The sequence below is a fragment of the Streptomyces sp. NPDC005784 genome (genome assembly GCF_042871525.1).
Taxonomy (GTDB): Bacteria; Actinomycetota; Actinomycetes; order Streptomycetales; family Streptomycetaceae; genus Streptomyces.
Map to the genome: position 1 here is coordinate 1 of NZ_JBIAIQ010000058.1, position 41,469 is coordinate 41,469.

4 protein-coding genes are annotated in these 41,469 nt (G+C 73.2%); all 4 read right to left on the reverse strand.

The genetic code is table 11. The features are described from left to right. Window positions 1-1,670, reverse strand: a 1,670-nt coding sequence (locus ACFYR3_RS42335) for a type I polyketide synthase (RefSeq protein ID WP_389287581.1), incomplete at its 3' end; no start/stop codon positions are given. A gap of 229 nt (window positions 1,671-1,899) precedes the next feature. After that, window positions 1,900-21,993 (reverse strand): type I polyketide synthase, encoded by a 20,094-nt coding sequence (locus tag ACFYR3_RS42340; RefSeq protein ID WP_389287583.1) that lies wholly within the window; start codon window positions 21,991-21,993, stop codon window positions 1,900-1,902. 24 nt (window positions 21,994-22,017) lie between these two features. Beyond that, on the reverse strand, window positions 22,018-32,166 hold the full coding sequence (locus ACFYR3_RS42345) for a type I polyketide synthase (protein ID WP_389287587.1): 10,149 nt from the start codon (window positions 32,164-32,166) through the stop codon (window positions 22,018-22,020). 132 nt (window positions 32,167-32,298) lie between these two features. Beyond that, on the reverse strand, window positions 32,299-41,469 hold a 9,171-nt coding region (locus ACFYR3_RS42350), incomplete at its 5' end, for a type I polyketide synthase (protein ID WP_389287585.1).

The window sequence follows — 41,469 nt, forward strand, 5'->3', positions numbered from 1 at the left end:
CGACCACCCACCACCGAACCGGTCACCACACCGGCGGCCATCGCACCCGAAGCGACCGCCTCCACCCCGGCCACATGATCCGGACCCAGCACCACAGCCCGATGCTCCAACCCGGCCCGCGTCAAAGCCAAGGACCGCCCGACCGACAGCACATCGGCATCCCGATGTGCGAGCCACTCCCCCAGCCGCGCCGCCTGTCCCCGCAGCGCCACAGCACTCTTGCCCGACAACACCCACGGCACCACCGCCGGGCCGGCACCCCCAACAGCCGCGCTCTCCTCGGCCTCCGGCGCCTGCTCCACGATGACGTGCGCGTTCGTACCACTGAAACCGAACGACGAGATGCCCGCCCGGCGCGCCCGGTCCACCTCGGGCCAAGCCGCGGCCTCTCGTACCAGTGAGACCGCGCCCGACGACCAGTCGATGTGCTGCGACGGCTCGTCGATGTGGAGGCTGCGGGGCACCACTCCGTGCTGCATCGCGAGGACCATCTTGATCACGCCGGCGACACCGGCGGCGGCCTGCGTGTGACCGATGTTCGACTTCACCGAGCCGAGCATGAGCGGGCGTTCGGCCGGTCGTTCCCGGCCGTATGTGGCGAGCAGCGCCTGCGCCTCGATGGGATCGCCGAGGGTGGTGCCGGTGCCGTGCGCCTCCACCACGTCCACATCGGCGGCGGAAAGCCGGGCATTGGTGAGCGCCTGATGAATCACACGCTGCTGCGACGGACCATTGGGCGCAGTGAGACCGTTCGAGGCACCGTCCTGGTTGACGGCGGAACCACGCACGACCGCAAGCACGGGGTGGCCGTTGCGGCGGGCGTCGGAGAGTCGCTCCAGGAGCAGCACGCCGACACCCTCGGCCGGGCCGAAGCCGTCGGCGTCGGCGGCGAACGCCTTGCAGCGGCCGTCCCGGGAAAGGCCCCGCTGCTTGCTGAACTCCACGAAGAGGCCGGGCGTCGACATCACGTGCACACCGCCCGCGAGGGCCAGGGAGCACTCGCCGTTGCGCAGCGCCTGCACCGCCAGGTGGATGGCGACGAGCGACGCCGAGCAGGCCGTGTCGACGGTGACCGCCGGACCCTCCAGGCCGAAGGTGTACGAGAGTCGGCCGGACATCACGCTGGCGGCGTTGCCGGTGCCGAGGTGACCGGCGTAGTCCTCGGCGGCCTCCACCAGCGGGGTGAGGTAGTCGGAGCCGTTGATGCCGACGAAGACGCCGGAGCGGCTGCCGCGCAGCGTGGCCGGGTCGATGCCTGCCCGCTCGAACGTCTCCCAGGTGGTCTCCAGCAGGACTCGCTGCTGCGGGTCCATGGCCGTGGCCTCGCGCGGGGAGATGCCGAAGAAGGCGGCGTCGAAGGTGGTGGCGCCGGCGAGGAAGCCTCCCTCACGGGTGATGGAGGTGTTGGGCTCGTCGGGGTCGTCGGAGAAGAGGTTGTCGAGGTCCCAGCCCCGGTCGGCGGGGAATTCGGAGAGCGCGTCCCCGTCGTTGCGCAGCAACTCCCACAACTCCTCGGGGGAGTTGGTGCCGCCCGGGTAGCGGCAGGCCATGGCCGTGATGGCGATGGGCTCGTGGGACCGGCTCTCGATGTCCCGCAGTCGCCCGTGGGCCTCGTCGAGTTGTGTCGTGACCTTCTTCAGGTACTCGCGGAGCTTCGCTTCGTTCGCCACTGGCGCTTCACCTGTTCGCATGGTCGAGAGCGTGGAGGTATTCGCACGTGCTCGGGATGGTTCGGGTCTGAGGTCTGGGGTCCCCGGGGTACTCCTCAGGGGTCCCCAGGGGCGGACGCACCGCCGGGCGGGCCGGCGGTACGTCCGGGGCGGCGACGCGCCATGAGGGAGGCGGTACGCCCAGGGGGTGGTACGCCCGGGGTGGTGGTACGCCCCGGGTGCGCGACGGTCAGCTCTGGCCCAACTTCTTGTCGATGAGGGCGAAGAGCTCGTCGTCGCTGGCGTCCTCGATCTCGTTCGCGCCGTCGTCCTCGGTGGTGGGACGGGCCTCGTTCCACCGGCCGAGCAGCGCCTGGAGCCGGCCCGCGACGCTCGCGTGGAGCGCCTCGTCGTCGCCGGCCTCGGCCGGCCGCCCGGGGTCGAGCGAGGAGAACACGCTCTCCAGCCGGTCGATCTCGGCGAGGAGGGACAGCTCGCGGGCAGGCGCCTTCGGGTCGACCTCGGCCAGCAGATGCCTGGCGAGGGCCGCCGGGTTGGGGTAGTCGTACACCAGGGTGGCGGGCAGTCGCAGACCGCTCGCGGCGTTGAGCCGGTTGCGCAGCTCGACCGCCGTGAGCGAGTCGAAGCCGAGCTCCTTGAACGCCTGCTCTCCGCCGACGAGTTCGGCCGACCGGTGGCCGAGCACGGCGGCCACCTGGCCGCGCACCAGGTCCAGCACGGTCCGCTCGCGCTCGGCGGCCGGGAGCGCGGTCAGGCGCTCGGCCAGCATCGTCTTTGCCGTGCCCTCGCCGGTCCCGTCCTGCCCCGGGCGGGCGGTGGCGGAGACGGTCCGGCGCACCGGGGTCCGCACCAGACCGCGGAACATCGGCAGGATGCCGCCGTCGGCCGCGCGAGCGCGCAGGGTGGCCGGGTCGACGGCGACCGGCATCAGCACCGGCTCGTCGCTCGCCAGGGCCGCGTCGAAGAGTGCCAGGCCGTGCGCCGCGTCGAGCGGCGCGACACCGCCGCGCGCGGCCCGGGTCCGCTCGCGCTCGGTGAGCCGGCCCGCCATGCCGCGCTCCTCCGCCCACATGCCCCACACCAGGGACAGGGCGGGCAGGCCCGCCGTGTGCCGGTGCCGGGCGAGGGCGTCGAGGAAGACGTTGGCAGCGGCGTAGTTGGCCTGTCCGGCGCCGCCGAGGGTGCCCGCGGCGGCGGAGAACAGCACGAACGCGGCCAGGTCCAGCTCACGCGTCAGCTCGTGCAGGTGCAGTGCCGCCTCGGCCTTGGGCCGTAGCACCGCGTCCACCCGCTCCGGGGTGAGCAGGTCCACGAGCCCGTCGTCCAGGACGGCGGCGGTGTGCACGACCGCCGTCAGCGGATGCTCGGCGGGTACGGAGGCGAGCAGCGCGGCTACCGCCTCCCGATCGGCCACGTCGCACGCCGCCCAGGTCGCCGAGGCACCCAACTCGCGCAGGTCGTCCACGAGTTCGCGCGCACCTTCGGCCTCCTCGCCGCGTCGGCCGACCAGCAGCAGATGGCGTGCACCGTGCTCGGCGGCCAGGTGCCGGGCGAAGAGCCGGGCGAGGCCGCCGCTCGCGCCGGTGAGCAGGACGGTGCCCTCGGGGTCGAGGGCCCGACCGGTACCTGCCGGCGCGTCCTGCCGCACCAGCCTCGGGGCGAGGAATTCCGCGCCGCGCAGCGCGAGTTCGGGCTCGTCGGACGCGGCCGCGGTGGTCAGCGCCCGGAGGGACGCCTCCGTGCCGTCGATGTCCACGAGGACGAACCGGTCCGGGTTCTCGGTCTGCGCCGCGCGCACCAGGCCCCACACCGGGGCGTGCGCCAGGTCGGTGACCTCGGCCTCCGGACCCGCGGCGACCGCGCCCCGGGTGACGAGGACCAGGCGGGATCCGGCGAACCGGCCGCCGGCCAGCCACGCCTGAACGGTGGCAAGCGCCCGGTGCGTGGCCGCCCGTACGCCGCCGATCAGGTCGTGCTCCGACGCGTCGGCGGCCGTGAGGAACGGCACGTACACCGTGTCCGGCAGCTCTCGACCGGCCGCGACGGCCGTCTCCAGGGCCGCCAGGTCGGCGTATCCGTCGAGCTCGCGGCCCGCGCCGGCGAAGGCGTCGAGCAGTACCCGGTCCGGGTCCCCGACCACGACCGGGTCGGCGGCGGACGCGTCGGCCGGGACGGCCGAGGGCTGCCAGTCCAGCCTGAACAGCCCGTCCGTCCCGCCCGTCGGGGCGAGCGCGAACCGCTCGGCGTCGAGCTCCTCCGTCACCAGCGCGGCGACGGAGGCGAGCGGCTCGCCCTCGGCGTCGGCCAGCTCCACGGCCACGGTGCCCTCGCCCTGCGGAGTGAGCGTCAGACGCAGCGCGTCCGCGCCCCCCGTGTGCAGGCGCACACCGCGCCACACGACCGGCAGCCGGCACGCGGCCCCCTCGGCCACGGCCGTAACCTGCGCCACTGCGTCCAGCAGTGCCGGGTGCAGCCCGAACCGCCCGGCGGAGGGCTGGAGTTCTTCGGACAGCCGGGCCTCCGCGAACGCCTCCTCGCCGCGCGTCCACACCCGGATCGGAGTGCGGAAGGCCGGGCCGTGGTGGCGGTCCGTAGCGGCGAGCCGTTCGAACAGGGTCCCGACCGGGACCTCAAGCGCGCCGGCGGGCGGCCACGGGGTCGTGTCGGCCCCAGTATGGGCAGCGGTGCGGGCCGCGCCGACGGCCAGCAGACCGGTGGCGTTGCGCGACCACGCGCCGTCCGCGGCCGATTCGGCCCGGCTGTGCACCTGTACGGTGCGGCGCCCGGCGTCGTCCGCCGCGCCGACCGCGACCCGCAGCTGGACAGCCCCGGTCTCGGGCAGCACGAGCGGCGCCTCGACGGTCAGCTCCTCGACGGTGTCGCAGCCGACCTCGTCCCCGGCCCGCACCGCCAGCTCGACGAACGCCGCCCCGGGCACCACCACGCTGTCCGCCACCACGTGGTCGGCCAGCCAGGGGTGCGTACGCAGGGACAGCCGCCCGGTGAACAGGAACCCGCCGGAGTCCGGGAGTTCGACAGCGGCACCGAGCAACGGGTGCCCGGCGTCACCGATGCCGGCCACGGTCACGTCACCGCTCTCCACGAACGCGTCCACCCAATAGCGCTCGCGCTGGAACGCGTACGTGGGCAGGTCGACCCGGCGCGCGCCCGTACCGGAGTGGTACGCGGTCCAGTCGACGACGGTGCCGTGGACATGGGCGAGAGCGAGGGCCGTGGTCAGGGTTTCGGCCTCGTCACGGCCTCCGCGCAGGGTGGGGGTGAGGACGGTGGTGTCGGGGTGGTCGAGGCAGTCCTGGGCCATGGCGGAGAGGATCCCGTCGGGGCCGAGCTCCAGGTAGGTGGTGACGCCCGCGGCTTCGAGGGTGCGGACACCTTCACTGAAGCGGACAGCCTCACGTACGTGACGGACCCAGAAATCGGGATCGGCCATGTCGTCCGTCACCAACATGCCGGTCAGGTTCGACACGACCGCGATACGCGGGGACTCGTAGGTCAGACCCTCGGCGACCTTGCGGAAGTCGGCGAGCATCCCGTCCATGTGCGGCGAGTGGAACGCGTGACTGACCGCGAGGCGCTTGGACTTGCGGTCCTTGAACGAGCGGACAACCCTCTCCGCCTCGTCCGCGTCACCCGAGATCACGACCGACTGTGGGCCGTTGATCGCGGCGATGCTCACGCGCTCGTTCAGGAGCGGCGCGACCTCAGCTTCCGTCGCCTGCAGCGCGATCATCAACCCGCCCTCCGGCAGGGCCTGCATCAACCGGCCCCGCGCGGCGACGAGTTCGCAGGCGTCGTCCAGAGACAGCACGCCGGCCACATGCGCGGCAGAGATCTCACCGATCGAGTGACCGGACACGAAGTCCGGCGCGAGGCCCCACGACTCGACGAGCCGGAACAACGCCACCTCGACCGCGAACAGTGCCGGCTGCGCGAACTCCGTACGATTCAGCAGCTCCGCATCGTCCCCGAACAGCACCTCCCTCAGCGGGAGTTCGAGATCCATCCGGCTCGCCACCGCGTCCAGCGCCGCCGCGAACACCGGCTGGGACGCGTACAACTCACGCCCCATATTGAGTCGCTGACTGCCCTGCCCGGTGAACAGGAGAGCGGTCTTTCGGTCCGCGCCGGCCACACCCCGTACGACCCGGGTGTCGGTCCGGTCGGCCACCAGCTCACCCAGGGCCTCGCGGAAGTCCCCGAGGTCGGCGCCGACGACCACCGCGCGGTGGTCGAGCAGCGCGCGGCCGGCGGCCAGCGAGTGGGCCACGTCCTCGGGCCGCAGCCCGTCGTGGGCGGCCAGGTGCGCCCGCAGGCGCTCGGCCTGGTCGCGCAGGGTCGCCGCGTCACGGCCCGAGAGGACCCACGCGGACGCGGTGGGCGCGCCCTGCGACCGTACGGCGTGGGGCTCGTCCGCGGTTGGGGCCTGCTCCAGGATGGTGTGGGCGTTCGTCCCGCTCACGCCGAACGAAGAGATGCCGGCGCGGCGCGGGCGGCCCGTCTCGGGCCACGCCGCGGAATCCGTCAGCAGGGAGACCTCGCCGGTGGTCCAGTCGACGTTCGGGGTGGGCTCGTCCACGTGCAGGGTTCTCGGGAGCACGCCGTGCTCCATCGCCAGCACCATCTTGATCAGACCGGCGACACCGGCCGCGGCCTGGGTGTGACCGATGTTGGACTTCACCGAACCGAGGAGGAGCGGTTGGCCGTCGGGGCGGTCCTGGCCGTAGGTCGCCAGCAGGGCCTGCGCCTCGATCGGGTCGCCCAGTCGCGTACCCGTGCCGTGCGCCTCGACGGCGTCGACCTCGTTGGCGGACAGTCCCGCGCTCGCCAACGCGGCCCAGATGACACGCTGTTGGGAGGGGCCGTTGGGAGCGGTCAGCCCGTTGGAGGCGCCGTCCTGGTTCACGGCCGAGCCACGCACCACCGCGAGAACCGGGTGCCCCTTGGCACGGGCCTGCGACAGCCGCTCCACAAGCAGCATGCCGACCCCCTCACCCCAGCCCGTACCGTCCGCAGCCGCCGCGAACGCCTTGATCCGGCCGTCCGCCGCCAGCCCGCGCTGCCGACTGAACTCCTCGAAGGCACCCGGCGTGGACATCACCGTCACGCCACCGGCGAGCGCCATGTCGCACTCGCCGTTGCGCAGCGCCTGCGCCGCCAGGTGCAGGGCCACGAGCGAGGAGGAGCAGGCCGTGTCGACCGTGACCGCCGGACCCTCCATGCCGAACACGTACGAGAGGCGACCGGAGACGACGCTCGCGGAGTTGCCGGTGCTCATGAAACCGTCGCCGCCCTCGGCGGAGTTGAGGACCAGGTTGAGATAGTCCTGACCGTTGGTGCCGACGAACACGCCCGTACGGCTGCCACGCACCGACGACGGGTCGATGCCGGCGCGCTCGAACGCCTCCCACGAGGTCTCCAGCAGCAGCCGCTGCTGCGGGTCCATGGCAAGGGCCTCGCGCGGCGAGATCCCGAAGAAGCCGGCGTCGAACTCTGCGACGTCGTAGAGGAATCCGCCCTCCTCCGTATACCCCTCGTCCCGGGCCCGCGGGCCGAGGACGGACTCGGTGTCCCAGCCCCGGTCGGTCGGGAACGCGCCGATGGCGTCCCCGTCTGCGGCCAGCAACTGCCAGAAGTCCTCGGGTGTCCGTACGCCGCCGGGAAAGCGGCAGCTCATCGCGACGATGGCGATCGGATCGCCCGTGGCGGCCGCGACGGTCGCAGCCGCCCCCGACTCGTCCTGTTCGCCGAGGAGTTCGGCGCGCAGGCGGTCGGCGAGCGCGGCGGAGGTCGGGTAGTCGTAGACGAGCGTGGCGGGCAGACGCAGCCCGGAGGCCGCGTTGAGGCGGTTGCGCAGCTCGACCGCCGTCAGCGAGTCGAAGCCCAGTTCCTTGAACGCCCGCCCGGCGCCCACCCTTTCGACGCCCGCGTGGCCGAGGACGCCGGCCACCTCCTTGCGGACCAGATCGAGCAGCAGCCGCTCCCGCTCGCTCGGGGGCAGCTCGGCGAGCCGGCCCGCCAGACCCTGCCGTTCCGAGGCCGGCGTCTCGCCGCCGGTCGCGCCGTCGGTCGCGCCGGAACCGGATTCCCGGGCCTCCGCGATCTCGGCGAACAGGTTGCTCCCCCGCGCGGCCGTGAAGGCAGGGGCGTAGCGCGCCCAGTCGACGTCCGCCACCGTGACGGCGGTGTCGCCGGCGCCGACGGCCCGGTGCAGGGCCGTGACGGCGAGGTCGGCGGCCATGGGCGGCACGCCGCCCTGGCGCATACGGGCCTCCAGCGCCTGGTCGGCGGCCATGCCGCCGTCGGCCCAGGGGCCCCAGGCGAGCGAGGTCGCGGCCAGACCGTCGGCACGGCGCTGCTCGGCCAGGGCATCCAAGTAGGCGTTGGCGGCGGCGTAGTTGGCCTGACCAGCCGTGCCGATGGTGCCGCTCATGGAGGAGTACAGCACGAACGCATCGAGCCCGATGCCGAGTTCGCCCGTCAGCTCGTGCAGGTTGCGCGCGGAGACCGCCTTGGCCCGCAGCACGGACCGGATCCGCTCAGGGGTGAGGCTGTTCAGCATGCCGTCGTCCAGGATGCCGGCGGTGTGGACCACGGCCGTCAGGCCCTCCGCCTCGGCCGCCAGCAGCTCGCGCAGCGCGTCCCGGTCGGCGGCGTCGCAGGCCACGACGGACACGTCGGCGCCCAAGTCGGCAAGTTCGGCCGCGAGTTCGGCCGCGCCCGGGGCATCCGTACCCCGACGGCCGACGAGGACCAGGCGCTCGGCGCCCTCGGCGGCCAGCCGTCGGGCGACCTTGCCGCCCAGCGCACCCGTGCCACCCGTGATCAGGACAGTGCCGGAGGGATTCCAGCTGGCCGCGCCTTCGGCCTGCGGGGCCCGGACCAGACGGCGACCGAAGGCGCCGGAGCCGCGCACGGCGACCTGATCCTCGTCCGAGCCGGAGACGAGGCCGGAAGGGAGGCCGGAAGCGAGGCCGGGAGTGGCGCCGGTTCCGGCGAGCACGCCGACGAACCGGGCTGCGGCCCGCTCGTCCAGCTCGGTGGGGATGTCGACCAGACCGCCCCAGCGGTCCGGGTGTTCCAGGGCCGCGACCCGACCCAGGCCCCACACCTCGGCGGCGACGGGGTCGGCGAGCCGGTCGGAGCGGCCCACGGAGACCGCGCCACGGCTCACGGCCCACAGCGGGGCCGCGACAGCCGTGTCACCGAGGGCCTGCAGCAGGGCGGCGGTCTCCACCGCGCCCAGCAGCGAGACCACACCGGTCACGTCGGCGGAGCCTGCGAGCAGGGCGGCGAGCGCCGCGCGGTCGGATCCCGCCGGGACGGCGAGCGCACGCACCTCGGCACCCGCGCCTGTCAGGGCGGCCGCCACATCGGGATCGCCCCCGCCCTCGGCCGGCCACGCGACCAGCCACGAGCCCGACAGCCGGGCTCCGGCGGCCGGCTCGGCCAGCGGCTTCCAGATGACGCGGTAGCGCCAACCGTTCACGGCCGACTGCGCCTTGCGACGCTTGCGCCACGCCGACAGGGCGGGCAGGACACCTGCCCAGCTCTCCCCGTCGCCGGACTCGACCGTCTCCGCCAGCGACTCCCGGTCCCCGCGCTCGACCGCGTCCCAGAACCGGGCGTCCACGACGTCCGTGGTGCCGTCACCCGACACGGCCCCGGTCCGGACGGCATCCGGCCAGTAGCGCTGATGCTGGAAGGGGTACGTGGGCAGGTCCGCGTACCGGGTCACGATGCCGGTCCCGTGGAAAGCGGCCCAGTCGACCGGGACGCCCCGTACGTGGGCGGTGGCCAGAGCGGTGACGACGGTCTCGGCCTCGATCCGGCCGCCGCGCAGCGCGGGCACGAAGCCGGCGTTCCCGTCGGTCACGCAGTCCTGGGCCATGGCGGAGAGAACCCCGTCCGGGCCCAGCTCGACGTACGTGGTGACGCCGGCCGCCTCCAGGGCTCGGATGCCGTCGGCGAAGCGGACCGCCTCACGGACATGCCGGACCCAGAACTCTGGCTGCGTCAACTGCTCTGAATCGAGAGCACCGCTCACATTCGAGACCAGTGCTATCCGCGGGGCCTGGTACGTGATGCTCTCCGCGACCTCGCGGAAGGCGTCGAGCATGCCGTCCATGTGCGGCGAGTGGAAGGCGTGACTGACGGTCAGCCGCTTGGACTTGCGACCGCTGAACGATCCCGCGATCCTTTCCGCCTCATCCGCATCACCCGCGATCACCACGGACTGCGGACCGTTGACGGCAGCGATGCTCACCCGCTCATTGAGCAGCGGAGCGACCTCCGCCTCCGTCGCCTGGAGAGCGATCATGACCCCGCCCTCAGGCAGGGCCTGCATCAGCCGACCCCGAGCGGACACCAACTTGCAGGCGTCCTCCAGCGAGAACACCCCCGCCACATGCGCAGCCGCGATCTCACCGATCGAGTGCCCGGACACGAAGTCCGGCCGCACACCCCACGACTCGAACAGTCGGAAGAGGGCGACCTCGATCGCGAACAGCGCCGGCTGCGCGAACTCCGTCCGGTTCAGCAATTCGGCGTCCTCGCCGAACAGCACGTCCTTCAACGGCAGCTCAAGGTCCATCCGCTCGGCGACCGCGTCGATCGCCTCCGCGAACACCGGGTACGCGACGTACAACTCACGCCCCATCCCCGGTCGCTGGCTGCCCTGCCCGGTGAACAGGAACGCCGCCTTCCCGCCGGTTCCCGAGCCACGGACGACGCCCGGGGCCGCACTGCCTTCGGCGACGGTGGCGAGTCCGGTCAGCAGGCCCTCGCGGTCTCCCGCCACCACGGCGGCCCGCTCCTGGAACGATGACCTCCCCAGCGCCAGGGCACGCCCGACCTCGGCCGCAGCCGGTTCCGGAGCGGCCGTCACATGGGCGAGCAGTGCTCGCGCCTGGTCCCGCAGGGCGGAGTCGGTCTTCGCCGACAGCAGCACCGGAAGTACCGGCTGCTCGGAGGCGGCGGCCGCGGTGTCCGGAGCGGCCGGTTCCGGGGCCTGCTCCAGAATGGTGTGCGCGTTCGTCCCGCTGAAGCCGAACGAGGAGACCCCAGCTCGGCGCGGGCGACCCGTCTCGGGCCACGCAACCGATTCCGTCAGCAGGGCGATGTCGCCCGCGTCCCAGTCCACCTGCGGGGACGGCTCGTCGACATGCAGCGTTTGGGGCAGCACCCCGTGCCGCATCGCCATGACCATCTTGATGATGCCCGCGACACCGGCCGCGGCCTGCGTGTGCCCGATGTTCGACTTGATCGACCCCAGGTGCAGCGGCAGCCCCTCGTCACGGTCCTTCCCGTACGTCGCCAGCAGCGCCTGCGCCTCGATCGGGTCACCCAGCCGCGTCCCCGTACCGTGCGCCTCCACCGCGTCCACCTCGGACGCGGTCAGCCCCGCGCCGGCGAGCGCCGCCCGGATGACCCGCTGCTGCGAGGGTCCGTTCGGGGCGGTCAGACCGTTGGACGCACCGTCCTGGTTGACGGCCGAACCACGGACCACGGCCAGGACGGGATGCCCGTTGCGGCGAGCGTCGGAAAGACGCTCCACGAGCAGCATGCCCGCGCCCTCACCCCAGCCCGTCCCGTCGGCAGCCGCCGCGAAGGCCTTCACGCGACCGTCGGAGGCGAGCCCCCGCTGACGGCTGAACTCGATGAAGGTGCCCGGCGTGGACATCACTGTGACGCCGCCCGCCAGGGCCAGGTCGCACTCGCCGTTGCGCAGCGCCTGGATCGCCCAGTGCAGGGCGACCAGCGAGGAGGAGCAGGCCGTGTCGACCGTGACCGCGGGGCCCTCCAGACCGAAGACGTACGAGAGCCGGCCGGAGACCACACTGGCGGCGGTGCCGGTCCCGAGGTGGCCCTCCAGGCCCTCGGAGTCCTCCAGCAGTACGGAGAGGTAGTCCTGGCCGTTGGTGCCGACGAACACCCCTGCCTGGCTGCCCCGGAGCGTCTCCGGGTCGATGCCGGCACGCTCGAACGCCTCCCACGAGGTCTCCAGCAGCAGCCGCTGCTGCGGGTCCATGGCCAGCGCCTCGCGCGGCGAGATACCGAAGAACTCCGCGTCGAAGTCGGCCGCGTCGTACAGGAACCCGCCCGCACGGGCGTACGACGTGCCCAGCGCGCCGGGGTCTGCGTCGTAGAGCGCGTCCACGTTCCACCCCCGATCCAGCGGGAGGTCGCCGATGGCGTCGCCACCGGACGCGAGCAGTGCCCACAGATCCTCGGGGGTCCTTACGTTGCCGGGGAAGCGGCAGCTCATCGCGACGATCGCGATCGGGTCGTCGGTGGAGACGGCCACGGCCGGCAGCACCGCGCCGGACACCTCGACGCCGCCCACCAGTTCGCCCCGCAGATACGCGGCGAGGGAGGCCGCGGTCGGATAGTCGTAGACCAGGGTGGCCGGGAGCTTCAGACCGGTCGCGGCGCCGAGCCGGTTGCGCAGCTCGACGGCGGTCAGCGAGTCGAAGCCGATCTCACGGAAGGCGCGCCCCGCCTCGATCTCGTCGGCGCCGGAATGCCCGAGCACTTCGGCGACCTGGCCGCGCACCAGGTCGAGCAGGAACGCCTCGCGGTCACCCGCGGGCAGCTCCTCGATCCGCCGGGCCAGCGACGGGCCGGGCTGCGCAGCCTGACCGTTGACGGCACGGGTGGCCGCGACCTCGGGGAGTTCGGCGAGGAGGTTGCTCGCCCGGACTGCCGTGCGGCCCGGGGCGTAGCGCTCCCACTCCACGTCCACGATCATCAGCGCGGCCTCGGTGGAGCCGACGCTGTGGACCATCGCCGTCAGCGCCGTCCCGGGCGCCATCGGCGGCACACCGCCCTGGCGCATCCGAGCCTCCAGCGCCTGGTCGGCGGCCATACCGCCGTCGGCCCACGGACCCCAGGCCAGCGAGGTCGCCGCCAGGCCGTCGGTGCGGCGCTGCTCGGCCAAGGCATCCAAGTAGGCGTTGGCGGCAGCATAGTTGGCCTGACCAGCCGCACCGAGCGTGCCACTCATGGAGGAGAACAGCACGAACGCATCAAGCCCGATGCCGAGTTCGACGGTCAGCTCGTGCAGGTTGCGGGCCGAGTCCGCCTTGGCCCGCAGCACCGACGCGAACCGCTCGGCGGTCAGGGAGTCCAGCACCCCGTCGTCCAGGACACCGGCCGTGTGCACGACGGCCGTCAGACCCTCCGCCTCGCCCGCCAGCAGCTCCCGCAACGCGTCCCGGTCCGCGGCATCACACGCCACAACGGACACATCCACACCCAAGCCGACCAGCTCAGCGGCCAGTTCGGCCGCACCCGGGGCATCCATACCCCGACGGCTGGTCAACACCAGGCGCTCGGCGCCCTCGGCAGCCAACCTCCGGGCGACCTTGCCACCCAGCACACCCGTCCCACCGGTGACCAGAACGGTGCCGGACGGGGTCCAGGAACCCTGGCTGCCAGGGGCGCGGACGAGACGACGGCCGAAGACGCCCGAGTCCCGCACCGCGACCTGGTCCTCGCCCGGATCCGTACCGGCGAGCACGCCCACCAGACGCGCTCCGGCCCGCTCGTCCAACTCGGCCGGAATGTCGACCAGACCACCCCAGCGGTCCGGATGCTCCAACGCCGCCACCCGGCCCAGACCCCACACCTCGGCGGCAGCCGGGGCGACGAGCCGGTCGGAGCGGCCCACGGACACAGCGCCCCGGGTCACCGCCCACAACGGAGCCGTGACACCGGCATCACCCAGTGCCTGCACCAGAGCGGCGGTGTCCACCACAGCCAGCAGCGAGACCACACCGTTCACGTCGGCGAAGTCCGCGAGCAGTGCGGCGAGCGCAGCGCGGTCGGATTCCGCCGGGACGGCGAGCGTACGCACCTCAGCGCCCGCACCCGACAGCGCGGCCACCACATCAGCATCACCCGCACCCTCGGCGGGCGACACCACCAACCACGTACCACTCAGCCCGCCGGCAGGGCTACCGGCCAACGGCTTCCAGCTGACCCGGTAACGCCAACCATCCACCTCCGACTCGGCCTTACGCCGCTTGCGCCAGGCCGAAAGGGCAGGCAACAACTCGGAGACCGTGGCGTCACCGGGCACATCCAACTCAGCCGTCAGCGCGGCCAGGTCCTGCTGCTCGACCGCATCCCAGAAACCTTCGTCCACGACAGGGGCGGTCCCGCCGATGACGGGAGCACCGGTGGGCAGGACGGTGTCCGGCCAGTAGCGCTTGCGCTGGAAGGCATACGGGGGCAGGTCCGCGCGACCGGCGCCAGTACCGGCGAAGAAGGCGGACCAGTCAACGGCCGCGCCGCGAACGTAGCCCTGGGCGAGGGCCGCGACGGCGGTCTCGGCCTCGTCACGCCCACCGCGCAGGACAGGGACGAAGACAGCAGCGTCGGCGTTCTCGACGCAGTCCTGGGCCATGGCGGACAGGACGCCGTCGGGACCGAGCTCGACGAACGTGGTCACGCCCGCCGCCTCCAGTGCCCGCACACCGTCGTGGAAACGGACCGCCTCGCGGACGTGACGCACCCAGAACTCCGGCTGCGTCAACTGCTCCGAAGCAAGAGCACCGCTCACATTCGAGATCACCGGTATGCGCGGCAGCTCGTACGTCAGGCTCTCCGCCACGGCACGGAACTCGTCGAGCATCCCGTCCATGTGCGGCGAATGGAACGCGTGACTGACGGCGAGGCGCTTGGACCTGCGGTCGCCGAACGATCCGGCGATCCTCTCGGCCTCGTCCGCGTCACCTGCGATGACCACCGACCGCGGGCCGTTGATGGCGGCGATGCTCACCCGCTCGTTCAGAAGCGGAGCGACCTCCGCCTCCGTCGCCTGGAGCGCGATCATCACCCCGCCCTCGGGCAGCGCCTGCATCAGCCGACCACGCGCCGACACCAGCTTGCAGGCATCCGCCAGCGACAGCACTCCCGCCACATGCGCGGCAGCGATCTCACCGATCGAGTGACCGGACACGAAATCCGGCCGCACACCCCACGACTCGAACAGCCGGAACAACGCCACCTCGACCGCGAACAACCCCGGCTGCGCGAACTCCGTACGATTCAGCAACTCCGCATCGTCCCCGAACAGCACGCCCTTCAGCGGCAGTTCGAGGTCCATCCGACTCGCGACCGCGTCCAGCGCCGCCGCGAACACCGGGTACGCCGCGTACAACTCACGCCCCATACCCAGCCGCTGACTCCCCTGACCCGTGAACACGAAGGCGAGCGCGCCACTGTCGACCGCGCCCCGGACCAGGCCGGCCGAAGTCCCACCCTCGGCGAGGGCCGTGAGCCCGGCGGACAGACCCGCGTGCCCGTCGGCCGGAATCCCCAGCAGCACCGCGCGATGCTCCAGAGCGGCACGGCCGACGGCGAGCGAATGACCGACATCCAGGACCTCGACCGGACCCTCGGCAAAGCCGCGCAACCGGACGGCCTGATCCCGCAGCGCCTCCGCAGTACGACCGGAGACCAGCCACGGCAGCACCGGCAGAGCGCGAGACGCCTCGGGCACCGGGCCCGGCATGTCCTCGGGAGCCTGCTCGATGACAGCGTGGGCGTTGGTGCCGCTGTAGCCGAAGGAGGAGACACCCGCGCGGCGCGGGCGACCCGTCTCCGGCCAGGCCACGGCCTCGGTGAGCAGGGCGATGTCCCCGGCGGACCAGTCGACGTGCGGGGTCGGCTCGTCGATGTGCAGGGTCCTGGGCAGCACCCCGTGGCGCATGGCCATGACCATCTTGATGATGCCGGCGGCACCGGCGACGGCCTGGGTGTGGCCGATGTTCGACTTCACCGAGCCGAGCCACAGCGGCCGGTCGGCAGAGCGCCCCTGGCCGTAGGTGGCCAGCAGCGCCTGCGCCTCGATCGGGTCGCCGAGCGCCGTACCGGTGCCGTGCGCCTCGACGGCGTCCACGTCCGTGGCGGACAGGCCGGCGTCGGCGAGGGCCTCGCGGATGACGCGCTGCTGGGACGGGCCGTTGGGGGCGGTCAGCCCGTTGGAGGCGCCGTCCTGGTTGACGGCGGTGCCCTTGATGACCGCGAGGACCGGGTGGCCGTTGCGGCGCGCGTCGGACAGGCGCTCCACCAGGAGCAGGCCGACGCCCTCGGACCAGTTGGTGCCGTCGGCGGAGGCGGCGAAGGCCTTGATACGGGCGTCGGCGGCAAGGCCGCGCTGTCGGCTGAACTCGGTGAACGCGCCGGGCGTGGACATGATCGTCACGGCGCCGGCGAGTGCCATCGTGCAGGTGCCGCGCCGCAGTGCCTGGGCCGCGAGGTGCAGGGTGACCAGGGACGACGAGCAGGCCGTGTCGATGGTGACGGCCGGCCCCTCCAGGCCGAAGGTGTAGGAGATGCGGCCGGAGACGACGCTGGCGGCGTTGCCGGTGCCGAGGTGACCCTCCAGGCCGTCGGAGTCGTTGAGCCAGAGCTGGAGGTAGTCCTGCGCGTTGGAGCCGACGAAGACGCCGGTGCGGCTGCCGCGCAGGGTCGCCGGGTCGATGCCGGCCCGCTCGAAGACCTCCCAGGTGGTCTCCAGCAGGAGCCGCTGCTGCGGATCCATCGCCAGAGCCTCGCGCGGCGAGATCCCGAAGAGGCCCGCGTCGAAAAGCGCGGCGTCGTGGAGGAAGCCGCCCTCTCGGACGTAGGAGGTGCCCTCTTGGTCGGGGTCGTCGCTGTAGAGGGTGTCGAGGTCCCAGCCGCGGTCGGCGGGGAAGGCGGTGATGCCGTCGCGGCCCTCGGCGAGCATGCGCCACAGGTCCTCGGGGGAGGTGATGCCGCCGGGGAAGCGGCAGCCCATGGCCACGATGGCGATGGGGTCGTCGGACTCGTCGGTGACGGTCCGCGCGATCGCGGCGGTGCCGGCCGGGGCGGCCAGGTCGCCGACGATCTCCTCTCGCAGGTACGCGGCGAGCGCGGTCGCGGTCGGGTAGTCGAATACGAGCGTGGCGGGCAGCCGGCGCCCGGTGGCCTCGCCGAGCAGGTTGCGCAGCTCGACGGCGGTCAGCGAGTCGAAGCCGAGTTCCTTGAAGGAGCGGCCGGGCTCGACGGAGGCGGAGCCGGGATGGCCGAGGGCGGAGGCGACCTGCTTGCGCACGAGGTCGAGCAGGACCCGGTCCTGTTCGGCGGCCGGGAGGCCGGCCAGGCGGCGGCGCAGCCCGTCCTCGCCGCCCGCGAAGACCGCGCCGGTGGCGGTGCGGCGCGCGGGGACACGTACCAGGCCGCGCAGCAGCGGCGCCATGGTGCCGGCGCGGGCCTGGGTGCGCAACGCGGCGGTGTCGACGCGCATGAGGACCGGGGCGGGCTCGTCGAGCCGGTGCACCAGGTCGAACAGGTCCAGGCCCTCGGCGGTGGTCAGGGGTGGCAGACCGTTCCGGCGCATGCGGACCATGTCGGCCTCGGTGAGGGTGCCGGCCATACCGTCGGCGTCGGCCCACAGCGCCCAGGCGGTGGAGGTGGCGGGCAGCCCCAGGTAACGGCGGTGCTCCGCGAGGGCGTCGAGGAAGACGTTGCCGGCCGCGTAGTTGCCCTGGCCGGGGCCGCCGAAGACACCGCCGATGGAGGAGAAGAGGACGAAGGCGGTGAGGTCGAGGTCCCGGGTGAGCTCGTGCAGGTTGCAGGCCGCGTCCACCTTGGGGCGCAGCACTGCCGAGAGCCGCTCGGGGGTGAGGGAGGCGATCACGCCGTCGTCGAGGACGCCGGCGGTGTGCACGACCGCGCCGAGCGGGTGCTCCGCGGGCACGGCGGCCAGGACGGCGGCGAGCGCGTCCCGGTCGGCCACGTCGCAGGCCGCCCAGGTGGCGTTGGCACCCAACTCAACCAGTTCCGCGGAGAGTTCGGCGGCACCGGGCGTGTCCGCGCCGCGTCGGCCGACCAGCAGCAGATGCCGTACGCCGTGTTCGGTGACCAGACGGCGGGCGACCAGGCCGCCGAGCATGCCGCCCGCGCCGGTGACGAGCACGGTGGCGTCGGGGGCGTACGTGACGACGGGTTCGGTGTCGTCGTCCTCCTCACGCACCGGCACGCGGGCCAGGCGGGGGGCGTACGCGGTGCCGTCGCGCAGGGCGAGCTGCGGTTCGCCCGCGTCGAGCGCGGCGGGCAGGGCGTCTATGGAGGAGTCGACGCCGTCGGTGTCCAACAGCAGCAGTCGGTCGGGGTACTCGGACTGTGCGGAGCGCAGCAGTCCCCACACGGCGGCGTGAACGGGGTCGGTGACGGTGTCGCCGACCGCACCGCGCGTGACCACCACGAGCCGGGCGTCGCCGAACCTCTCGTCCCCGCACCACTGTTGGACCAGCGCGAGCGCGCGGTGCGTGGCGTCGTGCACGGCCTCGGCGTCCACCCGCGGCGTACCGTCGACGGTGTACGGGCCGTAGCCGACGAGCACGGCGTCCGGGACGGGCGAGCCGTCCGCGACTGCCCCGGCCAGCTCGGTCAGGTCTGCGTACGCGGCCATTTCGCCGCCCAGCGCAGTACTCAGCGCCTCGAATGCGGTCTCGGGCACGGCATCGGACGTGGCAACGAGCGTGACATCGGACGTGGTCTCGGACGTGGCCTCGGACGTGGCCTCGTGACCGGTGAGCAGGTCGGCCGGATCGCCGAGCACAGCCCAGCGCAGGGTGCGCGCGGGCGTTTCGGCGGGAGCGGGCAGCGCGGTCCACTCGGTGCGGAACACCGACTCGTGGTGCGCGGCGCGGGCGACCCGCAGCTGGTCGGCGGAGACGGTGCGCAGCACCAGCGAGTCGACGGTGGCGACCGGTGCGCCGCCGGCGTCCGCGATGTCCAGGCGCACGCCGTTGGCACCGGCCGGGGCCAGCCGCACCCGCAGGGCGTCGGCGCCCGCGGCGTGCAGACGCACTCCGGTCCAGGCGAAGGGCAGTCGGCCCTCGCCGTCGGTACCTCCCAGCACGCCCAGCCCGAAGGCGTGCAGGGCCGCGTCCAGCAGTGCGGGGTGCAGTCCGAAGTCCCGTGCGGCAGCGGCGTGTTCCTGGGGAAGGGCGACCTCGACGCAGACCGCGTCGCCGTGCCGCCAAGCAGTGGTCAGGCCCTGGAACACGGGGCCGTAGCCCATGCCGACCTCGGCGAGTTCCGCGTACAGGCCGTCGACGGCGAGCTGTTCGGCGCCGGGCGGCGGCCACTCGGTCAGGTCGGCGCCGGACTGCGCCGTGCCCTGGCCGAGCAGACCGGAGGCGTGCCGGGTCCACGGCTCCTCGGTGGCGTCCTGCGGCCGGGAGGAGAGCGAGAAGGTACGGCTCCCGGAGCCGTCCGCGTCGGGCGCGCCGAGGTGGATCTGCACCTGGACGCCACCGCGCGGGGGCAGCACCAGCGGCGCCTCCAGCGTCAGTTCCTCCAGGACGTCGCAGCCGACCTGGTCACCGGCGTGCACGGCGAGCTCGACGAAGGCCGTGCCGGGCAGCAGGACCGTGTCCATGATCGCGTGGTCGGCCAGCCAGGGGTGGGTGTCCAGCCCGAGCCGGGCGGTGAGCAGCAGCCCCTCCGTGTCGGCGAGCGTCACGGCGGCGCCGAGCAGGGGGTGCCCGACCTCCTCCAGACCGGCCGCCCGCACGTCCCCGGCCCGCACGCCGGGCGCCAGCCAGTACGTCTGGCGCTGGAAGGCGTACGTCGGGAGGTCCACGCGCTCGACACCCGTGCCGGCAAAGTACGCGGCCCAGTCGACGCGCGTGCCGTTGACGTGCGCGAGGGCGAGGGCGGCGACGGCGGTCTCGGCCTCGTCGCGGCCGGCGCGCAGGGCGGGGACGAACGCAGCGGCGTCGGCGTTCCCGTCGGTCACGCAGTCCTGGGCCATGGCGGACAGGACGCCGTCGGGACCGAGCTCGAGGTACGTGGTGACACCGGCCGCCTCCAGGGCGCGGATGCCGTCGGCGAAGCGGACCGCTTCACGGACATGACGCACCCAGAACTCGGGCTGCGTCAACTGCTCCGAAGCGAGAGCACCGCTCACATTCGAGATCACCGATAGCTTCGGCAGCTCGTACGTCAGGGACTCGGCCACGGCGCGGAATTCGTCGAGCATGCCGTCCATGTGGGGCGAGTGGAAGGCGTGGCTCACGGTCAGCCGCTTGGACCTGCGGTCGCCGAACGATCCAGCGATCCTCTCGACCTCATCCACGTCGCCGGCAATGACCACCGAGCGCGGCCCGTTGATCGCCGCGATGCTCGCCCGCTCCGACAGCAGCGGCGTGACCTCGTCCTCGGCGGCCTGAAGCGCGATCATCACCCCGCCCCCGGGCAGCGCCTGCATCAGCCGACCCCTGGCGGACACCAACTTGCAGGCATCCGCCAGGCTCAGCACCCCGGCCACATGAGCAGCCGCGATCTCACCGATCGAGTGACCGGCAACAAAGTCCGGCTTCACACCCCACGACTCGAACAACCGGAACAACGCCACCTCGACCGCGAACAACGCAGGCTGCGCGAACTCCGTACGGTTCAACACCTCCGCGTCCGCACCGAACAGCACGTCCTTCAGCGGCAGTTCGAGATCCATTCGGCTCGCCACCGCGTCCAACGCCGACGCGAACACCGGCTGCGAGGCGTACAACTCACGCCCCATCCCCAGCCGCTGACTCCCCTGCCCCGTAAACAGGAAGGCGAGCTTGCCACCGACGGCGGAGCCGCTGACGACACCGGGGACGGCACGCCCCTCGGCGAGGGCGGCCAGCCCGGCCAGCAGGCCCTCGCGATCGCCCCCGACGACCGCGGCCCGCTGCTCGAAGGCGGTGCGGCCCAGCGCCAGCGAGCCGCCGATGTCGGCCGGGCGCAGCTCGGGGTGCGCCTCGACGTGCGCGAGCAACCGGCGGGCCTGGTCACGCAGCGCGTCCTGCCCCTTGGCGGACAGCAGCCACGGCACGACCGACGGCCCGGCCGCCGCGGCGGGCGCGCTCTCGGACGCGGGCTCGGCGACCGCCTCGGGAGCCTGCTCGATGATCGTGTGGACATTGGTGCCGCTGACGCCGAAGGCGGAGACGCCGAAGCGGCGCGGGCGCCCGGTCTCGGGCCAGGCGCGCTGCTCGGTGAGCAGCCGCACGGCACCGGCGGACCAGTCCACGTGCGAGGTCGGTTCGTCCACGTGCAGGGTCCTGGGCAGCACCCCGCGGCGCATGGCCATGACCATCTTGATGATGCCCGCGACACCGGCCGCGTTCTGGGTGTGGCCGAGGTTGGACTTCAGCGAACCGAGCCAGAGGGGCCGGTCGGCCTCGCGACCCTGGCCGTACGTGGCCAGCAGCGCCTGGGCCTCGATCGGGTCGCCCAGCCGCGTACCCGTGCCGTGCGCCTCGACCGCGTCCACGTCGGCGGTGGTCAGTCGGGCGCTTTCCAGGGCCTGGTGGATGACGCGTTGCTGGGCGGGGCCGTTGGGGGCGGTCAGACCGTTGGAGGCGCCGTCCTGGTTCACGGCGGAGCCGCGCACGACGGCGAGGATCTGGTGGCCGTTGCGGCGCGCGTCGGAGAGGCGCTCCACCAGCAGCACGCCGACGCCCTCGGACCAGCCGGTGCCGTCGGCGGCCTCGGCGAAGGACTTGCAGCGCCCGTCGGGCGACAGTCCACGCTGCCGGCTGAACTCGACGAAGACGTCCGGGCCCGCGAGGACGGTGGCGCCGGCGGCGAGCGCCAGCGAGCACTCGCCGTTGCGCAGCGCCTGGACGGCCATGTGCAGGGCGACGGACGAGGAGGAGCAGGCGGTGTCGACGGTGGCGGCGGGACCTTCCAGACCGAAGACGTACGCGAGCCGGCCGGAGGCCACGCTGGAGGCGGTGCCGGTGAGCAGATGGCCTTCGACGCCGTCGGGCAGCTCGGTGGTGGCGGCGCCGTACGCGTTGGCGGAGGCGCCGACGAAGACGCCGGCGCGGCTGCCGCGCAGTGTGGTCGGGTCGATGCCCGCGTGCTCGAAGACCTCCCAGGTGGTCTCCAGCAGCATGCGCTGCTGCGGGTCCATGGCGAGGGCCTCGCGCGGCGAGATCCCGAAGAACGCGGGGTCGAAGTCGGCCACGTCGGGCAGGAATCCGCCCTCGCGGGCGTACGTGGTGCCCTCGTGGTCCGGGTCGGGGTCGTAGAGGGACTCGGTGTCCCAGCCGCGGTTCTCCGGGAATCCGGAGATGGCGTCGGCGCCGCTCTCGACGAGGTGCCACAGGTCCTCGGGGGACCGTACGCCGCCGGGGAAGCGGCAGCTCATGCCGACGATCGCGATGGGTTCGCGTGAGGCGTCGGTCAGCTCCTGGTTCCGACGGCGCAGCCGCTCGGTTTCCTTGAGGGAGGCCCGCAGCGCTTCAACGACTTTTACGTCGGGGGTTGTCATCACTCACTCCGCACTTCGGGCGCGTCAGAATCGGTTGCTGTCGGTGTCGTCGTCTTGTCCGGAGCCGTCGGCGCCGTCGAGCGCCAGGTCGAGGAGGCTCTGGAGGTCCATCGCGTCGATGGATTCGAGGGATTCGGCCTCGTCGGCCGGGTCCAGGGGGCCAGGGGTGTCAGGTCCGGCGAGTCGGAGCAGCGTGTCGAGGAGTCCGGCCTCGCGGATGCGTCCCAGCGGCACGGTGGCGAGGGTCCGGCGCAGTTCGGCGTCCCTCGGGTCGGTGTCCACGACCGGGGCGGCGGTGCCGTCGCCCTCGGGGAACAGGGACGCCAGCAGGTGCCGGGTCAGGGCCTGGGGGTTGGGGTGGTCGAAGACCAGGCTGGACGGCAGGCGCAGCCCGCACGCGGCGCCGAGCCGGTTGCGCAGTTCGACGGCGGTGAGGGAGTCGAACCCGAGCTCCTTGAAGGCCCGTTCGGGTGCGATGGCGTCGGCGGAGGCGTGCCCGAGGGCCGTCGCCGTGTGTTCGCGCACGAGCTCCAGCAGCGCGGCGGCTCGCTCGTCCCCGGTCAGTTCGGCCAGTCGGCGCAGCGCCTCGGGCGTGGCGTCGGCCGACTCCGGCGCGTCGCCGGCCGTGCCGCGCAGCGCGTCGCGCACCTCGGGCAGGTCGCCGACGAGCGGGCGGGGCCGGGCCGCGGCGAACACGGGTGCGAAGCGCGCCCAGTCGACGTCGGCAACGGTCAGGGTCGCGTCCCCGCCTGCCACGGCCCGTTCCAGGGCCAGCAGGTTGGTGGCGGGGGTGACGGGCGGCAGGCCGCGGCGGGTGAGCTGCTCCTCGGCGTCGCCCTCGGTGGCCATGCCGGCCTCCGCCCACGGGCCCCAGGCCACGGCGGTGGCGGCCAGGCCGCGGGCCGCGCGCCGTTCGGCGAGCGCGTCGAGGAAGGCGTTGGCCGCCGCGTACGCGCCCTGGCCGCCGCTGCCCCACACGCCCGCGATCGACGAGAAGAGTACGAACGCGTCGAGCGAGTCCGGCGTGTCGAACAGCGCGTCCAGGTGAACGGCGCCAGCCGTCTTGGCGGCCACCACCCGGGCGAAACCGGGCAGGTCCTCGGCGGTGCCGGGCGGCTGTGAGACGCCCGCCGCGTGCACCACGGCCCGCACCGGCGTACCGGCCATGGCGAGCCCGCCCACCAGTGCGGCCAGCGCCTCACGGTCGGCGACGTCGCAGGCCGCGAGGGTCACGGAGGCACCGAGCGCGGTCAGTTCGGCCTCGATGTCGGCCGCCCCGGGGGCGTCGGCGCCGCGCCTGCTGACCAGTACGAGGTGCTCGGCGCCGCGCTCGGCGAGCCGGCGCGCCACGTGGCGGCCGAGCGCGCCGGTGCCGCCCGTGACGAGGACCGTGCCGCGCGGGGTCCAGCCCGCGTCGGACGCGGCGGACCCGGCACCGCGCACCAGGCGCCGTACGACGGTGCCGGTGGCGCGGACCGCCACCTCGTCCTCGTCGCCCGCCGCGGCGAGCACGGCCATCGCGGCGGCCAGGACGCGGTCGTCGCAGGTCGCGGGCAGATCCATGAGCCCGCCCCAGTTCTCCGGGTGCTCCAGGGCGACGACCCGGCCCAGTCCCCAGACCTGCGTCTGGGCGGCACCCGCGAGGGTGTCGTCGGGCAGCGCCGCGACGGCCTCCCGGGTGACGCACCACAGCGGGGCACCGAGCCCGTCGACCGCGCCGGCCATCGCGGAGGTCAGCGCGAGCCCGACGGGAACGCCCGGGTGGTCCGGGTGCGGGCGCTCGTCCAGCGCCAGCAGGGAGAGCACACCGGCGAGCGGCCCGTCCACGGCGGCAAGGCGCCCACCGAGCACGATCGGGTCGGCGTCCTCGGCGTCGAGCACGAGCGGTACGACCCGCGCGCCGCCCGCGCCCATCCGGTCCGTCAGCGCGCGCACCCACGCGTCCTCGGCGTGCGGCGCAGGTACGGCCACGAGCCACGTGCCCGAGGGTATACCCGTCCGCGCACCGGACCACGGCTGCCAGGCGACCCGGTAGAGCAGGCCGTCGACCCGCGACCGGTCCTGCTGGTCGCGCCGCCAGGCCGACAGCGCCGGCAGTACGTCGGCCAGCGGGCGGTCCGCGTCCAGTCCCGCGCCGACGAGCGAGGCGAGATCCGACCGCTCGACCGCGTCCCAGAAGCGGGCGTCCACGTCGTTCGGCTGCGCGAGGCCGCGGCCGGGCGCCGCAGCGCCCGCGCCGACGGGCTCGGGCCAGAAGCGCCTCCCCTGGAAGGCGTACGTCGGCAGGTCAACGCGCCCGGCACCCGTGCCGGAGTAGTACGCGGTCCAGTCGACGGGGGTGCCGTGGGCGTGGGCCAGGGCGAGGGCGGTGGTGAGGGTGTGGGCCTCCTCCCGCCCTGCGCGCAGGGCGGGGGTGAAGACGGTGGCGTCGGGGTTGTCGACGGACTCCTGGGCCATGGCGGAGAGGATCCCGTCGGGGCCGAGTTCGAGGTACGTGGTCACACCCGCGGCTTCGAGGGTGCTGACACCGTCGCTGAAGCGGACCGCCTCACGGACGTGACGGACCCAGAAGTCGGGGTCGCTCATGTCGTCGGTGACCACCGTGCCGGTCAGGTTCGACACGACCGCGATACGGGGGCTCTCGTAGGTCAGGCCCTCGGCGACCTTGCGGAAGTCGGCGAGCATCCCGTCCATGTGCGGCGAATGGAACGCGTGACTGACCGCCAGGCGCTTGGACTTACGACCGCTGAACGACCCGGCGATCCGCTCCACCTCGTCCACGTCACCCGAGATCACCACCGACCGCGGGCCGTTGATCGCCGCGATGCTCACCCGCTCGTTCAGGAGCGGCGCGACCTCAGCTTCCGTCGCCTGCACCGCGATCATCACCCCACCCTCCGGCAGGGCCTGCATCAACCGGCCCCGCGCGGCGACGAGTTCGCAGGCGTCGTCCAGAGACAGCACGCCGGCCACATGCGCGGCAGAGATCTCACCGATCGAGTGACCGGACACGAAGTCCGGCGCGAGGCCCCACGACTCGACGAGCCGGAACAACGCCACCTCGACCGCGAACAGTGCCGACTGCGCGAACTCCGTACGATTCAGCAGCTCCGCATCGTCCCCGAACAGCACCTCCCTCAGCGGGAGTTCGAGATCCATCCGACTCGCCACCGCGTCCAGCGCCGCCGCGAACACCGGCTGGGACGCGTACAACTCACGCCCCATACCCGGCCGCTGACTCCCCTGCCCCGTGAACAGGAACGCCGTGCGGCCGTCGCCGGTCGAGCCGGTGACGGTGCCGGGCGCCGGTTCGCCGGCGGCCAGGCGCGCCAGGGCCTCGGTGAGCTCCGTACGGCCCCCGGCGACGATCGCCGCGCGCCGGTCGAGGTGCGCGCGACCGGTCGCCAGCGAGTGGGCGAGATCGAGCGGGCGCGTCCCCTCGGTGGCCTCCACCGACGCGAGCAGGCGGGCGGCCTGGGCGCGGAGGGCGTCCTCGGTACGGGCCGAGAGCAGGAACGGCAGCGGTTGCGCGGGCCCTGTCGGGGGCTCCCCCACCGCGGCGGCCACCGACTCCGGGGCCTGCTCCACGATCGTGTGGGCATTGGTGCCGCCGATGCCGAAGGAGGAGATGCCGACGCGGCGCGGACGGCCGGTCTCGGGCCAGGCGACCGCCTCGGTGAGCAGTGAGATGTCCCCGGCCGTCCAGTCGACGTGCGGCGTCGGCTCCTCCACGTGCAGGGTCCGGGGCAGCACCCCGTTCCGCATCGCCATGACCATCTTGATGACGCCCGCGACTCCGGCAGCGGCCTGCGTGTGCCCGAGGTTGGACTTGACGGAGCCGAGCAGCAGAGGCCGGTCCGCGTCGCGCTCTCGGCCGTACGTTGCGAGCAGGGCCTGGGCCTCGATCGGGTCACCCAGCCGCGTACCCGTGCCGTGCGCCTCGACGGCGTCGACCTCGTTGGCGGACAGTCCCGCGCTCGCCAACGCGGCCCGGATCACGCGCTGTTGGGAGGGTCCGTTGGGAGCGGTCAGCCCGTTGGAGGCGCCGTCCTGGTTCACGGCCGAGCCACGCACCACCGCGAGAACCGGGTGCCCTTTTGCACGGGCCTGCGACAGCCGCTCCACAAGCAGCATGCCGACCCCCTCACCCCAGCCCGTACCGTCCGCAGCCGCCGCGAACGCCTTGCAGCGCCCGTCGGGTGACAGGCCGCCTTGCTGACTGAACTCGGTGAAGGTCCCCGGGGTGGACATCACGGTGACGCCACCGGCGAGGGCCAGGTCGCACTCGCCGTTGCGCAGCGCCTGGACCGCCCAGTGCAGGGCGACGAGCGAGGAGGAGCAGGCGGTGTCGACGGTGACCGCGGGGCCTTCGAGTCCGAGGACGTAGGAGACGCGGCCGGACAGCACGCTGCCCGCGTTGCCGGTCATCACATGGCCGCTCACGCCGTCCGCGCCGGACTCCTCCAGGTGGGCGTCGTAGGCGCCGTAGCCCGCGCCGACGAACACGCCGGCGCGGCTGCCGCGCAACGAGGTCGGGTCGATGCCGGCCCGCTCGACGGCCTCCCACGCGGTCTCCAGCAGCAGCCGCTGCTGGGGGTCCATGGCCAGGGCCTCACGCGGGGAGATGCCGAAGAAGTCGGCGTCGAAGGTGTCGGCGTCGTGCAGGAAGCCGCCGGTGAAGGGACGCCCGTCCTGGTCGGTGAGCCGGCCCGCGGTCTCCCAGCCCCGGTTCACGGGCAGCCCGGAGATCGCGTCGACGCCGGACTCGACGAGCCGCCACAGGTCCTCGGGGGTACGCACACCGCCGGGGTAACGGCAGCTCATGCCCACGACGGCGATCGGGTCGTCGGCGGGGCCCGCGGCGGTCTGCGGTGCACCCGCGCCGCCCGCCGTCTCGAAGTCCGCTTCTCCGCCAAGGAGTTCGTCGCGCAGATGGCGGGCGAGGGCGGCGGGCGAGGCGTAGTCGAAGACGAGGGTGGCGGAGAGCTTCAGCCCCGTGGCGGTGTTCATCCGATTGCGCAGCTCTACGGCGGTCAGCGAGTCGAAGCCGAGGTCCTTGAACGCCTTTGCCGTGTCGACCTGTTCGGGCGAGGTGTGCCCGAGGGTCCCGGCGACCTGCTTACGGACCAGGTCGAGCAGGGCCCGGTCCTGTTCGGCGACGGGCAGCCGTCGCAGCCGCTCGGTGAGCGGGGTGCCGCCCCCGGCGCGCAGGTGGGCCCTGCGCCGGCCGCCGGCGCCCAGGAGCGTCCGGAAGACCGGGGCGACCGGGCCGGGCCCGGCGGCGGCACGCAGCGCCGCGAGGTTCAGCCGGGCCGGCACCAGGAGCGCACGGTCGGCGGCGAGGGCCGCGTCGAGCAGGGCCATGCCGTCGGCGGCGGACAGCGCGCCCACACCGTGCCGCTCCATACGGCGCAACTGGGCCGCGTCGAGTGCCCCGGTCATGGTGCTCGTGTCGCCCCACCTACCCCACGCGAGTGAGGTAGCCGGCAGTCCTTGGGCGCGGCGGTGCTGGGCGAGCGCGTCCAACAGGACGTTGGCGGCGGCGTAGTTGGCCTGTCCCGCCGCGCCGAGGGTACCGGCGACGGCGGAGTAGAGGACGAACGCCGCGAGCGGCAGATGCCGGGTCAGCTCGTGCAGATGGAGCGCGGCGTCCGCCTTCGGCCGCAGCACGGCGTCCAGGCGCTCGGGCGTGAGGGAGGCCAGCACGCCGTCGTCGAGGACACCGGCGGTGTGCACGACCGCCGTCAGCGGGTGCTCGGCGGACACGGAGGCGAAGACACGCGCCAGTGCGTCCCGGTCGGCGGCGTCGCAGGCCGCCCAGGTGACGTCGGCGCCCAACTGGGCAAGTTCGGCGGCCCGTTCGGGTGCGCCCGGCGCCTCTGCGCCACGGCGGCTGAGCAGCAACAGGTGCCGTACGCCGTGCTCGGCGACCAAGTGGCGGGCGACGATCCCGGCGAGGGTGCCGGTGCCGCCGGTGATCAGGACGGTGCCGTCCGGGTCGAGGGCGGACACCTGGGTACGGGCACCGGGGCGGCGGCGGGTGAGGCGGGGCGCGCGGAACTCCCCGGCGCGCAGAATGAGTTCGGGCTCTCCGCACGCCAGGCCCGCGAGGACCCCGGCCGGGACGTCCGTGCCCGGCACGTCCAGGTCGGCCAGGACGAACCGGCCGGGGTTCTCCGTCTCGGCGGAGCGCACCAGGCCCCAGACGGCGGCGTGCGCCAGGTCGGTCACCGGCTCGTCGGGGGCGGCGACCGCGCCCCGGGTCACCACGACCAGGCGCGCGTCGGCGAACCGCTCGTCTGCCGTCCACTCCTGGACGAGCGCGAGCGCGCGCCGCGTCGCCGCGTGCAGCGCTCCGATACGGTCCCCCTCCGCCACCGGGCGGGCGGGCACGAGCGGGGTGGGGTCGCCTTCCGCCTCCGGGCCGGCCGGCACGAGCGGGGCGACGACGTACGCCGGTACGGGTGCCCCGGCGTCGATCGCGGCGGCCAGCGCCGCCAGGTCCGCATAGGGGGTGGCGGGACCGAAGGCGTCGGTCCCGAGCACCGCCCAGCCCCCTGAGGCTCCGGCGGCCGGGCTCACGGGCACCCAGTCGAGCTGGAAGAGCGCGTCGCGGACGACGTCCGGCGTGCCCTCGTCGACCTGCGCGTAGGAGTGCGGTACGAGCGTGCCCACGGTGGCGACCGGGTCGCCGAGGTCGTCGGCGAGGTCGAGCGTCAGGGCGCCCTCGCCGAGGGAGCGGACGCGGGCGCGCAGCGCGCCGGCGCCGTGGGCGTGCAGGGCGACGCCGGTCCAGGCGCCCGCCACCGGGCCGGTGGCGGGCGGCTCGGCGTCCAGGGCACGGGCGGCCCGGGCGACGGCGTCGAGCAACGCCGGGTGAAGGCCGAAGCGGCCCGCCTCGGCGTCGTCCTCGGGCAGCCGCACCTCGACGAAGAGGTCCCCGTCGAGCCGCCAGGCGGCCTCGACCAGGTCCGTCCCGGTCGGCGCGTCGGCCGGCACGGGTTCGGCACCGGCCGGCGGCCACGGTGCCAGTTCGAACGGCGCGAACGGCGCGGCCGGTGTCGTGGGCGCGACGACCCCTCGGGCGTGGCACACCCAGGGCGCGTCCGCCGGGGCGTCCTCGGCACGCGCGGAGACGGTCAGGACACGACGGCCCCGCTCGTCGGCGCCCGCCACGAACACCTGGAGGCGTACGGCGCCCTCGGTGGGCAGCGTCAGCGGCGCCCCGGGCGTCAGCTCCTCGACGTACCCGCAGCCGGCCCGGTCGGCGGCGTGCAGGGCGAGCTCGACGAGCGCGGCACCGGGCAGCACTCCCTCGGCCCCGGCCCAGGGACGCGCGCCCGGGGCGAGCCGGCCGGTGAGCAGTACGCCGTCGGTGTCGGCCAGCGCGACGGCCGCGCCGAGCAGCGGGTGCCCGGCGGGGTCCAGCCCGGCCCCGCTCACGTCTCCGGTGCCGCCGACGCCGGGCTCCAGCCAGAAGCGCTCGCGCTGGAAGGCGTACGTCGGGAGGTCGACGCGGCGCGCGCCCGTGCCGGCGAAGTACGCGGCCCAGTCGACGCGCGTGCCGTTGACGTGTGCGAGGGCGAGCGCGGTGACGGCGGTCTCGGCCTCGTCGCGGCCGGCGCGCAGGGCAGGGACGAAGACAGCGGCGTCGGCGTTCCCGTCGGTCACGCAGTGCTGGGCCATGGCGGACAGGACGCCGTCGGGGCCGAGTTCGAGGTATGTGGTGACACCGGCCGTCTCCAGGGCGCGGATCCCGTCGGCGAAGCGGACCGCCTCACGGACATGACGCACCCAGAACTCGGGCCGCGTCAACTGCTCCGAAGCGAGAGCACCGCTCACATTCGAGATCACCGATATCTTCGGCAGCTCGTACGTCAGGGACTCCGCAACCTCGCGGAAGGCGTCGAGCATGCCGTCCATGTGCGGCGAGTGGAACGCATGACTGACTGTCAGCCGCTTGGACTTGCGACCGCTGAACGATCCCGCAATCCTTTCCGCCTCATCCGCATCACCCGCGATCACCACGGACTGCGGACCGTTGACCGCGGCGATGCTCACGCGCTCCGACAGCAGCGGCGTGACCTCGTCCTCGGTCGCCTGGAGGGCGATCATCACACCACCCTCCGGCAGCGCCTGCATCAGCCGACCACGCGCCACGACAAGCTTGCAGGCATCGTCGAGGCTCAGTACCCCGGCCACGTGCGCGGCAGCGATCTCACCGACCGAGTGACCGGCAACAAAGTCCGGCCGCACACCCCACGACTCGAACAACCGGAACAACGCCACCTCGACCGCGAACAACGCAGGCTGCGCGAACTCCGTACGATTCAGCGCCTCCGCGTCGTCCCCGAACAGCACCTCCTTCAGCGGCAGTTCGAGGATCATCCGCTCCGCGACCGCGTCCAGCGCCGCCGCGAACACCGGCTGGGACGCGTAGAACTCCCGCCCCATACCCAGCCGCTGGCTCCCCTGCCCCGTGAACAGGAACGCCGTGCGACCGGCCTTGGTGGCCGTGCCCCGCACCAGTCCGGGGGCCGACTCCCCTTCGGAGAGGGCCGCGAGGGCGCGGGTCAGATCGTCACCGGTGCGGCCGATGAGCACGGCGCGGTGCTCCTGGGCGGCGCGGGTGGTGGCCAGCGAGTGGGCGAGGTCGAGCGGGCGCGCGTCGACGAGGTCGGTGGCGATCGCGGTGTGCAGCCGGGCGGCCTGAGCCCGCAGGCCGGCGTCGCTGCGGCCGGAGAGGGCCCAGGGCAGCACGGCGGGAGCGGTGACCGGAGCGGCGGTCTCCTCCTCGGCCTCCGGCTCGGGGGCCTGTTCTAGGACGGTGTGCGCGTTGGTGCCACTGACGCCGAAGGCCGAGACGGCCGCACGGCGGGGCGCGTCGGTGCTGGGCCAGGGCTCGGCCTCGGCGAGCAGCGTGACGGCACCGCCGGACCAGTCCACGGCCGGAGTGGGCTCGTCCACGTGCAGGGTCTTCGGCAACACGCCGTGGCGCATGGCCATGACCATCTTGATGATGCCCGCGACACCGGCGGCGGCCTGGGTGTGCCCGAGGTTGGACTTCAGCGAGCCCAGGCGCAGTGGCCGGTCGGCAGCCCGGTCCTGGCCGTAGGTGTTGAGCAGGGCCTGGGCCTCGATGGGGTCGCCGAGGGTGGTGCCGGTGCCGTGCGCCTCGACCACGTCGACCTCGGCCGCGGAGAGCTGGGCGTTCTCCAGGGCCTGGCGGATGACGCGCTGCTGGGCGGGCCCGTTGGGGGCGGTGAGGCCGTTGCTGGCGCCGTCCTGGTTGACGGCGGAGCCGCGCACGACGGCGAGGACCTGGTGCCCGTTGCGCCGGGCGTCGGACAGGCGCTCCACGAGGAGCACGCCGACGCCCTCGGACCAGCCGGTGCCGTCCGCGGAGGCGGCGAAGGACTTGCAGCGCCCGTCGGCGGCGAGCCCGCGTTGCCGGCTGAACTCGACGAAGACGTCCGGGTTGGGCATCACGCACACGCCGCCGGCCAGGGCGAGCGAGCACTCGCGCTGACGCAGTGCCTGGGCGGCCAGGTGCAGGGCGACCAGCGAGGACGAGCACGCGGTGTCGATGGTGGCGGCCGGGCCCTCCAGTCCGAAGACGTACGCGAGCCGGCCGGACAGGACACTGGTGGCGGCGCCCGTGAGCAGCAGGCCCTCCAGCCCTTCCGGGACCTCTGCGAGGTCGGCGCCGTAGCCCATGGCGCCTGCGCCGACGTAGACGCCGGTGCGGCTGCCGCGGACCTCGGTGGGGTCGATACCGGCACGTTCGAAGACCTCCCAGGAGGTCTCCAGCAGCAGGCGCTGCTGGGGGTCCATGGCGAGGGCCTCACGCGGGGATATCCCGAAGAATCCGGGGTCGAATTCCGTGGCACCGTCGAGGAATCCGCCGCCGGTGTTGTAGAAGGTGCCCTTCTTGTCCGGGTCGGGGTCGGCGAGGGACGCGACATCCCAGCCCCGGTCGCCGGGAAAGCCGGAAATGGCGTCGCCACCCTCGGCCACCAGGTGCCACAGGTCCTCGGGCGAGCGCACGCCGCCGGGGAAACGGCAGCTCATCGCCACGATCGCGATCGGCTCCCGGGCATCCGCCTCGGTCTCCTGGAGGCGGCGCCGGGTTCGGCGCAGCTCCGCGGTCATCCACTTCAGGTTTTCGAGCAGTTTTTCTTCGTTCGCGCCGGTCATCGGAACGTCACCTCCTGGGAAACAGCGAAATGGATGCGGAAAAGGGGCTCGATCATCGGATCAGTCATCGGATCAGTCATCGGATCAGTCATCGGATCGGTCATCAGGTCAGGATTTTCCGAATTCGTTGTTGATGATGTCGAAGAGGTCGTCGGCGGATACCGAGTCGAGGGATTCTTCGTCGCCCTCTCCGATGACCGCTCGCTCCGCCCTGTTCCAGTCGGCCAGGAGCGCTTCGAGCCGTGCGGTGACGCGGGCGCGTTCGGTGGTGTCCTCGGGGACCGAGGAGAGGAGGTATTCCAGCTTGTCGATCTCGGCGAGTGCGGGCAGCGGTACCGAGGTGTCCTCACCCAGGAGTTCCGCCCGGATGTGGGCGGCCAGTGCGTTAGGGGTCGGGTGGTCGAAGACCAGCGCGGCCGAAAGCCTCAGTCCTGTGGCGGAGTTGAGGCGGTTGCGCAGTTCGACTGCCGTCAGCGAGTCGAAGCCCAGTTCCTTGAAGGCGTGCGTGGCCGAGATCTCGGCCGCGCCGTCGTGGCCGAGCACGGCCGCGACGTGCGTACGGACCAGGTCCAGAGCGGCGCGTTCCGCCTCTTCCGCCGACTTGCCCCGCAACGCGGCGGCGATATCCGCGACTTGGGCGCCGACTGCCGTCTGCTGTTCCTCGGCGAGCGCGCGGCGCACCTCGGGCAGATCGGCGATGAGCGGCCGGGGGCGGGCCGCGACGAAGGCCGGCACGAACCGCTCCCAGTCGACGTCCGCGACCGCCACGGCCGTGTCGTCCGTGTCCAGCGCCTGCTGCAGGGCGCCGATCGCGAACTCCGGTGCCATGGTGGCCAGTCCGCGACGGCGCAGTTGCTCGGCGGCCTCCTCGTCGACGACCAGACCGCCGCCGTCCCACGGGCCCCAGGCCACGGAGGTGGCCGTGCGGCCGTCGGCTCGGCGCCGCTGCGCGAGGGCGTCCAGGTGAGCGTTGGCGGCGGCGTAGGCGGCCTGGCCGCCGCTGCCCCAGACGCCCGCGATGGAGGAGAAGAGGACGAAGGCGTCCAACTCCGTGTCGCCCAGCAACTCGTCCAGGTGGGTGGCGCCGGTGACCTTGGCGTCGACCACGTCGGCGAGCTCGCCGGGCGTGGTCTCGTCGAGCGGCGCGAACTGTCCGGCACCCGCGGTGTGGAAGACCGCCGTCAGGCCGGTCAGCCCGGCGAGCAGTCCGGACACCGCGTCCCGGTCGGTCACGTCGCACGCGACGACAGTGGCACGCGCACCCAACTCCTCTACTTCCCGCGCCAGTTCGGCCGCTCCCGGCGCGCCCGGTCCGCGCCGGCCGGCCAGCACCACGTGCTCGGCTCCGCCGTCCGCAAGCCAGCGGGCGACGTGCCCGCCGAGCGCCCCGGTGCCTCCGGTGACGAGGACCGTGCCGCGCGGGGTCCACGCGGTGCGCCCCTCGGGGAGTTCGCCGCCGGTCGCGGCGTGGCCCATGCGACGGGCCAGCAGCCCTGAGACACGTACCGCGAGCTGGTCCTCGTCACCCGCGCCGGCGAGCGCGGCGAGCAGCAGGTCGCCGGCTCGCTCGTCCCGCACGACCGGCAGGCCGCCGGTCCGCTCCTCCCGCACGACCGGCAGGTCCACGAGCCCGCCCCAGCGCTCCGGATGCTCCAGCGCGACGACCCGGCCCAGACCCCAGACCTGTGCCTGGACCACGCTCTCGACCTTCTCGGCCGGGGTGGCGGCCACGGCGCCGGTCGTGGCGCACCAGAGCGGTGCGTCGATCCCGGCGTCGCCGAGGGCCTGGACGAGAACGCCCGTCTGGATCAGCCCGGTCGGCGCAGCCGGGTGGGCGGGGTGCGGGTCCTCGGCGAGCGCCAACAGGGACAGCACGCCGTTGGCCGCGTCGCCCGCGAGCGCCGCGCGCAGCCGGTCGGCCGGCGCCGCGCGGTCGGCGGCGGCCGCTGCGATGGTCACCTCGCGTACGTCCGTGCCGGCCCCGGCCAGGGCCGCTCGCACCGCGTCCGCGACCGGGTGCCCGCCCTCGGGCGTCACCAGCAGCCAGGTCCCGTTGGGCCGGGCGCCGGGCGTGAGGCCCGCCGGTCGCCAGGTGACGGCGTACCGCCACCCGTCCGCGACGGATCGCTCGGCGCGCCTGCGCCGCCATGCGGACAGTGCGGGAAGCAGGGCACTGAGCGGCTGGTCGGCGTCCACGCCCAGCGCGCCGGAGAGCGCGGCCGGGTCCGCCGTGTCCACGGCCGCCCAGAACTCGTCGTCCACCACGCCACCGGCGTCCGTTCCCCCGGTCGTCGCACCGGTGACCACCGCCTCCTCCAGCCAGTAGCGCTTGCGCTGGAAGGCGTACGTGGGCAGGTCCACGCGCTCGGCGCCCGTACCTGCGAAGTACGTCGCCCAGTCGACGCGCGCCCCATGGGCGTGCGCCGTGGCGAGGGCCGCCAGAGTGGTCCGGACCTCGTCACGGCCGCCTCGGAGGGCGGGGGCGAAGACGACGCTCTCGTTCTCGACGCAGTCCTGGGCCATGGCCGAGAGGATCCCGTCGGGGCCCAGCTCCAGGTAGGTGGTGACGCCTGCGGCTTCGAGGGTGCGGACACCGTCGCTGAAGCGGACAGCCTCACGTACGTGACGGACCCAGAAGTCGGGATCGGCCATGTCGTCGGTCACCAATGTGCCGGTCAGGTTGGAGACGACCGGGATACGCGGGGACTCGTAGCTCAGGCCTTCCGCGACCTTGCGGAAGTCGGCGAGCATCCCGTCCATGTGCGGCGAATGGAACGCGTGACTGACCGCCAGGCGCTTGGACCTGCGGTCCTTGAACGACCCGGCGATCCGGTCCGCCTCATCCGTGTCGCCCGCGATCACCACGGACCGGGGCCCGTTGATCGCGGCGATGCTCACCCGCTCGCCCCGGAGCGGCGCGACCTCGGCCTCGGTCGCCTCCAGCGCGATCATCACCCCGCCCTCGGGAAGGGCCTGCATCAGCCGTCCTCGGGCCGAGACGAGCCTGCACGCGTCGTCCAGGGACAGCACCCCGGCCACATGCGCGGCAGCGATCTCACCGATCGAGTGCCCTGCAACGAAGTCCGGCTTCAAACCCCACGATTCGACGAGCCGGAACAACGCCACCTCGACCGCGAAGAGCGCCGGCTGCGCGAACTCCGTACGATTCAGCGCCTCCGCGTCGTCCCCGAACAGCACCTCCTTCAGCGGGAGTTCGAGGTCCATCCGACTCGCCACCGCGTCCAGCGCATCCGCGAACACCGAGGATGCCGCGTACAACTCCCGCCCCATACCCAGCCGCTGACTCCCCTGCCCCGTGAACAGGAAGGCGAGTGCGCCGTCGTCGGCGATGCCGCGCACCGTCTCCGGTGCCTGTTCTCCCGCCGCCAGCGCGTCGAGCGCCGCGAGGAAGGCGTCCCGGTCGGCGCCGATGAGCACCGCGCGGTGGTCCAGGGCGGCCCGGGAGGTGGCGAGGGTCTGGGCGACGTCGGCCGGGGTCAGCGAGCCGTCGGAGGCGACCCGGGTGCGCAGCGCACGGGCCTGGCCGCGCAGGGCCGCGTCGGACTTGGCCGACAGGAGCCACGGCACTACATCGTCGGCAGGCGTCGGGACGGGCCGATCCACCTCCGGGGAGGCGGGGGCCTGCTCCAGGACGGTGTGCGCGTTCGTCCCGCTGAAGCCGAACGAGGAGATGCCGGCCCTGCGCGGACGGCCGGTCTCCGGCCACGCCGCCGCCTCGGTGAGCAGCGAGATGTCGCCCGCCTCCCACTCGACGTGCGGCGTCGGCTCGTCGACGTGCAGCGTGCGCGGGAGCACGCCGTGCCGCATCGCGAGCACCATCTTGATCACGCCCGCGACACCGGCCGCGGCCTGTGTGTGCCCGATGTTCGACTTGATGGAGCCCAGGTGCAGCGGCAGCCCCTCCGGACGGTCCTTCCCGTACGTCGCCAACAGGGCCTGCGCCTCGATGGGGTCGCCCAGCCGGGTGCCGGTGCCGTGCGCCTCCACCGCGTCCACCTGGCCGGTGGACAGCCCGGCATTCGCCAACGCGGCTCGGATGACGCGCTGTTGGGACGGACCGTTGGGAGCGGTCAGACCGTTGGACGCACCGTCCTGGTTGATGGCCGAGCCACGCACGATCGCCAGCACCGGGTGTCCGTTGCGGCGGGCGTCGGACAGCCGCTCCACCAGGAGCATGCCCACGCCCTCACCCCAGCCGGTGCCGTCGGCCGTGGCGGCGAACGCCTTGACCCGACCGTCCGCCGCCAGCCCGCGCTGCCGACTGAAGTCGATGTACGCGCCCGGGGACGACATCACGGTCGCACCGCCCGCGAGTGCCAAGTCGCACTCGCCGTTGCGCAGCGCCTGGGCGGCCCAGTGCAGGGCGACCAGTGACGCCGAGCAGGCCGTGTCGACGGTCACCGCCGGACCCTCGAGACCGAAGGCGTAGGAAAGACGGCCGGAGACGACGCTCGCCGCGCTGCCCGTGCCGAGGAAGCCCTCGATGCCGTCCGGGACCGCACGCAAGGTCGCCCCGTAGTCCTGGCCGTTGGTGCCGACGAACACACCGGCCTGGCTGCCGCGCAGCGAGTTCGGGTCGATGCCTGCCCGCTCGAACGCCTCCCACGAGGTTTCGAGGAGCAACCGCTGCTGCGGGTCCATCGCCAGCGCCTCGCGCGGCGAGATACCGAAGAAGTCCGCGTCGAACTCGGCCGCTTCGTAAAGGAACCCGCCCTCACGGGCGTAGAAGGTGCCCTGCTTGTCGGGGTCGGGGCTGTAGAGCTTGTCGAGGTCCCACCCGCGGTCGGTCGGGAACTCCCCGATGGCGTCGCCGCCTTCGAGCAGGAGCTTCCAGAGGTCCTCGGGGGTCCGTACTCCGCCGGGGAAGCGGCAGGACATCGCGACGATCGCGATCGGGTCGTCGTCCACCGCGGGCGCCGCCGCCGGAGCGGCCTCCAACACCGGCTGGCTGCCCAGCAGTTCGTCCCGCAGGTGCTGCGCCAGGGCCGCCGCTGTCGGATAGTCGAAGACGAGCGTCGCGGAAAGGCGCACGCCGGTGGCGGCGCCGAGCCGGTTGCGCAGCTCGACGGCCGTGAGCGAGTCGAAGCCCAGCTCCTTGAAGGCGCGTTCGGCTCCCACGGACTCCGATCCGCCGTGCCCGAGCACGGCCGCAACCTGCGTACGGACCAGGGCCAGCAGTTCCTTCTCCTGCTCGGCCCTCGCGAGCCCGGCCAGGCGCGCCGCCAGTGGCACGGCCCCTCCGGCGGAACCGGCCGACGCCGCCTCCTCGACCCGCGCCTCGGGCAGCTCGGCCAGCAGACCGGACGGCCGTACGGCGGTGAGGGTCGGGGCGTAGCGCTGCCAGTCCACGTCCACGATCATCAGCGCGGCCTCGGTGGAGCCGACGCTGTGGACCATCGCCGTCAGCGCCGTCCCGGGCGCCATCGGCGGCACACCGCCCTGGCGCATCCGAGCCTCCAGCACCTGGTCGGCAGCCATACCGCCGTCGGCCCACGGACCCCAGGCCAGCGAGGTCGCGGCCAGACCGTCGGCACGGCGCTGCTCGGCCAGGGCATCCAAGTAGGCGTTGGCGGCAGCGTAGTTGGCCTGACCAGCCGTGCCGATGGTCCCGCTCATGGAAGAGAACAGCACGAACGCATCGAGCCCGATGCCGAGTTCGACGGTCAGCTCGTGCAGGTTGCGGGCCGATTCCGCCTTGGCCCGGAGGACTGCCGCGAATCGAACCGGCGTGAGCGTGTCGAGCATGCCGTCGTCGAGGACGCCGGCGGTGTGGACCACGGCCGTCAGAACGCCCGCCTCGGCCGCCAGCAGCTCGCGCAGCGCGTCCCGGTCTGCGGCGTCGCACGCCACCACGGACACATCTACACCCAAGTCGACTATCTCGGCCGCGAGTTCGGCCGCACCCGGGGCATCCATACCCCGACGGCTGGTCAGCACCAGGCGCTCGGCGCCCTCGGCAGCCAACCTCCGGGCGACCTTGCCACCCAGCACACCCGTCCCACCGGTGACCAGGACGGTGCCGGACGGGGTCCAGGAACCCTGGCTGCCAGGGGCGCGGACGAGACGACGGCCGAAGACGCCCGAGTCCCGCACCGCGACCTGGTCCTCGCCCGGATCCGTACCGGCGAGCACGCCCACCAGACGCGCTCCGGCCCGCTCGTCCAACTCGGCCGGAATGTCGACCAGACCACCCCAGCGGTCCGGATGCTCCAGCGCCGCCACCCGGCCCAGGCCCCACACCTCGGCGGCAGCCGGGGCGACGAGCCGGTCGGAGCGGCCCACGGACACAGCGCCCCGGGTCACCGCCCACAACGGAGCCGTGACACCGGCGTCACCCAGCGCCTGCACCAGAGCGGCGCTCTCCACCGCACCCAGGAGGGAGACGACACCCGCGAGGTCGGCCGGTTCGGCGAATAGTCCGGCCAGCGTGGCGCGGTCGGCACCGGCCTCGACGGCGAGCGTACGCACCTCGGCGCCCGTACCCGACAGCGCGGCCACCACGTCGGTCGCTTCGGCCGGGTCGGTCGACACGACCAGCCACGTACCACTCAGCCCATCGGCGGCGGTACCGGTCAACGGCTTCCAGCTGATCCGGTAGCGCCAACCATCGACGTCCGACTGAGCCTTGCGGCGCTTGCGCCAGGCCGAAAGGGCAGGCAGCAGTTCGGTGACGGTGGCGTCGTCGGCCACGTCCAGTTCGGCGGTCAGGGAGTCCCAGTCCGCCTGCTCGACCGCGTCCCAGAAACCGTCGTCCGCCCCGTCGCCCGGCACGCGGGTGACACCCGACAGGTTCAGCCAGTAGCGGGAGCGCTGGAAGGCATACGTCGGCAGGTCGGCCGTCAGCGATGAGGCGTCGCCGTCGACGCCGCCGAAGAAGGCGCCCCAGTCGATCCCGGTGCCCCGTACGTACGCCTGGGCGAGGGCCGCGACGACGGTCTCGGCCTCGTCACGCCCACCGCGCAGGACAGGGACGAAGACAGCAGCGTCGGCGTTCTCGACGCAGTCCTGGCCCATGGCGGACAGGACGCCGTCGGGACCGAGCTCGACGAACGTGGTCACGCCCGCCGCCTCCAGTGCCCGCACACCGTCGTGGAAACGGACCGCCTCGCGGACATGACGCACCCAGAACTCCGGCTGCGTCAACTGCTCCGAAGCAAGAGCACCGCTCACATTCGAGATCACTGGTATGCGCGGCAGCTCGTACGTGATGCTCTCCGCGACCTCGCGGAAGGCGTCGAGCATGCCGTCCATGTGCGGCGAGTGGAAGGCGTGACTGACGGTCAGCCGCTTGGACTTGCGACCGCTGAACGATCCCGCGATCCTTTCCGCCTCATCCGCATCACCCGCGATCACCACGGACTGCGGACCGTTGACGGCAGCGATGCTCACCCGCTCATTGAGCAGCGGAGCGACCTCCGCCTCCGTCGCCTGGAGAGCGATCATGACCCCGCCCTCAGGCAGGGCCTGCATCAGCCGACCCCGAGCGGACACCAACTTGCAGGCGTCCTCCAGCGAGAACACCCCCGCCACATGCGCAGCCGCGATCTCACCGATCGAGTGACCGGACACAAAGTCCGGCCGCACACCCCACGACTCGAACAGCCGGAAGAGGGCGACCTCCACCGCGAACAGCGCCGGCTGCGCGAACTCCGTCCGGTTCAGCAACTCGGCGTCCTCGCCGAACAGCACGTCCTTCAACGGCAGCTCAAGGTCCATCCGCTCGGCGACCGCGTCGATCGCCTCCGCGAACACCGGCTGCGAGACGTACAACTCACGCCCCATACCCAGCCGCTGACTCCCCTGCCCCGTGAACAGGAAGGCGAGTTTGCCACCGACGGCGGAGCCGCTGACGACACCGGGGACGGCGCGCCCCTCGGCGAGGGCGGCCAGCCCAGCCAGCAGCCCCTCCCGGTCGCCCGCCACGACAGCGGCCCGCTCCTCGAACGAGACACGGCCCAGCGCCAGGGCACGCCCGATCTCGCTCGCGGCCACTTCCGGAGCACCCGTCGCAAACGCGAGCAGTGCTCGCGCCTGGTCCCGCAGGGCCTCCGAGCTCCTCCCGGACAGCGCCCACGGCACCACACCGACCTCCGCCACCGGAGAAACTTCCGGCTCCGGGGCCTGCTCGATGATCGTGTGAGCGTTGGTACCGCTGATACCGAACGAGGAGACACCCACCCGACGCGGGCGACCCGTCTCCGGCCACGCCACCTCCGCGGCCAGCAGCGAGACGGCACCCGCCTCCCAGTCCACCTGCGGGGACGGCTCGTCGACATGCAGCGTTTGGGGCAGCACCCCGTGCCGCATCGCCATGACCATCTTGATGATGCCCGCGACACCGGCCGCAGCCTGCGTGTGCCCTATGTTCGATTTGATCGACCCCAGGTGCAGCGGCAGCCCCTCCGGACGGTCCTGACCGTATGTCGCCAGCAGCGCCTGCGCCTCGATCGGGTCGCCCAGCCGCGTGCCCGTGCCGTGCGCCTCCACCGCGTCCACCTCGGACGCGGTCAGCCCCGCACTGGCGAGCGCTTCACGGATGACGCGCTGTTGGGACGGACCGTTGGGAGCGGTCAGACCGTTGGACGCACCGTCCTGGTTCACGGCCGAACCACGGACCACGGCCAGGACGGGATGCCCGTTGCGGCGAGCGTCGGAAAGACGCTCCACGAGCAGCATGCCCGCGCCCTCGCCCCAGCCCGTCCCGTCGGCAGCCGCCGCGAACGACTTGCAACGGCCGTCCACCGACAGACCGCGCTGCCGGCTGAAGTCCACGAAGGTCTCCGGCGTCGCCATGACCGCGACACCACCGGCGAGCGCCATGTCGCACTCGCCACTCCGCAGCGCCTGCACGGCGAGGTGCAGAGCGACCAGCGACGACGAGCAGGCGGTGTCCACGGTGACGGCCGGACCCTCCAGACCGAACACGTACGAGAGCCGGCCGGAGGCGATGCTGCCGGAGGTACCCGTGCCGAGGTAGCCCTCGACGCCCTCGGGCAGTTCGCCGCCGTCACCGATGGCGTAGTCGTGATACATCACCCCAGCGAACACACCGGTGCGGCTGCCACGCATCGAGGCCGGGTCGATACCGGCACGCTCGAACGCCTCCCACGACGTCTCCAGCAGCAACCGCTGCTGCGGATCCATCGCGAGGGCCTCGCGCGGCGAGATGCCGAAGAAGTCCGCGTCGAACTCGGCGGCGTCGTGCAGGAAACCGCCCTCACGCGTATACGAGGTACCGGCGTGATCCGGATCCGGGTG

Bases quoted from the DNA above. Each gene is read 5' to 3' on its own strand.
- ACFYR3_RS42340 (WP_389287583.1), bottom strand. From the start codon at position 21,993: ATGACAACCCCCGACGTAAAAGTCGTTGAAGCGCTGCGGGCCTCCCTC.